Raw genomic sequence first — 56,889 nt, forward strand, 5'->3', positions numbered from 1 at the left:
GGCAAGGTCAGCCGTGAAGGAGCCCAGCGCGACTACGGTGTGATACTCCGCGGCTCGCCGGCAGCGGTGGCTGCCGATGCAACCAGGGCAGAACGGGCACGGAGGACGCAGTGACCGTCGCGGATCTGGCCCCGGGTTCGCGACGCCTCAGACGTCAACCTGGATCTCAGCAGTCAGGTGGCCTCCGCGGTCGCGGCCTCGATGAGCCCGCGCATGTAGCCGACTGCGAACAGACGTCCCAGGACGCCGTAGCCCACCTCGGCCGGGTCCTCGCCGTAGAGCGTGGGCACGTGATCCGAGCGCATCAGGCCGTCGAAGCCGACGTCGCGGTAGGCCCGCACGCACGCGTACATGTCCGTCGGACCCGCATCATGCCACGTCTCGGTGAAGCGCTCCGCCACACCGTCGACATCACGGAAGTGCACGAAGAAGATCTTCCCTGCACCGCCGAATTCGCGGATCGCCGCCGGGATGTCGTCGGTCATCAGCCGGAAGTTACCCTGGCAGAACGTGATTCCGTTCATCTCACTCGGCGCGAGCTGGATCAATCTCCGGTACGCGCCGAGACTGGACATGATGCGTCCCACCCCGCGCAGCGGCGACAGCGGCGGATCGTCGGGGTGCATCGCAAGGCGCACGCCGGCGTCCTCCGCGGCGGGGATCACCCGGCGCAGGAAGTACTCGAGGTTGTCCCACAGCTCGTCGTCCGAGATCGGCCCCTGCGGGGTGGTCTCGGGTGACACCTCGCCGAGGTCGAAGCGTGTGACGACCGACCCGCCGCGCGAGGCCGATGTTCCCGTTCTCGCCCAGTTGAAGTCGGTCATCCACTCGTAGCACCAGACGGGGATCCCGGCCCGTCCCATGCTCGTGAGCATGGTGATGACCTGGGCGATCTCCTCGTCACGACCGGGTAGCCCGCGCTTGGTGAGGTTGAGCGGGGGCCGCCACTCGAGCACCCCGACATCGAGGTCCTGCTCGGCGTAACGGTCCCGCAGTGCGCACACGCTGGAGTACTCCCACGCCGGCGCCGCCCCGTCGCGGGCGCGGCCATCCACCGTGCGCCCGAACGACGCGACGGCGTCGGTGATTCCCGCTTGCCGCATGAGCGGCCACAAGTGCGTCTCCGCCCGGTCGAGCGGGAGGATCTCGGCGATCCTCACACCGTCATCCCCACGGGCGGTCGTAGCTCCACTCGCGGTCCCAGGCGCTGCTCTCCGGAAAGAACTGCGGATCGTCGGGATCGAGGTAGCGCATGAACATCTCCTCGTTGATGTCGCCGAAACCGAGACCCGGCGCATCGGGCACCGGGATGTAACCGTCGACGATGATCTGATCGGAGAGCCCTGTGACCAGCGAGCTCCAGTCCGGCACGTCCGCGGCGTGGAACTCCAGTGCCAGGAAGTTCTCGGTCGCCGCCCCGATCGCGACGCAGGCCATTGTCGCGATCGGCGTCGCTGCGAGGTGCAACGCCATCGGAATCCCGTATCCCTGGGCCAGGTCGCCGATCTTCTTGGTCTCCAGGACGCCGCCCGCCGACGCCGGGTCCGGGTGGGCGACGCGGATCGCCTGGGCGTCGAGCAGCGGCTTGAAGCCCTCGGCGAGGTAGATGTCCTCACCGGTGCACGTCGGCGTCGCGACCGACTCGGTGAGCTGGCGCCACTGCTGGGTGAACTGCCACGGGATCATGTCCTCCAACCATTCCAGTGCGTACGGTTCGAGGGCGCGTCCGAGCCGGATGCACGAGTCGACATCCATATAGCCGAAGTGGTCGGCGGCGATCGGCAGCTCGTAGCCCACGATGTCGCGGACGCGTCGTACGTAGTCGGCGATGTAGTCGACGCCGATCGGGGTGATGTGCGTGCCCGTGAAAGGGTGCATGGTGAACGGCAGATCCTTCGGATGCCGCTTGCGCTCACGCGGATTCGCGATGACGGCACCCGGAACGTCCCAGATCAGTGACAGCCCGATGTCCATCTTGAGCATCTTGAAGCCCCGCGCCTGACGCTCCAGCAGCGTGCGTGCCATCGCCTCGGGGTCGGGATCAGACACCGTGTCGGCGTAGACCAGGATTTCGTCGCGGTACTTACCGCCCGCGAGCATGTAGGCGGGAATGTCATACGCCTTGCCTGCCAGGTCGAGCAGGGCCATCTCGATGCCGGACACGCCGCCGCCCTGGCGACCGGGCCCGCCGAACTGCCGGATGCGGCGGAAGACCCGCTCCACGTTGCACGGGTTCTCACCCACGAGGCGGCTCTTGAGCATCAGGACAAAGCTCGCGCTGGACTGGTCGCGCGCCTCACCCCATCCGACCAGGCCCTGGTTGGTGTCGATGCGGATGATCGTGTGCCGCATCGGGACACCGGCGAGCTTGGCGATCCGGACATCGGTGATCCGTAGGGCACTCGAGCGCGCCCCGGTGTTGACGAAGTTCTCCAGCTCGGCGTCGATCATGTCAGTTCCCTTTCCTCAGTGTGGTTTTCGTCAACGGATCGCATGCTGTTCGGACGCTTTCCACGCCTCAAAGTCGGCCTGCACAGCGGGTCCCCAGCGCGGGATGTCGATCTCGGCGCTCGTGTAGGTACGGTCGGCGAGCCGGGATTTGCCGAAGATGTCACGCAGCCGCGTGTCCTCGCTGTGCGCGGCGACCGTCTCGGCGAGGTGCGGCGGGATGAACATGACCCCGTGACCCGTCGCAAGCACCACATCTCCCGGCAACACCGTGACGCCGCCGATGCGGATGGGGATGTTGAGACCCGCGATCGTGAGATCGGCGATGCCTGTGGGGTGGGATCCGCGGTGCAGAACGTTGATGTCGAGTTCGGAGATGCCGGCTGCGTCGCGGATCCCGCCCTGGATCACCGCGCCCGTCCCGGTCCGCGTTGCGACCGCCGTCGCCAGGTTGTCGCCGACGAACGTGCCACCCTCGATCTTGTCGAAGAGGTCAACGACCATCACGTCTGCGTGTTGCAGCTCTTCGACCACCCACCAGTTCTGTTTGACGACCTCGCCGCCCGAGCGTCCCTCCCCCCGGCCGGTGTCGAGCACCACCTGATCGAAGTCCGGACGGAACGGCAGGAACTGGGCCGTCACGGCGCGGCCGACGAACGACCGGCCGGGGTTGGTCTCGGTGAAGCCGCCGACGAACTGGAGCTCGTAGCCTGCGTGCCGCAGTGGTTTCCACGCCTGCTCGACGCTGATGCCGCGGAGGCGTTCGAGCACCTCGTCGCTGACGCGGGGGCGCCCGTTGGCGAAGCGCTCTCCCTCCCACAGCGGTGTCAATGCCCGGGCCTCGGCCTCAGACGGTTCGATGCGCATGTTCTTTTTCCTTTTCCGTGATGGGCCGCGGGGTGGCGACAGGTGTACCGGCGCGGGAGTGACCCGCCTCCGGGTCGTACAGATGGCAAGCGACCGTGACGCCGTCGCGTTCGACGGCGATCGGGCGCCTCTCCGAGCACACGGCCTCCGCGAACGGGCAGCGCGCGGAGAACGGACACGCGTCGACCGCCACGTCGGGGTTGTCGGTGCCCTGCGTCGGGGTGGCATGCAGCCGCGACTCGCGCTTCTGCCGCTGCAGCGCCGGATTGGGTATCGGCGCAGCGTCCAGCAGAGCGCGCGTGTAGGGATGCAGCGGCGTGCGGCTCACGCGGTCGGCGGGCCCCTGTTCCATGACGCGGCCGCGATAGAGCACGACGATGCGGTCGGAGATGTTCTGGACGACGGCGATGTCATGCGAGATGAACAGGTACGCGACACCGAGTTCGCGCTGTAGTCGTTTGAGCAGATTGATGATCTGCGCCTGCGTCGACACATCGAGCGCGCTGACGGACTCGTCGCAGACGATGAGCTTCGCGCCGGTTGACAGTGCACGGGCGATGGCGATCCGCTGCCGCTGTCCCCCGGAGAACGAACTGGGGTAGCGCCCCGCCGCATCCCGCGGCAGCGAGACCCGGGAGAGCAGGTCCTGCACCAGCTCCGAGGCCTCTTTCTCGGACATCCGCTTCGTCACCTGCAGCGGCTCCTGCAGGATCCGCCCGATCGGCATGGCGGGGTTCAGCGAGCTGTAGGGATCCTGGAACACCACCTGGAGGTCTTCGGCGAGCCGCGCGCGGTTCTTGCGGGACAGGTGCGCGATGTCGCGCCCTTCCAAGACGATCGACCCGGTCTCGACGTGCGCGAGCCCCAGCACCGCCCGCCCGATCGTCGACTTGCCCGATCCGGATTCCCCGACGAGCCCGACGGTTTCGCCTTGCCCGACCGCGAGGTCGACACCGTCGATCACGCGTTTCCACCGGCGGCCGCGGCCGCGGTAGGCGACCCGCAGATCGTCGATCTCCAGCAGATCGGCACGGGACTGTTCGCTCATCAACCCACTTCCTTCGACGCACCGACAGCGGCACCCGCGCCGGCCAGCACAGGCGGACGCAACTCCAGCTCGTCGCTGCGGATGCACCGCACAGCGTGCGTGGCGGCGGTGGTATGCAGCGGGATCGGCGCCGCTCGGCATGCATCGGTCGCGAATTCACAGCGCGCCGCGAACCGGCAGTGCTCCGGCCAGTCGACGGGTAGCGGCACACGGCCGGGTATGCCCTGGAGCTCACTCACGGCGTCGAGCACCGGCGTCGATGCCATCAACGCGGCCGTGTAGGGATGTCGGGGCGCCTCGAACAGCGGATCGACGTCGGCCTCCTCGACGATCTCACCTGCGTACATCACAATCGTTTTGGTGCAGATGTCCGCCACGACGCCGAGATCGTGGGTGATCAGCAGCAGGCCCATCCCGATCCGCTCCTGCAGGCTCCGCAACAGATCGAGGATCTCCGCCTGCACGGTCACGTCCAGCGCCGTCGTGGGCTCGTCGGCGATGAGCAGGTCGGGATCACCGCTGAGGGCGATGGCGATCGCGACACGCTGGGCCATGCCACCCGACAGCTGGAAGGGAAAGGAGCGCAACACTTCCGGGATGCGCGGAATCCCCACCAGGGCGAGCAGTTCGGCCGAGCGCTTACGCGCCGCGGCACGTCCGAACCCGTGGCTGCGCAGCGCCTCGCGCAGCAGGCTGCCCACCGTGAAGCTGGGATCGAGCGCGACCATGGGCTCCTGCGAGATCAGCGCGACGGTCTTTCCCCGAAGTCGGTTGAAGGCTTTGGGGTCTGCGGTGACGTCCTGGCCGTCGATGGCGAGCTGCCCGGAGACCACACCGGGTTCGGGCACCAGCCCGATGAGTGCCAGTCCCGTCATCGTCTTGCCGCAGCCCGACTCGCCGACCAGTGCGACGACATCCCCACGCGAGATCGAGAACGACACACCGCTCACGACCGGCACCATCTCGCCGTCGCGCGGGAAGGAGACCGTGAGGTCGCGCGCTACCGCAAGAACCCCATCTTCGTGCGGAATGGCGGTGGTGGGACCGGTGGGCGCAGCGGCCTGACGTCGCCGGCGTGCCGGCCGGGAGTCCGGGGCGCTCGACCGTGATGCGTACAACTCGTCGCGGAGGTAGTCCCCGAGCATGTTGAACGCCAGGACCGTCAGGATGATCATGACACCCGACGGGAAGAGCAGCCACGGCTGCATGCTCATGACACGAGCCGCCTCGGAGATCATCCCGCCCCAGTTCGGTGCGGGCGGCGGGGCGCCCAGACCCAGGAAGCCCAGACCCGCCTGCACGACGAGAGCGGTTCCCAGTGCGGCCGATCCCTGAATGACTACGGGTGCAATGACGTTGGGCAGCACATGGCGCCAGAGGATCCGAGTCGACGACAGACCGGCGACCTTCGCGGCGTCGACGTACAACTCCTCGCGCACGGCCTGGGTGGAGGCACGAACCAGACGGATGAAGGCGGCAGACATGAGAACACCGAGGACGATCATCGCCGCCCAGATGTTGTTGCCCATGACCGTCGCGACCGCGAGCAGCACGAGGATTGTGGGAAGCGTGATGAGGATGTCCTGGATCCAGTTGATGACCGCGTCGACGACGCCGCCTACGTACCCGGCGAGGAGGCCGAACATCGTGCCGAGCACGATCGCGATCACCACGGCCAGGGTCGCGCCGAGAATGGTCTCCCACCCTCCGTAGAGAAGCCGCGCCAGCACGTCCCGCCCGAGTCCATCGGTTCCCAGCAGGTGCTCGAAGCTCGGCGACTGCAGTGCGTTCGACAGGTCCTGCTCGAGCGGCTGCCCGATGTCGAAGGCCCGGAACAGGATGCTCCCGACGAGCACGAGGACGGTCCAGGCCAGACACAGCACGGCACCGGGCTGGCGCAGTAGGCGTCGGGTGACTCCCGGCCCGCGACGGTCGATCGGATCTGCCACGGGTGCGGTGACATCGGGCTCGGTGCTCATACCCTGACCTTTGGATTGACGGCGGAGTTCAGCAGGTCCACTACGAGGTTGATGATGACGACGGCGACGGCGGTCACGACGAGGACGCCGAGCACGACGGGAACGTCGTTGCGGGCCAACGCGGTCATGGTGAGCTGCCCGAGACCCGGCACCGCAAACACCTGCTCCACGATGATCGAGCCCCCCGAGAGGTTGACGAACTGGATGCCGAGCGTCGTCAGGATCGGCACGCCGGAGTTCTTCAGCGCGTGTTTGTAGATCACCGACCGCTCGGGGATGCCCGCCGCCCGCAACGTCCGGACGTAGTCGCGTCCCAGGTTCTCGATCATCGCCGAGCGCGTCTGCCGGGCGATCGAGGAGATCGCAACGGTCGCAACGGCGATGACGGGCAACCAGAGGTGCTGGAGCCACAGACTGGGATCGGCGTCGAGGGGGACGTAACCGGTGGCGGGCAGCAGCGAAATCGTGAGGGCGAAGGCGAGCACGAGCATGAGTGCGAGCCAGAAGTTCGGGATCGCGAGCGCGACGACCGTGCTACTGACCAGCACGCGATCCAACCGCCCACCGCGCACGGCGGCGATGACGCCAATGGGCACGCCTACCAGCAGCGAGAGCAGCAGGGAGAGAACAACAATGGACAGCGTGACCGGCGCCGAGGCGAGGATGCCCGACAGCACGGTTTGGCCGTTGTGCCAAGAGGTTCCGAGGTCGCCCTGCAGGAGCGCACCCAACCAGTCGAGGTAGCGCTCGACAAGCGGGCGGTCGAGCCCCAGGCTTTCGCGGATTGCGGCAATGGTCTCGGGGGTGGCGTCCTCCCCGGCTTTCATCTGCGCGATGTCCGCCGGAAGTGAGTTGAGGAGCAGGAAAGCCAGTGACGAGACACCGAACAGCATGGGCACCGAGTACGCGAGGCGCTTCACGGCGTAGAGGAGCATCGGTGATCCGTTCTCTCCGGATGGTCGGGAGGAATTCGCTCGGCTGTCCGACTGTGTGACAGCGCGGACAGCCGAGCGACGGCTCAAGGCTTGGTGAGGCCTTCGAGGATGTACGGGCCCCCGTGGCCGGGGAGCACCGTGATGTCGGCGACCCGGTCGGGGTGGTAGTACGTCAGCGAGTTGACGTAACCGACCCGCAGGCCGTAGGCGTCCTCGACGGAGATGCGCGCGATCTCGTTCATGAGGTCGACCTGCTCCTGCCCACCGGAGTTCACCATCCGGTCGTAGAGAGCGCGGATCTCGGGGACCTCGTAGCCGCGTTGGTTCGTCGCACTCGCGGGTCCCAGCCACAGGTTGGCGGGCGTGGCGAAGGAGTCCGCGAGGCCCAACGCCGTTGCGCCGGCGTCGTACTTACCGATGTCGGTGTTTGCCGTCTCACCGGGCGGGCGGACGATGAGGTTCATCGTGACGCCGACCTCGGAGAGGTTGCCCGCGACAGCTTCTGCCAGGGGCTGGTCCTTTCCCAGAGTGACTGCATCGAAGGTGAACCCGTCCGGGTAACCCGCTTCTGCCAGCAGTTGGCGAGCCCGCTCAGGGTCGTAGTCGTAGTAGTCCAGCAGCGACTCGTCGTACCCCGGCCCGCTGCCGGGCGTGAACGCGAGCGCACTCGGGGTGCCCTGACCCTGGAAGACGGTATCGATGATGCTCTGCCGGTCGACGGCGTAGTTGAGCGCCCGGCGCACGTTGACGTCGGCAAAGGCGGGGACGTTCACACCTTCGATGTCCCACAACGAGATTCCGTTGGAATTCTGTGGGCGCGAGAGGATCTCGAGATCACCATTCGACTCCGCTGCCTCGAAGTTGCTGCCGTTGCCGTAACCGACGTCGACCTGCCCTGACACCACCGCGTTGAACATCGCGTTCGCGTCGGTGTAGATCTTCAGCTCGAGGGTGTCGAATTCGATCCGGTCGGCGTTCCAGTAGTCCGGGTTCTTCACGTAGGTGTAGGTGTTGTCGATCACGGTGCGTCCCGGATCCAGCGTGTAGGGGCCCGCTCCGACCGGATTGATGCCGAGGTCGCCCGCTTCGATCGACTTCGGGCTGGGAACGGCGCCCATGTGCCCGACGAAGAACTTGGTCAGACGCGGATCGGGACGGCTGAGTTCGAGCGTCACGGTGAGCGGATCCTCCACGACGACGTTCTCGACGGCGCTGAGGTTGCTGTAGGGCGCGTCCTCGGCGCTGCGTGCGTAGTCGAGCCACGTCTTGACCGCCGCCGCGTCGTAGGGCTCACCGTCGGTGAACGTCATGTCGGGGCGGATCTTGAAGGTGAGCGTGGTCGGGTTCACCCATTCCCACGATTCGGCCATGCCCGGGCGCTCGTTCCCGTCGGCGTCACGTTCGATGAGTGCGCCGTACAGGGCGTGGATGTGCGCGCTGGCCTGCGCACCCGCGATCGCGTACAGCGGATCGTAGGTCTCGGTCGCGAAGGCGTAACCGATCGAGACGGTCGAGTCGTCGCCGCTGCCACCGGCGCCGCCGGTGGTGTCGGTGCCGCCGCACGCGGTGAGCCCGACGGCGAGCGTCGCCGCAGCGAGCAGCGCGCCGATCCTCCTCATCCCTCGGAGAGTTACGGGGGGTGATGAACTCTTCATTGACTTCATTCCTTTGCCTGGTGGGGGTTGTTGCAGGTCAAGCTTTTTCAGTAACCCTTGGCGGGATCGACGACCCCGACGAGCGGCCGGCCCTCGGCGAACCGGATCAGGTTGTCGGTGACGCGATGAACGAGTTGGGGCATCAGCATGTCCAGCGGGTTCGCCGAGTGCGGCGTGATGAGGCAGTTGTCCAGTGTCCACAGCGGATGGCCGTCGGGCAGCGGCTCCGGGTCGGTGACATCAAGCGCGGCCCCGCCGATGCGGCCCTCCTGCAGTGCCTCGACGAGGGCGGCTGTATCGACGATCGCTCCCCTGCCCACGTTGACCAGAATCGCCGTCGGCGCCATCAGGTCCAACCACTCCCGCGAGATGAGGCCGCGGGTGCTCGGGGTGAGGGGGGCGGCGACCATCACGATGTCCGCTTGCTCGATCGCAGCCTCGCGGACCATCGGTTTGCCGGTCGACATGTCCGTCACGCCGCCGCGGCCAGCGGCGAGGATGCGGGCTTTGAACGGCTCGACGAGCCGGATGAACTCCCGCCCGATCCCACCGCGGGCGCCGAGGAGCAGCACCGTTGATCCGTACAGATTCCGGCCTTGGGCACCGGTCCACGTCGTCGCTCGCGCGTAGCGGGCCAGCCCGCGGGTGAGGGCGAAGGTCAACGCGAGCGCGTGCTCCGCCACCGCTTCCGAGTAGGCGCCCTTGGCGCTGGTCCACATACGGCCGTCGTCGAACATGCCGGTGGGTGCCCACGCGTCGGTGCCAGCGGCCCCCAACTGAACCCATCGCACCTGGGGCCCCTGTTCGAGCACCTGGCCGAGCCGCCGATGATCGGATCCCCGCCAGACCACGACGTCGGCGCCGGCCGGATCGTCGCTGACGGTTGCGCCTGCGGCCTCGACTGCTGCGACCAGCGGAGGTAGCGGCGTCGGCCCGACGTGAACGGCCACCGCGTTCATGAGGGATCTCCTGTCGTCGGCCGGCCCGCTGCCCGCCCCGCCGCGGCGGCGGCAATCGCGAACGAGACGGCACCGGGGTCGGGCGTGCCGATCGAGGCATCGCCGTGGGTGCGGGAGCGCCCCCGCCGTGCGGTGAACGTCGCGGTGTGTTGCGCGCCGGCGTGTGCGACGTCGGCGGCCGCAATCCAAGCGGTGTCGAGGGGGTCGGCCGCGGTCGTGCGCTCCCGGAGCGTCTCGGCGAACGGGATGAGCGCGTCGACCATCGTCTTGTCGCCGACCTGCGCGCCGCCGCGTTCGACGATCGCCGAGACGAACGCATGAACTGCCGCTACCGCGAGCGCGGTGGACGACGGCTGATCGTCGCTGGCGACGGTGGCCGCCGCCTGCAGTCCCGCACCCCACAGGGCTCCGGAGGTTCCCCCGCCGACGTCGGACCATGCCTCTGCGGCGGCCGCCAGCACGCTGCCCGCGCCGGCCCCCGCGGCCACAGCCGTCTGCGCCGCGGTCAGTGCGGCCGACGACCCGCGCTGCATGCACGCCCCGTGATCGCCGTCGCCCGCAACGGCGTCGAGCTCTCCGAGTTGTGCGGCGTGTGCGGTCAGACTCTCGGCGATGTCGCCGAGCCGGTCGCAGATCAGGGCTGCGAGCTGCTTCGATTCCACACTCGCGGGCCGGGTGGGTGTCTGCGGCTCGCGCTCGGGTGGCGCACCGTGCGAGATCCCGGACGCGGCCACGGGGCCGGTTTCTGCAGGTATTTCTCCCCGGGTGAAGGCCGCGGTCCGTGCCGGGGCCTGCCACAACTCGGCGAGCTCGTCGTCGAGGTAGGTCAACGACAGCGACAGACCCGCCATGTCGAGGCTCGTCACCAGCTCGTCCACAACGGGCGCTACCAGCGTCATGCCTGCGTCGCGGAGGCGGTGCGCCACGCGGCCGAAGACGACGTACAGCTCATCGGGTGTGGTTGCGCCGAGTCCGTTCACGAGCACGGCGACACGCCCGCCGACCTCGGGCGCACGTTCGCCGAAAAGCGCATCGACAAGGAGATCCGCTGTCGCGTCTGCGGTTTCGAGAGGGCGGGACTCGAGACCGGGCTCGCCGTGGATCCCCAGCCCTACCGTCATGACACCCTCGGCGATCTGCACTCCCGGTGCGGTCGCCCCCGGGAGGGTGCATCCCGTGAACGCCACGCCCAGCGTTCGGGTCGCCCCGACGGCCTTTCGGGCGATCCGCTCGACACCGTCCAGGTCGTCGCCCCGCTGGGCAGCGGCACCGACGATCTTGAGCACGATGAAGCTGCCGGCGATACCCCGGCGGCCGCCCTCGACGTCGACGGGCGTGGCGATGTCGTCGGTGACCGCCACCGTGCGGACGTCATAACCCTGCGCTTGCAGCCGACGCGCAGCTTCGCCGAAGTGCAACATGTCGCCCGAGTAATTGATCGGCACGAACAGAACGTCGGTTCCGCCCGCGGCGGCGACCGTCACGTCGACGATCTGGGAGGCCGACGGTGACGAGAAGACGTTGCCCGCGACCGCGCCGCTGCCGATTCCGGGGCCCACCCACCCGGCGAAGGCCGGATGGTGGCCCGAGCCGCCGCCCATCACAACCGCGACGCCCGCGTGACCGGCGGACCGCACGACGCCTGCGCCGGGGACCAGTCGCACGAGCTCGGGGTGCGCTGCGGCGAAACCCGCGAGGGCTTCGCCGGCGAACCGCGCAGCGTCGTTGACAAGGTGGGTCACGCAGCACTCCTTTGTGCATCGGATGGGTTCACACGGCGGGGCCGGGGAGGCGTCAATCGTCGTAGGGCAGCGGGTTTTTGGGCGGTGAGTCGGGATGCGAGCCGATCCGGCGATCGGCGTTGAGCGTCCCGATCGCCGCCATGTCGTCCTCGGTCAGGGCGAAGCCGAAAACGTCGCGGTTGTCAGCGATCCGTCCCGGGTTGGATGATTTGGGGATGGCGACGTTGCCGAGCTGGATGTGCCAGCGCAACACGATCTGCGCGACCGAGCGGCCGTGCCGATGAGCGATCTCCACCAGCGTCGGGTCGCTGAGCACCTGGCCCTGGCCGAGCGGGCTCCACGCCTGGGTCACGATGCCCTTGCTGCGGTGGTATTCGCGCAGTTCGTGCTGCTGCATGTGCGGGTGCAACTCGATCTGATTGACCACCGGGGTTTCATCGGACTCGGACGCGAGCAGTTCCAGATGCTTGACGAGGAAGTTCGACACCCCGATCGACCTGACACGTCCCTGGGCCTTCAGCTCGACCAGGGCCCGCCACGTCTCCGGGATCTTGCCGAGATGCGCCATGGGCCAATGGATGAGGTAGAGATCCACGTGGTCGAGACCCAGCCGCGCGAGGCTCTTGTCGAAGGCGGCGAGGGTCCGGTCATATCCGTGGTCGGTGTTCCAGACCTTGGTCGTGAGGAACACCTCCTCGCGGGGCACTTCGGAGTTGCGGATGCCGCGTCCGACGCCGTCTTCGTTGCCGTAGGTCGCCGCCGTGTCGATCGAGCGGTAGCCGGCCGTCAGTGCGGTGCGTACCGACTGCTCCGCGTCATCGGAAGGCACCCGCAGGACGCCCAACCCGATCGTCGGGATGCTGTTGCCGTCGGCGAGCGCCGTGCGCTCCTCGCTCGTCGTGGTCCGCTCTTCCCGCATGCGGCGGCACTCCTTCGGATTGCAGATGAGTAGGTGACATCACATGACGTTTGTATCGTGATGTGGAACACTGTTGCATGTCGTGAGACGACGGTAATCTCACCGCCGGAAGGCTGTCAACACCCCATTTTCAGAAAGGTCGGCGATGCGATGACAAAGGTGGAGGAGCGGCAACCAGTGGCCGCGGGCACCTCGAACATGCTCCTGCGCGGGCTCACTGTCCTGGAAGCGGTCGCACGATCGTCCAGTCGACGGGGCATCGGCGTCACCGAGATCGCAATCGAGACGGCTCTCGACAAATCGACCGCATCACGCATCCTGGCCTTTCTGCGGGATGCCGGCTACATCCGCCAGGACGGCTACCGCCGGTACCGGCTGACCAACAAACTCAGTCAACTCTCGGCCGGATACTCCGACATCGAGGACCTCATCTTGGTCGCGCGACCTCATCTCGAAGAGCTGCACGCCGAGTTCGACGAAGAGATCTACCTGGCTGTGCTCGACGGCGGCCACATGCACTTCGTCGACTACATCGCCTCCACTCGGGTGGTCCGCTCGAATCTCTCGAAATCCGAACGTCTTGTCCATGAGACCGCGGCAGGACGCGCGGCGATCGCCCTCCTGGGGTCAGACGAGCGACAGCGCGCACTCACACTGTCGGCGGCTGCGGCGAACATCGAGTTCTCCGCTGCCGATCTCGCGGCGATCGAGCGCGAACTCGACGAAGCCCGCGATCGGGGCTGGGCGGGCCACGACGCAGGAGATGAGGTCACCCGATTCGCCGCGCCGATCGTCGACAGCGGCGGCGTACCGCTGGCCGCGATGTGCATCTCCGGGCCGAGCTTCCGCGTGGACCCGCGGTCGGCGGAGTTCTCCGCAGCTGTTGTGCGCGCCGCCCGGCAGACGAGCGAGGAGTTCGGGTGCTCTCCCGCACCTTCTGCCGCGAACAACACCTGAGCTCCATATCCACACAGCGTCAACGACGGATGTCGTCGGAGCTGTCGATCACCTCGAGGTCGCTGCGATAGGGCAGGCCCTCACAATCTCCGGGGACGGTGACCGCGAGCGCCCCGACGTGAATGGCGGTGCCGAGCCGGACATCGGGGGTGCAGTGGCGCAGGTGTTCACTCAGGTAACCCGCGACGAACGCATCACCTGCACCCACGGTGTCGATCGCGTTCACCGGCAGCGCGTCACGCTGGTACCGGTCACCACCGACGACGGCCACAGCTCCTGCGGCACCGTTCTTCAGGATCGACTCTGTGGGGCCCAATCTCGACAGCGCCAGGGCGAGTTCGACGTCGGAGGTCGGCGCGTCGGGTCCGAGGACCAGGCGGGCTTCCTCAGGGCCGGCGAAGACGATGTCTGCTCCCGCGACAAGCCGGTGAAGGACAGGTGCGGCAGCTTCGGGACTCCAGAGCTTGGCTCGGTAATTGACGTCGACAGACACGACAGTGCCCGCCGCGCGGGCCAGTTCGATTGCGGTGAACACGGTGTCGGCGGCTGACGCGCTCAGTGCCGGTGTGATACCGGTGACGTGCAGGATCTCAGCGTTCTGGATAACCGCTGTGGGCAGATCCTCAGGGGTGAATGCTGTTGCAGCGCTGCCGGCTCGGTGATAGTCGAGATGCGCGGCATCGGCGAAGCGGTGATGCTTGACCATGAGTCCGGTGGGGCGCTGATCATCGACGATGGCCCGGACCTCGACGTTTTCCGCCCGCAGGCGACGGGCGATCATCGTGCCGGTGGCATCTGCGCCCAGACGCCCGAACCAGGTGGCCGATCCACCCAGACGTGCGACGCCGATGGCGACGTTCGACTCTGCACCGCCGATGCCGTATCGGAATCCGCGAGCCGTTTCCAGCGGACCGATGTCGAGCGCGCTGATCAACCCCATCGACTCTCCGAAAGTGACCAGCCCGCCGCCGGACTCGGCGTCTGTCATGACGCCTGCCCGAGGCTGGTCACGAAGTGTGCTGCGCGAGCTTCGATTTCATCCCACTGACCTTCGGCCACCAGCGCCGGCGACACGACGCTGGTGCCGGCGGTGACTGCGGCGGCGCCGTGGCTCAGGTAAGTGTGCGCGTTGCTCGCGTCGATACCGCCGGAGGGCACCAACGCGATATCGGGGAACGGACCGTGCAGATCCTTGAGGTATTTGGGTCCGACGGCGCCTGCCGGAAAAATCTTCACCGCGGCCGCCCCGTGGCGGTGGGCTGCGTGGACCTCACTGGGGGTCATGGCGCCGTCCAGCAATGGAATCCCGTGATCGTTCGCCAGTGCGGCGACGTCGGGTTGATGGCACGGGGTCACGAAGAACCGCACCCCCAGATCGATGGCACGCTGCGCCTGATCGGCGGTCAACACGGTTCCGGCACCGATCACCGTGTCGGTGCCGGCTGCCGCCGCGACAGCCGATTCCAGGCATGTCTCGATGTTCGAGATGGTGAAGGTGAACTCGACGGTCCGAATCCCACCGCGGCGCAGCGCCTCACACAATCCGGCCGGATCGGGCACTGAAGCTGCCCGGACAACGGCCACCACACGGTCTGCCCATAGCTGCGATAGTCGTTCATCAAGGGTCCTGTTGGAGGCCACGATAGCCAATCCTATTCTCTGAGTGTCGGTTTGAGGAACTGGGCATGGCGTGTCGACGCTCGGCGGCGCCCACGGCGTCCGCCCAACTCCCTCCCTACCCAGTACATACTTGACAGGCACAACTTGTTAGACAATTATCCATATTGGTCCGGCCGGGTCGGCGCGAGCTCCATCGAAGCGACGTGCTGACTTAGACTGGCCCACGACGTCAGCCAGAAGAACCCGAGGTGTGCCGTGTCGCCGGTGCTTGCAGCCACATCACTGACCGAGTCACTCAGTGACGCGTTGCGCGCGCAGATCCTCAAGGGCGAGGTACCCCCAGGTCTACGGCTCACCGAAGCCTGGGTGGCCGAACGGTTCGACGTGGCCCGTCCGACGGCCAAGGCCGGGCTCGACCGGCTCTGCGCCGAAGGGCTGCTCCGCCGTGGCCCCCGCCGGAGTTCCGTGGTGCCGCAACTGTCGGCCGACGACATCACCGACATCTACTTCAGCCGCCAGCCGGTCGAGACGCTGGCCGTGCGGACACTGGCGGCCTCCCGTACCGCACCGACCGACGCCCAGCGGGCGCTGAACCTGATGCGCCTGGCGGCCGAGCAGTCGGCGCACGCCGACCACACCGAGGCTGACGTGGCCTTTCATCGTGCACTGGTGGCTGCCACGGCAAGCCAGCGGCTGCAGCGGATGCACGCCTCGGTGATGGGCGAGGCGCAGCTGTGCATTGCTCAGGTACGGCGCAACGCGTCGACCGACCTGACCGAGCTGACTGCTCGGCACGCCGCGATTCTCGACGCCATCGCCAAGGGGGAACCCGACGCCGCCGAAGCCGCACTGCGGGTCGATCTCGACGGTTGCCGGGACATGCTCCTGGCTGATGTAGCGGCAGTACGCGGCACCTGATCTCCTGCACGGCAACAGCTCTCGCCATCTAGCTGACGATCGGGCGCAAGGCAGCCAGCCGCGGGATTCCTTCGATCCAGCCGAGTGAATCCGTGGTCGGTACGGTCGGTTTGTACTCGCAGGCGACCGAGCCACGATAACCCGACGCCCACAGCTCATCGAGCACATGCGTGAAGTCGATGTTGCCTGTGCCGGGCTCGCCACGCCCGGGCGCGTCAGCGATCTGCACGTGGGCGATGAGCGACGCAAAGTCCTTGACATCGCCGATCAGGTCGTCACCACTGGTCGCCAGGTGAAACGTGTCGTACAGCAGCCCGATGTTGGCCAGTCCGGTGTCCGAACGCACCTGGCGCACAACAGCTATCGCGTCGGCCGCGGACTCCAGTGGATAAGCACCGTTGAGACCCCGCCCCAGAGCTTCGACCAGCACCGTACCGCCGACCTCGCTGAGCCGGGACGTGGCGACGCCGAGCCGCTCGCGGGCGACCGCATCCTGCGTCGCGGGGTCGCTTCCATCGCGGCGCTGGCCATAGAGGGCGTTGAATCCGGCGCAACCGGTGCGTCGTGCGATGTCGACGACGAGGTCGAGGTTCACGGCGAATTCACCGCTGCGCTCGGGCCACGAGATGATCCCCCGCTCGCCACCGGGCATGTCGCCGGCGAAGAGGTTGAGCCCGGTCAGCGCCACCCCTGCGGAACCGATGGCGGTGAGAAAGGCGTCCACCTCTGCATCGCCGGGCACCGCCGCGGGCCACGGCCACCACGTTTCGACCGCGGTGAAACCTGCTGCGGCGGCGCGCTCGAAGCGTTCCAGGTAGGGCGCCTCGGTGAACAGCAGCGAGACGTTCGCAACCAGGGCCAGCGTTTCCGTCGTCGTTGCGTTCTCGGCGCTCACGACTCGGTCCAGGTTGTCGACCCGGACAGGCGCGCGACCTGGGTGAGCAGCGCGGAATGGTCGAGGCTGCCTCCTCCGCTGGCGCGCAACGACGCCATCAACTCGGCGACGAGGGCACCGGCGGGCGAGAAGACACCCTGCTGGCGCGCGGCCTCGCGGTAGATGCCGAGGTCCTTGTGATGCAGGTCTACCCGGAAGCCCGGGGCGAACTGTCCGGAGACCATCGACGCTGCTTTGCGATTGAGCACAGTGCTGCCGGCGAGGCCACCCGCCAAGACTTCGACGGCAGGGGTGAGGTCAACGTCGTGTGCATCGAGGAAAACGAGCGCTTCGGCGACGAGTTCGATTGTGCCGGCGACGAGCAACTGGTTGGCGGCCTTGACGGTCTGGCCGCTGCCGGGGCCGCCCACGAGGACGATCGTCTTGCCCATCGCCTCGAGCAGAGACTGGGCCCGCTGGAAGGCGTCGGCGCTGCCGCCGCACATGATGGAAAGGGCGCCTTCCTGCGCGCCTGCCTGGCCTCCACTCACCGGGGCATCCAGCATCACCATCGAGGCCGCCGCGGCCCGCTCGTGCAGATCACGGGCGACATCGGGTCGAATGGTGCTCATGTCCAGCAGCAGGGTGTCGGCTGCGGCGGACTCCAGCACGCCACCGGGGCCGGTGTACACCTCGACCACATCCGGCGAGTCCGGCAGCACCGTGACCACAGCCTCGGCGCCGGCGACCGCTGACGCGAGTGAATCCGCCAGGGTCCCACCACCTTCGGCCAACGGACGGCCACGTTCCGGCGTGCGGGTGTATCCCACGACGTCGAAGCCGGCAGCGACGAGATTGAGCGACATCGGAAGTCCCATAACCCCCAGGCCGATGACGGCAACGCGCACGGGTCCCCCTTCAGAGAACAGGTCGGTCCGCCAGGGTGCGGAGCACTCGATGCGGTCTGATCCTGTCCGAACTTCGATAGAGAGTCAAGTAGCTTTGTCATAGTGATTTCGTCAGACAAAACAACCGGAATAGCAATAGGCTGATGTAGCGGCTGTCGCGATGGTGCGCCTCGTCCCGATGTCGCGCACCGCGGCTGCACACCCAATCGTGTTGCTGTGCAGCGACTCACCCATCCCGGGTGGGGTCACCGCGTCCGGCGAAGGCAGGCCCGGCCAGGAACCAGACCACGGTGATGGTCGGCAGAAGCAGCAGTGTGGCCCAATAGGGATGGTCGGCAGCCTCATCGACACTGGCGGGAACGTGCCACCCTTCGAGAGCGATCATGACGAGCAGGCAGGCCGCGCCGATGGCTGCGGCGACGACGACGCGGAACCATTCACGCCAGATCGCGCGCACTTCCGCAGTCGAGCCCTTAGGGGGCTTGTGGGGTTCGGGTCCGCCCGCGAAGCGGTAGCGGAACCACGCGTCGGTGCGCGCAATGATGTGGTGGCCGAAGGCCACCGTGACGCCCAGATACAAAGCCGCGAACGCGTGCGGTCGGGTTGGTGGGGCACCGCTGCCCACGTCGACCGCGACAAGAACCAGCAGAGCGAGATCGACCAGCGGTACGGCGGCGAGCGCCACGGCGCTCAGCCGCCGTGCACGGACGAGGTAGCGCAGTGCGAGCCCACTGAGCAGCAGCACCCAGAACGCGACCTCGGCGGTGACGATCGCCGCGATCATGCCGGCAGCAGTGCTTGTCGCAGCGCGGCGGTGGCCTGATCGCGGCTGATCAGGCCCGGCGCGGTCAGCAGCTCGAAGGTGAGGCCGTCGATGACTGCGTTGAGGTGGATCACCTCGAACGCGATATCGGTTGTGGGTGGCCGGAGGCCCGCGGTCGTCAGATCGTTGATGACGGTGGTCAGGAATTCCCGGATCGCAGTGGCCTGCTCGGCGACGATCCGGCCCAGACCCGGGTCATGACGGGCCTTGGCCACGAACGCCAACCAGATGCCCAATTCCCGCTCGGTGTCATCACGTAAGGGCATCAGCTCACTGACCATCGCCACCGCCCGCTGCCCCAGGTCGGGCTCCGCCGCGGCCAGCTGGATGCGTTCCTGGACGCGCTCGGCCAGGCTGGCCATGGCGAACTGGTGCAAGCCGGCCTGGGTGGAGAAGAAGAAGCGAATCGACCCCGACGACAGCCCGGTCTCGGCGATGACGCCCCGCACCGACGCCGCTTCGACGCCGCCCTTCTGCAGTAGCCGCCACACCGCCTCGGCGATCTCCCGCCGCCGCTCGTGATGATTCACGGGTGACATGACGCCGACACTAGCACAGCCGTGCTAGTGCCCAAGCCATCCCGACCGCCCCCCGACACCACCGCCTGGCTGAGCAGGATCGTCGGGGTGGACACTAGGTCGTGGCTCTTTCTGCAACTGTGTTCAAGGTGGAACTCGGCGTCTCCGATGTCGATCACGGCTACTACGCCGATCACTCATTGACCGTGGCCCGCCATCCCAGCGAGACCGATGAGCGGATGGTGTTGCGGTTGTTGGCGTTTGGGCTGCGGGCCCACCGGCTCAGCGACATCGACGGCGAGTTGACGTTCGGCGCGGGCTTGTCCACCCCCGGCGTGCCGGACTTGCGGCTCGCCGACTACACCGGACGGATCCTGGAGTGGATCAACGTCGGCCAGCCCGATGAACGCGCCTTGAGCAAGGCGGCCGGGCAGGCCGAGCAGGTCAAGCTGTTCCCGTTCGCCGCCGGTGTGCCCACCTGGTGGCGCACCGTCGGCCCGAAGGTGGCGGGACTGTCGAACCTGACCGTGGTGCAGATACCGCACGATCCGGTGCAGCGACTGGCCGAGACTGTCAACCGGCGCGTCGCGGCGCAGGTGATGGTGCTGGAAGGTCAGGTGACGATGACGGTGGGCGGAGTCGATGTCACCTTCACACCCGAGCAACTGATCTGACGGTGACGCTGATGCCGGAGAGTTCTTTGGACGCATCGTCCTGACGCCGTAGGTCAGATCTGCGCGCGTCGTCTCCAGCCCCTCAACGCGGCCCCCTGCGCGGTACCGCGAGATACTTGTACTCGAGGAACTCGTCGATGCCGACCTTGCCACCCTCGCGGCCCAGGCCGGACTGTTTGACTCCACCGAAGGGTGCGGCGGGGTTGGACACCACACCGGTGTTGACACCCACCATGCCCACCTCCAGACGTTCGCTCAGGTCGAAGGCCCGGTCGATATCCTGGGTGAACACGTATCCCACCAGGCCCCAATCGGTGTCGTTGGCATGGGCGACCACCTCGTCCTCGTCGGTGAAGGGGATCACCGGCGCCACGGGGCCGAACACCTCGGTGGTCATGAGTTCCGAATCCGGTGATACATCGGCGAGCACGGTGGGCGAATAGAAGTAGCCCGGCCCGTCCGGAAGCCGGCCACCGGTCAGCGCGGTGGCGCCTCGAGAGAGGCAATCGTCCACCAGCCGTTGCACTTTCGACCGCGCAGCCGCATCGATCAGGGGTCCCACCTGGGTACCGTCGTCGAGTCCGTTGCCGACCCTGAGCTCCGCCATTCGGGCTGCAAGCCTCTGCGAGAACTCACCGGCGATGCTGCGGTGCACATACATCCGGTTCGCGGCGGTACAGGCCTCCCCCATGTTCCGCATCTTCGCCGCCATCGCGCCCTCGACGGCGGTGTCGATATCGGCGTCGGCGCAGACGATGAACGGCGCATTGCCGCCCAGTTCCATCGAGGACCGCATCACCGTATCGGCGGCCTGGCGCAGCAGCACCTTGCCCACCCCAGTGGAACCGGTGAAGCTGATCTTTCGTGCTCGACCGCTGCGCATCCACCGCTGCACCACGGTCGCTGCGTCGGTGGTGTTGACGACGTTGAGAACTCCCTCCGGGAGGCCCGATTCCTGCAGGATCGCGGCGAGAGCCAGCGACGTCAGCGGGGTTTGTGGCGCCGGCTTGAGGACCATCGTGCAGCCCGCAGCCACCGCGGGGGCGATTTTGCGCGTACCCATGGCCAGCGGGAAGTTCCACGGCGTGATGAGCACGCAGGGGCCCACCGGTTCACGGGTCACGATGATGCGGTTGGCCCCGTCACCCGTGGTGGTGTGATCACCCGAGATCCGCACCGCTTCTTCTGAGAACCAGCGCAAGAACTCTGCGGCATAAGCAACTTCGCCTCTGGCTTCCTGCAGCGGCTTACCCATTTCCAACGTCATGACCTCTGCCAGCCAGTCCTGGCGAGTCATCACCGCATCGTAGGCACGGCGCAGGATCTCGCTGCGATACCGCGGCGCAGTGCGGGCCCAGGATCCCTGCGCCGCAACGGCGGCCGCCAGGGCGTCGTCGGCGTCAGCGGGACCGCCGTCGGCGACAGCTGCCAGCACTTCACCGGTGGCGGGGTTCTCCACGTCGAAGACCCTGCCGTCCATCGCATCACGCCAGTCTCCACCGATGAGCAGGCCCGTCGGGATTCCGGAGATGCCGGGGTGGGAGGTAGCGAGACTTGTTGTGGTCATGTCAGTGCAGCTCCTTGGTGAGGACCACCTCGAGATTCTCGAGCATGCGGTCGGCGTCGCTGATGGAGAACGGCAGGGGCGGACGCACTTTGAGGACACTGCCGCGGGGTCCGGAAGCGGAGATGAGCACTCGACGCCGGCGCATGTGATTGACCACCCGTAGGGCGGCGTCGCCGTCCGGGGTATTGGATTGCCGATCGGTGACGATATCGACACCCACGAACAAGCCGGCACCCCGGACTTCGGCAATCTGCTCGTACGATGCCGCCAACGTGCTGATCTCGGCCTTGATGTAGTCCCCGACGGTCGCGGCGTTGGCAATCAGTTCTTCAGTGTTGATCACATCGAGTACCGCCTGCGCGGCGGCGATGGAAACGGAATTGCCGCCAAAGGTGTTGAAGTACCGGATGTTGCGGCCGAACTCCGCGAGCAGCTCGGGGCGAAAGGCGGCGGCGGCGACGGGAGTTCCATTTCCCATGGGTTTTCCGGTGGTCATGATGTCGGGAACCAGGTTGTGCCGCTGGAAACCCCACCAGTACTCGCCGGTGCGCCCGAAGCCGGGTTGCACCTCATCGGCGATGAACAGTCCGCCGGCGTTGTGGACCTCCTCGATGACGGGCTGGAGGAAGCCTGCCGGGTCCGCGTAGATGCCGTCGGAGGAGAAGATCATGTCCGCAATGAACGCTGCCACGCCGAAGCCGTGGCGTTCCAGATCGGCGATCGCCTCCCGGATCTCGCGGCGCATGTGGGCTACGAGATTGTCGTTTCCGCCGTGGCGCAGGCGATCTGGAGCGCTGATGGTACGGACGTGCGCCCCGAGTGGCACGCCGACACCCAGTGAGGGCGAGAAAGCAGCCACATCGGAGGTCAGTCCGTGATAGGCGCCGGAGGTGACGATGATGCCCTGGTTTCCGGTGAAGTACCGGGCTACTCGCATCGCGAGATCGTTGGCTTCGGAGCCGGTGCAGGTGAACATGACGTGCCCGATCTCGGCCGGCATGGTTGCGAGAAACTGTTCGCTGTAGCTCAGAATCGACTGTTGTAAGTAGCGGGTATTGGTGTTCAGCGTCGAGAGCTGCCGGTGCACCGCGTCAACGACGTAGGGGTGGCAATGGCCGACGCTGGCGACATTGTTGTAGACGTCGAGATAGTCGTTGCCGTCTGCGTCGAACAACAGCGTCCCCTCGCCGCGGACAATCTCGACGGGGTTTTCGTAGAACAACCGGTAGCCAGGCCCCAGCAGGCGGTCCCGGGTCTCGACCTGGGCGCGGGTGCGCGGCGGCAGCTCGCGCAGGCGCGCGTGGTCGAACCCGTTCACCATGGGCTCGGACGCTTTCGTGGTGAAGGCCTTGTTCATGCTCACTGTTCTCCTGTCTGTGACGATGGCGCCCCGGTGTCCGAGAGCAGTGTCTGGATGGTGGGCATCGCCACCGACAACGCGCACCGCAGCCGGGTCCAATCTCGCGCTGAATGAGACAACCCGTAGTCGCGACTGTGCGGATCAACGGACGCACGCCAGCCAAAGATCAGTGCGCGCAGGAGAAGCCGAGCGGGACCGGCGACCGCCAGCAGCGCCACATCACGGTCTGCGAGCGGTCGTACGGCGCGGTACCCGCGCACGATGTCCAGGGCACTGCCCCAGGGGCGCCGCTCGTTCGCGCCGATCTGATTGGCCACGGCAACGGCCAGTTCGAACACCACGGGGCTGCGCACGACGTCGCCGAAGTCGATGACGCCGGTCACGAAACCGTCAGCTGCGGGGTCGACCACCACGTTGAAGGGGCTGAAGTCGCCGTGGATCATCTGCGTTGGCAGCGTGGCCATGCGGGGCGCAACGATCGCTTCGAACTGGTCGAACACCCACGTCGCCATGGACACGTCGTCGCGTTCGTTCACCAGCTGCAACAGCGGGCGCATGTGCAGGAAGTTCTTCAAATCCCAGATGAGCAACCGTGATTCCTCGGCGTGGCGAAAGCTGGTCAACGCCCCGTCCAATCGCGCCAGCGCGCTGCCGACCTGCTGGGCCTGCGAGGCTGTCGGGGTGAGTGAGGACAGCAGATCGCCGTCGAGGTAGTTCATGACCCGCAGGATTCGGGGGTTGCCGACGGAGTCGACGACCGTGGACTCCACCTGGCCGTGCACGCCGCGGATCAGCCGCTGGATCGGAACTGCCGGCCGGGCCTTTTCCAGGTGCAACATGACCGCAGATTGGAGGTTGACGATCTCGACGCTCTCGGTAGCCGGCGCGACCTTGACCAAAAATCGGCCCGCGTCGGTGGTCAGGCGGAACGTGTCATCTTTTTCTGTGGGAATGCGGCTCAACTGACCGGTCAGGTCGTACTGACGTCGCAGCTCAGCTTCCACTCGATGCTCGGGAAACCGTTCGCCCATCGACGTGTCCAGAGCGCTCTCCCGCACAATGCGATCCAGCGTCGCCGAACCCGCGAATACGTTTTCGCCGCGCACGCCGGACCGGATGGTGGTGGCGAGTGCATTGTCGTCGAAGGCGTTCGACATCCGAAGGTCCTGTTCTGTTACGGAAAAGTTGGTCCGCGCAGCGGATTACACCCGTCGCCCGCGCCACCTGCACACACTCCAAGGCAAGGTGGCTGAACTGTAGAACAATAGGGCAGGCGCTGTCCACTGCCTACCCCGTCAGGCGCAACCAGAAGTTCCTGAGCTGTTGTTTAACAGTTGTACGATGCCGGTATGTCCGTAGCAGACCGCATCCAGATCGTCGGGCGCAGCAGCGCGCAACAGATCGCCGACGGCTTGATGGACATGATCCTCGAAGGCGCACTCAAACCGGGCGAACGCATTCGGGAGAGCGTCATCGCTGATGACCTGGGCATCTCCCGCAACACCGTCCGCGAAGCGGTACGCCTGCTGCAAGGGACGGGGTTGGTTCGCTACACCTTCAACCGGGGCCTGGCCGTCTGGAATCCCTCCGATGACGAGGTTCTCGACATCTACCAGGCGCGACTGCACCTGGAGACCGCGGCGGCGGCGTCTCTGACTCCGGACACGGACCTCACCCCGTTGACCGACGCGATGGAGGCCCTCAAAGAGGCCATGGCGACCCAGGATCCGCGCACCATCGTGGACAAGGACCTGGACATACACCGCGCCATCGTCGGCTTGATGCACAGTCCGCGCCTGAACAAGTTCTATGCCGAACTTCTCGGCGACCTGCGCTACTTCCTGCTCGTACTGTCGCTCGATCACCACGAGTACGAGGCCGATTCGGGACTGGAGGACGAGCACCAGCGCATCGTCACCGCTTTTGCCTCGCGCGATCCACACCTGGCACGCGACACCATCGCCGAGATCATCACCGAGAATCGCGACGAGGTGCGCAGGATTCTCGCCGCTCGCACCGTCGCCTGAGTCGGGTCCGCAGGTCCGCGCTTTGCCGACTGCCCGCTCTCGCGGATCAACCACCTTCGAAGAACGGTCCGCGTTTCCCTTGCGCACCCCCGCGCCCTGTGCTTAAGTTCTCCATGTCAACTGTTGAACACTTGAGCAGACGCGTTCACCGCCGGATCTGGCTCTCGATGTGACTTGGAGAATCCTTCATGGCAGACGGCCAGCTCATGTATGTCGCGGGTGAGCATGTCCCCGCCGCAAGTGGAGCGACCGAAGCGGTCATCAATCCCGCCACCGGTGAACACCTCGCCACGGTTGCCCTCGGGGATGCCGCCGACGTCGACCGCGCGGTCGCCGCCGCGGACAAGGCGTTCGAAGACTGGGCGGCCACTACACCGGGCAAACGCGCTGAGCTGCTGCTGAAGCTCGCCGACCGGCTGGAAGCCCACAGCGAGGAGTTCGCCCAGCTCGAATCGCAGAACGTCGGTAAGCCGATTTCCGTGGCGCGCGAAGAGATTCCGTTCGGCGTGGACAACATGCGGTTCTTCGCCGGCGCCGCCCGGGTACTCGAGGGCCGCGCCGCCGGCGAGTACTCTCCCACGCACACCAGCATCATCCGACGCGATCCGCTGGGCGTGGTGGGTAGCGTCGCACCCTGGAACTTCCCGCTGGTCATGGCGATCTGGAAGATCTGCCCTGCGCTGATGACCGGAAACACCCTGGTGCTCAAGCCAAGTGAGCTGACGCCGCTGTCCACCCTGCGCCTGGCCGAGCTGGCGGCCGACCTGTTTCCACCGGGAGTGTTCAACGTTGTCACCGGCCATGGCGATACCGTCGGCGCGGCTCTGACCAGCCACCCGCGGGTACGGATGAGTTCACTGACCGGTGACACTGCCACCGGCAAAGTCGTCGCCCGCGCCGGCGCCGACAACCTCAAGCGTCTGCACCTGGAATTGGGCGGGAAGGCCCCGGTGCTGGTCTTCGACGACTGCGATGCCGAGCTGGCCATCACCAAGATCTGCGAGGGCGGATACGGTAACTCCGGCCAGGATTGTATGGCCGCCTCCCGCGTCTACGTCGCCGACGGCATCTACGACGAGTTCGTCACCGAATTGACCCGTGCCGTGAGCAAGGTTGCCATGGGTGAGCCCGCCGAGGAGTCCACCGAGATGGGCCCGGTGATCTCCGAGCGCCAGCGCGACCGGGTGGCCGGTTTCGTCGATCGGGCCACCGCCTCCGGCCCAGCCTCGCTGGCCGTCGGCGGTCTCGGATCGGGCCCGGGCTTCTGGTACAAACCATCCCTGGTCATCGACGCGGAGCAGCATTCCGAGATCGTGCAGAAGGAAGTGTTCGGCCCGGTGGTCACCACCACCCGCTTCGGCAGCGAAGAGCAGGCCTTCGCCTGGGCCAACGATGTCGAATACGGCTTGGCTGCATCGGTGTTCACCCGCGATGTCGGACGAGCCATGCGCGCTGCCCGCAAACTGCAGTTCGGCACCGTGTGGATCAACGATCACCTCCCGATCGTGTCGGAGATGCCGCATGGCGGGTTCAAGCAGTCCGGCCACGGCAACGACATGTCCATCTACTCCGTCGAGGAGTACACCGAGATCAAGCACATCATGATCAATCTCGAGTCCTGACCACAATCTCGCCTGTACAAGGCAATTGGAGCTATTCGATGACTCTTTCCAACCGCCCGGTGGTGGCAGTGAATCTCTTCTCGATGTTGCCCGGTGTGGACCCGGCCGAATTCGAACGGTTCTCCACCGAGGTGGACCGACCGACGTGTCTGGCCCACCACCACATCGTTCGGCGCTTCGACGTGTTCCGCGTCAACAACGCTCCCGACGGGGCTCCCGCCGACATCCTCGAAGTCATGGAAGTCACCGACTGGGCCGAGTGGGAACAGTTGCGCGACAACCATCCCAGCATGAAGCCCGTCATCGAGGGGTTTGACAAACTCGTCGACCCGGCCACGGTCCGCACCTACTTCACCCACGCCATCTCGGGAGAGCCACGATGAGCACCACCAGCACAATCACCCCCCGGTACGACGCCATCATCATCGGCGCGGGGCACAACGGACTGATCACGGCCGGATACCTGGCCCGCGCCGGAAAGAAGGTCCTGGTCCTGGAGGCCCGCGATGTGGTGGGTGGCGCCTGCACCAGTGAAGAGTTGATCCCAGGCTCCACCTGGTCCTCCTGCGCCTTCATCGCCAGCCTGCTGCGCCCGGAGATCATCGCCGACCTCGAACTCGAGCGCTACGGACTGGAGATGTACCAGACCGAGGCCAACGAGGTCAGCATTTTCCCCGATGGCAGCCACCTGTTCGTGTGGAAAGACATGGACAAGACGCTCAAGGAGATCGAGAAGTTCTCCAAGCGCGACGCGGGCGCCTTCCTCGAGTTCGGGCTGCGGGTCAAGAAGTTCGCGTCCATCCTCACGCCGTTCCTGCTGTCCCCTGCCCCGAGCCGTTCCCAGGTCCTGGCCGCGTTCGAGGCCGCCGGCGCCGAAGATCTCTTCAACGAGATGGTGTTGCTCTCGACCAAGGACCTGCTGGATCGATACTTCGAAAACGAGCACATCAAGGGCCTGTTCACTTTCTTCGGGATGATCTCCGTCTGGGGTGGTCCGTCCACCCCGGGAACCGGCTACGTCTACGGCCACCACTCTGTTGGTGAGTTCAAGGGAACACTCGGCCAGTGGGGCTTCGTCAAAGGCGGGATGGGCGGCATCACCCAGGCGATGGCCCGCAGCGCCGAAGCACACGGCGCAGAGATCCGGCTGCAGTCACCGGTCGAGCAGGTCGTCATCACCAAAGGCCAGGCCACCGGTGTCAAACTGGCCAACGGCGAGACCATTTCGGCACGCACGGTGATCTCCAACGCCGATCCCCAACGCTCCATGCTGCAACTACTGCCGGCGGGGGCTGTGGACACAAAACTCACCGCCAAACTGCAGGACTACGACGCCCGCGGCTCGATGGCCCGCATCCACCTCCTGATCGACGAATTACCCGACTACATCGGCTTTCCCAACGGGGTGCAGGGCCCCCAGCACCAGGCGCAGGCGATCATGGGCGCGTCGATCGAGAACTTCGAGCGGGCCTGGGAAGCCGAGCGCCGCGGCGAGATTCCCGACGACTTCGTGATCGAGGCCGTCATCCAGTCCACGCACGACTCGACGCTGGCGCCCGCAGGCAAGCACACCGTGACCCTGGGTGTGCAGCAGCTTCCCTTCGAACTGTCCGGCACCGACTGGGACACCATCCGCGACGAGTGGGCCGACAAGGTACTCGAAGTGCTGTACCGCTACGCCCCCAATCTGCGTGGGCACATCCTGCAGCGGGTCATCATCACTCCGAAAGATCTCGAACGCGACTACGGACTGACCGGCGGCAACATCTTCCACGGCGCGATGTTCTTCGATCAGCTCTTCAACAATCGCCCCACTCCGGAACTGGCCGACTACCGCACCACGGTGGACAACTACTACCTCTGCGGCTCGGGTACGCATCCCGGCGGCGGGGTCATGGGTGCCAATGGCCACAACGCCGCCCAGGTCGTCATCGCCGACCTCAACGGCACACCAGCCCCCACCGCACAACGTGTCGGTCCTGCCCCCAAGGCCGGCGTCATCGACCGTGCGATGGAGACCGTCATGGACACCAAAACCGGCAAGAAGCTCGGTTACACCGTCGCCACCACCCCGGCGCTTCGCAGGGTCGTGCAATTCGCCGCTCGCAGCAAAACCATCCGCTGACTCCTCACATCCCGCCCGAGGAAGGACCCGCCATGCTTCATCAAGATGATCCTCAACCGCTGGCCACGGTCAAAGACGCCCCAGACGGATCAACCGGACTGGCGCGCAACCAGATCGGTGTCCTCGGTATCGTGTTCTTCGTCGTGGCCGCCGCCGCCCCACTCACGGTGGTGGTGGCCCTGTTCCCGGTCATCATCGGCGCCGGGAACGGGGTGGGCATCGCCGGCGCCTTTGTGGTCGTCGCTGTTGTCCTCACCTTGTTCGCGGTCGGTTATGTCGCGATGAGCAAACACATCACCAACGCCGGCGCCTTCTACGCGTTCATCACCCGGGGGCTGGGCAGACCGATGGGTCTGGGTTCGGCCTCGCTGGCGATCTTCGCCTACAACGCCATCCAACTCGGCGTCATCGGCGGGTTCGGCTATTACGCAGCGGAATTCGTCAACAAGCACACCAATACCGCAATCCCGTGGTGGGTGTTCTCGTTCCTGGCGATGGCGGCCTCGCTGTTCCTCGGCGTCCGTCAGATCCATGCCGGCGCCCGCGTGCTGGCGGTGTTGCTGACACTGGAAACCGGCGTCATCCTGGTGCTCAACATCGGCATCCTGGTCAACTCGCCAACGCCGATCAGCGACTACTCCTTCGAGCCGTTCGCCCCGTCGGCAGTGTTCGCCGGCGCTCTCGGCGTCGCCCTGATGTTCGCCCACGCGTCGTTCATCGGTTTCGAGGGCACCGCCATCTACGGCGAGGAAGCCAAGGACCCCAAGCGCACCGTGCCGCGGGCCACCTACACCTCGGTGATCTTCATGGGTGTGTTCTACGCCGTCACCGCCTTTCTCATCGTCAACGCGGTCGGCGTCGGCAAGGTCGTCGGGTTGGCCGAAACCGAGGGTGGCAACCTGGTTTTCGCGGTCAGCGACAGTGTTCTGGGGCGCATCGGCACCGAGGCGTTCCAGCTGCTGGTCATCACCAGCCTGTTCGCCGCCATTCTGACCTTCCACAACAATGTCGCGCGCTACCTCTACTCGCTGGGTCGCCAAGGCGTCATCTGGGCACGGCTGGGCACCACGCATCCAACCCGCCAATCACCCGCCCTGGCCTGCTACGTCCAGATCGGTATGGTTGCCGTGGTGGTCGCGATTTTCGCCCTTTTCGGTCTGGATCCCTACACCACGCTGTTCACCTGGTGGACCGGCGTCGGCGCCGCCGCAATCATCCTGCTGCAAACCATCGCCAGCATCGCCATCTTCGTCTTCTTCCGCCGCTCGGATGTCGACAAACGGCCCTGGAACACCTTCATCGCCCCACTGCTGGGCATCGCCGGACTACTGCCGTTCCTCTGGTACGCCGTCACCGGCATGGACGTCCTGCTCGGCGGCGGAGGGTGGCTGCAGATCTCGTTCACCGCAATGCTGTTCGCCTCCTTGGCCATCGGCATCATCGGCGCCTATCTCATCAGAGCTCGGTCACCGCAGCCCTACGCGCAGTTGAACTCCACACTCGGCGACCGTACCTAGACGCACCTGATGGGGTGCGCGAGCACGGATTGGTGGTTGTAGCCGAGCTCGTTCGGCGGCGTGGAATCAGGCTGCACGTTACCCCGGTCGTCGCGGGCACGAACCCGCAACTCGTGGTCTCCGGGTTCGATGTCCCAGCGCAGCTGCCAACGCGCCCACAGCCCGGCGACACCCGGTGACGTGATGTCCGCCTGCTGCCACGCGCCGTCGTCGATTCGGTACTCGACCGCCACCACCTGACCCTCACCGGCATACGCGCGACCGCGGATCAGATGGCGCCCCGGAGCCAGCACGGCCGGCCAGGGCAGCTCGACCAGACTCGACAGCGCCGGTTCGGTGATCGCCGGGCCACGCGCGTACCCGGATGCCGGATACTGCGGCCCGATCAACACGTAATCCTCGGTGTTCCACGGCGTGTAGAGGGCGGTGGTGGAGACCTCGATGCGGCCCAGCCATTTGATACTCGCGGCCCCCAGCCATCCCGACACGATCAGGCGGGCCGGGTAGCCGTGGTCAGGCGGCAACGGTTCCCCGTTCATCGCGAAGGCCACCACGGTGTCGTCCGCCAACGCCTTCGCCAACGGTAGAGGTCGGCGCGCCCGAATGGCGTCGAGGGATTCGGGCATCACCTCAACGACTCGTTCAGTGAGCTGAGCCGGCTCCAACAGGTCGCGCAGACGGACGCCGGTCCACTCGGCAGTGCTGATCGCCGATCGTCCCCACTGGGTGCCCTCGAAGGTCCGTCCGATCTCCTCGCCGAACAGCACGCGCCGGTTGCCCGCACATTCGAGGGTTCGTACCACCGATATCACCGGGAAGCCGTCGGTCAGGTCGTCGTAGCTGTACTCGACGGCGCGGTGAACTCCATCACCGTCGATTCGCAAAGCCCAGGTCCGCGACTCGATCTGTGGTGTCGGCGCATGACTGCGGAGGAAGAATCTGTCAACCGGCGTGATGTCCGACAGCATGTTCACAGGGTTGGTGCCATAGTCCAGCCCGGACCCGGTGTCTTCCAACAGTTCTGCCGGAATCGGTTTCCGCACGCCAGGTGACATACGTCGAGCATGCCACCGCGGTTCCCGGTAGTCGTTACCGCTAGCACCACCTGTGCATAACGACCAGATCCGCCGTAGCCATCGGGTGCGAAGCTGTTTTCGGGCGGGCATGACGCACAGCAGTCCGCCGCTGCGTGAAGAACGGATGAAGAACGAATGAAGACCGTCGAAGTGCGCACCGCGCGTCTCCGCCCAGGGGAATTTTACGTCTGTCTGAGACGTCTACGGTTTACGTGACTTCCTCTGATCTCACCACCACCCCATTTGATGCCACCTCCACTGCCGCCGAGGTACTCACCGGAGTCGACTTGTCCGGAAAGCGTGCGCTCGTCACCGGCGCGGCTTCTGGAATCGGTATCGAAACTGCCCGCGCGTTGGCCTCTGCAGGTGCCGTCGTCACTCTCGCCGTGCGCAACACCGCCGCAGGTGAGAAGGTTGCCGCCGACATCGGGAAGGGGGCAACGGTGGCACCCTTGGATTTATCCGAGCCCGCCAGCGTCGCCGCGTTCGTCCGTGCTTGGGACGGGCCGCTGGACATCCTGGTGAACAACGCCGGTGTCATGGCCATCCAGGATCGGCAACTCTCATCGGGCGGGCACGAAATGCAGTTCGCCACCAATCATCTCGGCCATTTCGCCCTCACCACCGGACTGCACAGCGAACTGGCCGCCGCCGGCGGGGCGCGGGTGGTCTCGGTCAGCTCCAGCGGACACCTGCGCTCACCCGTCGTCTTCGACGACATCGACTTCCGGTTCCGCGAGTACGATCCCTTCAGCGCCTATGGCCAATCCAAAACTGCCAACGTTCTTTTCGCGGTCGGAATAACCGAACGGTGGGCTGACGACGGGATCACCGCCAACGCGCTGATGCCCGGCGGCATCATGACCGCGCTGCAACGTCACCTCGGTACGGAATTCCAGGACGGCGCCGAGGAACGCTTCCGCCGCGCCGGCAGCCGCATCAAAACCCCCGAGCAAGGTGCGGCCACCTCGGTGCTGTTGGCCGGCTCACCGCACGTCGACGGTGTCAGTGGCCGGTACTTCGAGGATTGCCGCGAGGCCACGGTCGTTGATCACCGCGACGAATTCGGCATCACGGGCGTGGCTCCCTATGCCTTGGACCGTGACAATGCCCAGCGTCTGTGGGACGTCTCGACACATCTCACCAGCTGACACCCGAGGCCCACCGTGATCATTTCTGGCCGGGCAGAACTTCCCCGAGTCCGATCGCCGTGGCCTGCAGGATCAGGGTGAGCCTGGGCTCGAAGTCGAGGGCGTAGTGGCCCCAGTCGGGTTCCTGCTCGTAGAGCTTGGCCAGGGTCGGCGACGGGTGCGCCGTCTGCCACAGGCTCGCCGTCAACGCGACCGTCGTCGTCACCAGGGTCTGCACGTGGTCCGGGGGCATCGTGGTGGTCCGCTGCAACGCGCCGACGAGCTGATCATGGGCGGCAAACGCGATCAGTTTGTACTGGCGCGCGCGGTCGATCTCGACGTCATCTTCGAGCGTCATCGCCACGTGCGCCAGCAGATCGCAGAACACCGGCAGAGAAGAAATGGTCTTCACCAGCAACTCAGCAATGTCAGCGGGCCCGAGATCCCGGCGACCTGCTGTTGCCGTCTCGACCGCATCACGCCACTGACCCCACCCACGTTCGGCCAGTTCCAGGAGAAGCTCTTCCTTGCTCGAGTAGTAGCGCCGGACGCCGGTCCGATGCAGACCGGCCCTGGCGGTGACTGCTGCGACCGTGACGTAGCGGACCCCGCCTAGTTCGAGGGCGACAGCTTCGGCCGCGGCCAGGAGATCCTCCGATCTCTTGGCCTTGTCCTCGACTGAGCGGGCTCTCTCGCGCACGGAATCAGGCTAGCGCGCGGTCACATCGATCGTTAACACATCACGTGGTGCGTAAAACGTCCGCGCATGCTATGTTTCCGTTAACGCATCACATGGTGCGTTAATCAAGCCAATACATCGAGCAGAGGACCCTCCACATGCGTGCCGTCTCCGCCACCGCCTTCGGCGATCCGAGCGTTCTTTCGGTCGGCGAGTTACCCGACCCCGCCCCAGGGCCGGGCGAAGTCACCATCGACGTCACCCATGCGGCGGTCGGCATGGTGGACCTCTTCTTCCGGCAGGGGGCCTTCTCGGAGAGTCCCGGTATGCCGCAGCCCCCGTTCGTTCCGGGACTCGAAGTCACCGGGACGATCCGCGAGCTCGGCCAGGGTGTCACCGACTTCCGCGTCGGCGAAGAGGTGGTGGCGATGTCGCAGACCGGCACCGGCGGTTACGCGTCGGTGTACGTGGCGAACGCATCGTTTGTCGTCTCGATCGACGGATTCGCCATCGATCCTGCTCTCGCGGTCTCGATGATTCCCAATGCCGCAATGGCACACGCGGCCCTCACCGAGGTTGCCCATCTGAAAGAAGGTGAGAGCGTGCTGGTGCACGGCGCTCTGGGAGGACTCGCCAGTGCATTTCCCGGCGTCGCGAAGCGCCTGGGGGCGTCCCGCATCGTCGGCACTGTGCGGCCGGGGAAGCTCCGCGCCGCCAACGAGACCAGACTGCCCTACGACCAGATCGTCGACTCGACCCAGTTCCTCGACGTGTTGGGCGACCAGAAGTTCGATGTGGTGATCGACCCGGTGGGCGGTGCCATCCGATCGCAGAGCCTCGCCCTGATGGGACCCGGCGCGCGCTTGATCGCCGCGGGCAACGCCAGCGGGGATTGGGAACACAGCATCACCGACAGCCAGCTCTGGATGGGCAGCATCACGATCGCCGGTTTCAGCGCAGGTGCCTTCCTGCCTGCCCACCCGCACGTGGTGCGCCCCGCCCTGAGGGCGGCCCGTGCCGCCGTCGCTGCCGGACTCGGCAACGCCGACATCGAAGTACTGAGCTTTGACGAGGCGGCGCTGGCACACACCCGGATGGAAAGCCGCGACCTCGCCGGCCGTTTCGTCCTTGCGACCGCGCCGTGAGCGTGATCGGACGGATTGCCGAGAGGCTGGCCCCACTCCCGCCGGCGACCACTCGCACGGTCACTGTCGAGCGGGATCTTCGGATACCGATGAGTGACGGCATCACACTTGTCGCCGACCGCTGGGCACCCGAACCCGACAACGACACGCCGCAGGAACAGATGCCAGTTGTCCTGGTGCGCACCGCCTACGGTCGCGGCGCACCACTGGGTTGGCTGTACGGTCCGGCGTTGGCCGAACGCGGCGTGCAGGCACTCATCGTGAGCTCACGCGGCACCTTCGGCTCCGGCGGTGAGTTCTTGGCGATGCGCAACGAACGCAAAGACGGTCTGGCAACACTGCGGTGGCTGGCCGAGCAGCCGTGGGCGCAAGCCGGCGTCATCCTGGCCGGCTCCAGCTACTTCGGCTACACCCAGTGGGCCGTCGCCGATGTTGCACCGCCCATCGTCAAGGCCATGGTTCCGCACATCACCTCGTCGCGCTTGGCGCTCGGCCTCAACCAGCCCGGTCGCTTCGAGCTGGAGACCATCGTCGGCTTCTCCTGGAACACCGCCCCCCAGCGGCGTCACGGTCGGCCACGTCCTGCTTCACAGGAGCGCCGAACCTACCTCCTGCGCGCACTGCTCGGCGCCGATCGCCGACACGTCGACAGCGCCTTGAACACGTTGCCACTCAAGGATGTCGACACCACGTTGCTCGGCCGGGGCTCCCAGCTGTACCAGGAGATGCTGGAGTACCGGCAAGGTGATCCCCACTGGACAGGCACCGACCTCAGCAGCCATGTCAGCACCGTTCAGATACCGGTGAGCCTGGTCGGCGGCTGGTACGACCTCTTCCTTGTTGATCAGCTGCGTGACTACGCGAACCTCGCCGCCGCTGGCCGCGACCCACGCTTGACCATCGGTCCGTGGTGGCATGCCGATCCGCGCGGGATGGCTGCGTCTGTCGCCGAGACAGTCGGTTGGGCAGCTGCGGTCGCGCGCGGACAGCAGCCCGAGACCCGCTCTCCGGTACGGCTGTTCGTCATGGGTATCGAGCAGTGGCGTGACTTCGATCAGTGGCCGCCATCGGGGTACCGGCACCAGCCGTGGTATCTGCTATCCGGCGGTGAGCTCGGGCTGACGGTCGCCGGGGCGGCGGAGCCGACACCGTTGATCTACGACCCCGCCGACCCCACCCCGTCGCTGGGAGGTCCGAAACTGAACCCGGCCGGTGCAGGCCCGGTGGACAACCGCCCGCTCGAAGCGCGACCCGACGTCCTCACCTTCACCTCACCGGACCTGGATGCGGACCTGGAGGTGATCGGCGACGTCCGCGCCGAAACCTGGGTGCGCACAGACCGGCCGGACGGCGACGTGTTCGTACGCCTCTGCGACGTCGACGACAAGGGCAGGTCGGTGAACTTGTGCGATGAGCTGGTGCATTTCACCGCGGACGGCATCACCAAGGTAACGTTGCAGCTCTCGCCCACAGCACATGTCTTCAAGGCCGGACACCGCATTCGCGTCCAGGTCTCTGGCGGCGCATTCCCACGATTCGCGCGCAACCTCGGCGGCGGCGAACCGCCGGCCACCGCCACGACGCCCCACAAGGCCCGCGTCGAGATCTTTCACGACACCGAACACACCTCGGCCGTCTTCCTGCCGGTGGGCGTGCTGTCGGCGTAGTACTCACACCAACGTTGCCAGGGGCTCCTCGTTGCCGAGAAGTGCCCGCCCGTACACCAACCGAAAAAGATCGGGGTTCAACATCGGATGACGCGCCGCAGTTTCCAGGTCGCGCCAATGCCGTTGCGCGGCAGCGCTCAACGAGAAGCTGCTGGCCCCGCCGGTGGACAGCAGAACGCTGACAGCCCTTCGCAGAGATTCCGAAGCGTGCGCAATGTCCATGCGAAGCCGCGCGCGCTCGGCATAGGGGATTGCCACACCGGATGCCGCGCACACCGACATCGACTCCGCCGACCGATTCAGGTGCAACTGGGAGGAATCGATGAGATTGGCAGCATCGGCAACAGCTGCCTGCGCGGTGGGAGCGTCGGCGAGACTACGGTACACCGACATCGCCATGGGCTTTCCTGACCGGATCGTGGCGATCACGTCGTCGAACACTGCTCGCGCTGCGCCCAGCATGGGAGCCGCGAGGGCCAAGGCCATCGAGCCGAGTCCCACCCGGTACAGCGGCGCTGCACCGGACTCCGCATGACCGGAGAAGACCTGGGCCATTCCCTGGATGCGGTGGCGGGGGACATACACCGATTGCGCCACCAGGGTGTCACTTCCGGTGGCGCGCATTCCGACCATGTTCCATGTGCGCTCCACGGTCAGGGCGCCTACGGGCAGCAAGGCCATGACAGCTTCGGTCGCCGATCCGTCGGCGGTAGGCGCGGACGGGATTGCCAACCACGCCCAAGCCGCGTGATGGCATCCGGAGGCCCACGACCATCGTCCTGACACGAGGAGGCCCCCATCCGCCGCGACTGACTGAGCAGAGTCCGCTCTGAAAGCTCCGCACATGACGACATCCGACCCTGCGTTCCAGATGTCTCGGTGAACATGCGAGGGAAGTGACCCCAGAGCCTGCTGCAGTGAGTATGTGACCGCGACGATCCATGCACTGGACGCACAGAAACGCCCGACCTCACCTATCACCGCCACGGCAGTGGTCAGATCGACTTCGTAGCCGCCGTGGCCTTTCGGTGCTCCTAACCGAAACAACCCGGCTCCACGCAGCCCCTCGACCACTTCATCTGCAAGTCGGCACCGAGTCTCCGCGTCCGCAGCGTGACGCCGCAGAAGCGGGCCGAGCTGTTGTACGCGATCGAGAAGTACCCGGACCGGGACCGCCTCGATGGCCGAGTGGGTTGAACTCTGCTCGAGCATTGTCACGTCGTTCTCTCCTTGGTGGCAACAGGTGGGTGACGGTGAAGTGGGGTTTGGTTCAGGACCGCAGGCGATGACACAGCCGCATGTTCAGTTCTGCTGCGTGAGCAAGAGACGCGCTGTGGAAGCTGTTGTGAGAACACCGCAATAGCGTCACCCTTCGCGACATCACTGCTGTCGCACGCCCTCGATGATGCCGTGGTGCAGCCGTCTGCGCCTGAAGAAGAGCTGGAGATCTCGTGAAGTTTCGCGGCGCCACAGCCACCTCTAGCCCTCAGGCGGAAGAGGACAGTCAACTCCAAGGTAATCTCGCTCAATTCTTCAGTGCTCTGGGAGTTTTCCGACATGTAGGCTGACCGCATCCAGACCGTGGGAACGACGCCACAGCACAGCGGCGATCGCATCCACGCCTTGAGGTCGTTTACTCCACGAGCAGAATCGCCGTGCGTGCATTGCAGACGACTGCGCGACCCATTAGTCTCATAACGCACACGATGTGCGCTATCTTTGGAGAGGTGACGCTCGTGTCCCGCAGACGACGCCACGCAAAGAACGCTCAATCGTCAACGGACGTAACACCTCGCGCCGCATTGATTCCCCCTCCGACACAAAGGCCGTCATGATCTCCGTCAGTACCACCATTCACGACATCGCCACAGCACCTGCGGCGTTGCGCGCAAGCATCGAGTCTCACATGGCGTCCATGGACGCACATGCCGAAATTCCCCAGGATCTGCACGCAGAGCTGCGTGAAGCCGGCGTGTTCCGAATGCTGACCCCTCGCGAATACGGAGGTCTGGCGGCCCCTCTTTCCAGCGCACTGACGGTGTACGAAGATCTCGCTCACATCGACGCCTCGGTCGGGCTGGTCACCTGGAACGCCAACTTCGGTTTCATCGGGGCATTGCTCTCACCTCTTGGTGCGCAACGAATCTGGGATGGAAGCACCGCGCCCGTATTCGCCAACTCCGGTATGCCGGGCACCGCCACACCGGACAACCAGGGTTACCGGATCAATGGACGCTGGCGGCTCGTCAGTGGAGTGCACCACGCCGACTGGATAGTCCTGGTGGTCATCGTCGCAGGCCCCGGCGGTACACCTTTGGTCAAAGGTGCTGTTGTGCATCGCGATCAGATCACCATCCATCAGGCATGGGATGTCACGGGCCTGCGCGGCACCGGTAGCCACGAGATCACAGTCGAAGACGTCCTGGTTCCCGGCGAGCTTGTCTTCGGCTTCGACGACCCCGTCCGCGTCGACGGAGATCTGTATCAAGGCTTCATCCCCGCTCTGGTCTTCCCCGGATGTACCGCAGTCGCACTCGGAGTTGCGCGCCGGGCGCTCTCTGAAACTGTTGCGCTGATCGGGAATAAGCCCTCCATGACCGGACGCCTGGCCGACTCGCCTCGAGTCCAGTATGCGATTGCCAAACACGAGTCGGCGGTCGCCGCAGCGCGCCTGTTGTTGCACGCGGCGGTCGGCGAACTGGAAGGGGCGGCCAACCGGCATGAACCCGTGACGTTGGCGCAACGAGCTGCGCTTCGTGCGGCCATGACCCACGCTGCAGAGGTGAGCCGCGAAGCGCTGGTAAGCGCCTACCAGCTGGCAAGTTCCACAGCTCTGTTTCGATCACATCCACTCGAGCGAATCTTTCGCGATGGAATGGCAACGTTGCAGCACGCCAACCATTCGGCCCTGTTCATGGAGGCAGCCGGACGAGCCCGCCTCGGACTGGACCCTGGTGTGCCCCTTTTCTGAGCGGCCGCAGAACACTTGCCACGGAGATACGATGCCCACAACGGGTGAAGCCGCGTCCACTCCCGGAACACGTTGGCAGTTCGGTGATTTCGACCTTGACCTCGACCGCCATGAACTCCATCACCGCGGTCGCCTGATCACGGTAGAGCCCCAGGTGTTCGACCTCCTGGCATACCTGGTCAGACACCATCAACGAGTGGTGCCGCGGGCCGAGCTGCTGAAAGCGGTGTGGGGCCAGGGTTACGGTAGCGACGAGTCGCTGTCGACCCGGATCAAAGCAGCCCGACACGTGCTGGGCGACGACGGGCAGTCTCAGGACTACATCCGAACCGTGCGACAGCGGGGTTACCGATTCGTACCGACACCTGTTCCCGTGGACCCAGCCGGGGCCGCCGCAGGTAACGAAGCCACAGTTGATCAGAGAATCGACTTTGTGCGAACACACGACGGTGCGCGTTTGGCCTACGGCCTCACGGGGTCGGGACCGGTACTCATGCGATCCGCAGACTGGATGACTGATCTGAGCCATGACCTCGGTTCCCCCTTGTGGCGGCATTGGATACACGAGCTGTCGACGACGAACAGACTGATCCGCTATGACGCGCGCGGGTGCGGACTCTCCGAACGCGATGTCGGCCCATTCACCTTCGAGGACTGGCTCACCGACCTCGAGACCGTCGTCGATGCGTTGAACCTTGAGACATTCCCGCTGCTGGGTGTGTCGCAGGGCGGCGCTGTTGCTGCGGCGTATGCGGCCCGCCACCCGGAGCGCGTTTCACAGCTGATCCTCGTGAGCAGCTACGCGCAAGGCCGATTGGCGCGCGCGGGCGGCCGAGGCGACAGAGCTCTTGCCGAACTCGACTTCCAGCTGGCTGCAGCAGCATGGGGTCAGAACGATCCTGCATTCCTGCAGGTGTTCGCCGCCCAGTTCCTCCCCCATGGGAATGTCGACGACTGGCACGCATTCGGTCAAATTCTGCTCCGCACAACCACTGCCGATAACGCCGTGAGGTTCCTGGAGCAGTTCGCCGAGGTCGACGTCCGAGCCGACGCCCGCCGCGTCGCGTGCCCCACTCTGGTTCTGCATTCCCGCCGCGACCGACGTGTCCCGTTCGAGTCCGCACGACAGCTGGCCGCTTTGATTCCCCACGCCAGGCTGGTCGGCCTGGACAGCGACAACCACCTGATACGTTCCGACGAGTCGGCCTGGCCGGCGCTGGTCTACGAGATCAACGGGTTCATCGGCTGACGATGTGGGTGGAGGTCGTGCTCCGAAAGCGGCCCGGCGGTGCACCCATCACACGGGTGAAAGCGTGGGAGAACGAACTGTGCGAGGCGTAGCCGACTTGTTCTGCCACCTCGGTGACGGAGGCGTCCGGTCGGCGCAGCAGCCCGACGGCATGGTGCATCCTCAGACGCAGCAGATACTCCAGCGGGGCCACCCCGACGTGCTCGCGGAATCGGGCTGCGAAGGTGGAGCGAGCGAGATGGGCCCGCTGGGCCAATTCCTGCACGGTCCACGGATGTGCGGGGTCCTGATGTACGGCGCGTAACACGGGGCCCAGCTGCGGATCCCCCAGCGCCGCAAGCCAACCGCGCACATCGGGTCCGGTGGCATAGGCACGGAGTGCCATGGTGACGACGATGTGCGCCAGGTGCGTCCGCACGAGGTCGCCACCGGGCTGCGGCGCGCCTGCGGCAGTTTCGGCCACCAACAGGTCCATTGCCGCCCGCAATGCCGGTGCAGACTGTGAGCCTGCGGAGATGGCCAGAACCGGCGGCAACAAATCCAGCAGCAGTGCCGCGTGATCGGCGTTGAGCACGAACCGACCACCGGTGACGACGACGTCGGGGACGTCCTCGGCTCCGCCGAGCCGTAGCCAACCGTCCACCGCATCGGCGGCGTACCGCGCCTCGGCGTCCTCCATTGATTCGGCGGGGGTGTCGGCGGCACTGGCCATGGTGTACTGGCCACCGGCGGTGAACAGGTAGCAGTCGCCGGCCGCCAGACGTACAGGAGGGTGGGACGGGGCGGCGATCCAGCACTCACCCCGGTGCACCACACCGAACTTGGCGTAGGGCACCGCGGCGAACCGCAGCCCCCATCTGCCCGAAGTCTCCAGCCGGGAGGTGACGGCCGCGTCGACGGTGACCATGGAGACGATGTCCGACAACGGGTCCATCACACCAGTATCGTCAACATCAGACGATCGAGCATAAAAACCAGCGATTCTGCTATAGAAACTCCGACATGGGCAGCCTACCGTCGAGCACATGAAATACCGCATGCTCGGAAGTACCGGTGTCTATGTGTCCGTGGTCAGCTTGGGGACGATGACGTTCGGCGGAGCGGGCACCACCCTGGGTGATGCTCTGGGTGGCCTCGACCTGCGTGCCGCCGAATCCGTTGTCGGACAGGCACTCGACCTCGGCGTCAACCTGATCGACACCGCCGATGTGTATTCCGGCGGCGAGTCCGAGGAGCTGCTGGGCACAGCGCTCGGGGCTCGTCGAGACGACGTGATCCTGGCGACCAAGTTCAGTGCGCGAACGGGCACGGGACCCAATCAGATCGGTGCCTCACGCCTGCACCTGATGCGCGCGCTGGAGGACAGCCTGCGCCGCCTGAAAACCGACCACATCGATCTGTACCAACTGCACAGCATCGACCCGGTCACTCCCATCGAGGAGACGCTGGCCGCGCTCGACGACGCGGTGCGCCAGGGCAAGGTCCGCTACGTGGGCTGCTCCAACCTGGCTGCGTGGCACATGATGAAGGCGCAAGCCGCATCCGAGCGCCACGGCTGGACCAGGTTTGTCGCGTCTCAGTCCTACTATTCGCTGCTCGGCCGTGATGTCGAGCAGGAGATCGTGCCGATGGCTCTCGACCAGAACCTGTCGCTACTGGTGTGGGCGCCTCTGGCAGGAGGCATCTTGTCCGGCAAGTACGGCCGTTCCGGTGCCGACGAGCCCGGCGCCCGCCGGGCCGCCGCGGACTACCCCGACTTTCCGCCGGTCGACCCCCACAGCGCCTGGGACGTGGTGGATGTGCTGCGCTCGGTGGCCAACCGGCACGGGGTGAGCCCGGCTCAGGTCGCTTTGGCCTGGGTGCTGTCCCGGCCGGCGGTGACCAGCGTTGTCGTGGGTGCCAAACGCCCGGACCAGCTGGCCGACAGCGTCGGGGCAGCCGATCTGGTGCTGTCGGCCCAGGACATGGCCGACCTCGGGAAGGTCAGCGACCCGGGCCGGTCCTACCCGCAATGGGTGTGGGACTTCGCCGGTGGCGGCCGAGTGCCGGAATGATGGGTGGCCACGCCGCCGGGTTGCCCGTGTCGTCGAGAACACACAGCCATATGTCCGTCCGTGACAACAGATCAGCGTAGGTCGACGTTGCGTAACTGGCGGCGAGACTTGATGGCCAGCTTGGCGTAGACGTTGCTCAGATGCCATTCGACGGTGTGGGCGCTGATGAAGAGCTGCGCTCCGATCTCGGTGTTGGTGAGGCCGGTGGCGGCCAGTTCGGCAACCTGGGTCTCCTGAGGGGTCAACGCTGTGCCGCTGCGGGTGCGTTTGGTGGCATTTTCCCCCACCAACAACAGCTCGCGGCGGGCCCTGGCGGCGTACGCATGCACCCCGAAACCGGTGAGCATGTCGTGGGCGAGACGCAGTTGTTGGCGAGCATCGTTGCGGCGTCCTTGCCGTCGAAGCCACTCACCGTAGAGGAGGTGGCCGCGCGCGAGCTGCACCTTGATTCGGCTGCGGCCCAGATGCTCGATTGCAGCGCGGTAGAGCGGTTCGGCGGCGTGATCGTCGGCCAGCAGGGCCGCGCTGCGGGCACCAACGCCCAGTCCCCACGGCGTGCCGGCGGCGTCCGTTCGGGCTTGCAGTTTTGCGAGAGCGCCGGTGGCCACGTCATGGCGGCCCGCGCGGACAGCGCATTCGACGAGTTCACTGAGATTCCAACCGACAATGCCCACATCGTCGTACTCGCAGGCTGGTTGCAGTGCCGCCAAGGCGTCTTCGTACCGCCCCAGCGCGTTGTTGAGAACGCCGCGGCCGTACGCCGCCAACGCGATCACTCGTTTTTCGCCGCGCTGCAGACCGTCGCGCAGCGCAGCTGCGGCCATCGCGGTGGTCTGGGCTTCGTTTCCGGCCCACGCCGCCAACGTCAACTTGTGGTAGAGCAAGGGCGTATACCCGATTGCTGCCGAGATGTCCTCGGCTTCGGCGATCGACAGCCGCGCCGCTGCCAGATCACCGGCCATCACCAGCGCTCCGGCTCGACTGACGAGCGCGGTGGGAAGCACCTGCAGGGTGGCCGTGTCGGTGGCCAGGCGCACGGCTGTTGCCGAGAGCCGCTCCCAGGCTTCGTCGTCCCAGGTCTCGTGCACGGTGACATCCAGCGCGAGTGGGAAGGCCTCCCACTGCCAATTGTGCTCGTCGATCGCCAATGCCGCGGTGCGCATCGCCGCCACCGCCGTCACCGGGTCGGATATCACCCGTCGCGCGAGTCCCCGGGCCAACAGCCCTACCGGTGGCGCAACGCCGCTGCCGTCGCGGTGTTGCACTGTCGCGCAAGCGACTTCGGCCAATCTGGCTGGCTCACACCCACGTCCGATGTAGACCAGTCCGCAAAGGGCTTCCAAGAACGCCTGATCGGCTTCTGCGGCGTCCAGGGGCGCCAGCCGCTGAGCTGCCTCGGCCATCGATGCGGCGTGGACGGCCAGCGGAGGACCGGACTGGTCGGCCCGGCGACGGTGGAAGGCCAGCTGGGTTGCCAGATGCAGACGCCGGGCATCATCGAGGTCGCCGAGCGGTGACAGTGCCGCTGCGTCCACCAGCTCGGTGGCGGTGTCGAAGTCTGCTGCGCGCCGCTTGGCCTGCGCCGCCTTCAAAGCCCTGCTACCGCGCTGCGCCGTATCCGGTGTCAATTCGAACGCCTGAGTGAGAAACGCTGCGGCGGCGGCGATCCCACCACGTTGGTTTGCGCGGTCAGCGGCTCGATCCAGTTCCTGGGCGACCGATTCGTCGGGTCCGGAAGCTGCGAAGGCGCGATGCCAGGCGCGCCGGTCGGAATCGGCATCTGCGTCGATGCTGTCGGCCAGCGCGGCGTGCACTCGCTGTCGTAGATGTGCGTCGGCGTCACGGTAGGCCACCGAGCGCACGAGTGGGTGGCGGAAGCGCACCCGCGTGTCGATGTCGATCATTCCGGTGGCGCGCAACGCGGTGAACGCCGGCGCCTCCACACCCATACGCGTTGCGGCACGAGTGAGCAGTGCAGGATCACCGACGGGCTCAGCGGCTGCCAGGGTCAACAGCAGACGGGCATCGGCGCTGAGCGACGACATGCGCTGCAGGTACCGGGACTCCACTGTTGCGGAAATCGAATGTGCGTCGGGCCGGTGGTAACCCCCGGCAAGATCAGCCGACGCCAGATCGCCCACCCACTCCAGCAGTGCCAGCGGATTACCGCCCGTCTCGGCGACGAGGCGGTCACGCACTCGCGAGTCGATGCGTCCCAGAACCGCAGCGTCGACGAGTTCACGCGCGTCGGGCACCGCGAGTCCCGAGACCACCAGTTCGGGGAGTCCACGCAACTCGTCAACCGGCTCACGCGAGGCAAACAACACCATCACACGTTCGGCCAGAAGACGCCGTGCCACGAAACTCAGCGTCTGCGCCGTCACCCGATCCAGCCACTGCGTGTCGTCCACGATGCACAACACCGGAGAGTCCAGCGACGCGGAAGCGATCAAAGCCAGAACCGCCAGGCCGACCAGGAAGCGATCCGGTGCCGGTCCCGAGACCTGACCGAATGCGGTTTCCAATGCCCGTCGCTGCGGATCCGGCAGCGCCTGTATGTCCGCGACCAGCGGCAAAATGAGACGATGCACACCAGCGAACGGCAGCTCCATATCTGACTCCACCCCCGCGGTGCGGAGCACTCGGACCCCGGCTGCAGCGGACACCAGGTCTTCGATCAGGGCGGTCTTGCCGACGCCGGCCTCGCCACGCAACACCACCACCGCGCTGTGCCCGGCGCGTGCGGACTCCAACAGCTTCTTCAAGCGGGACACCTCCGCGACTCGCCCATACAGGACGCCCTCGCTCACAGGTCACCTCCGACGACGCCAGACACCGGCGAGTTGCCGTATTCGACTCTAATATCGCTGCCGGATGACACCGTGGAGCAGGTGTTCAAAACCCAGGGGTTTTCCAGGGGGCGCACATCGAACCCCAGCTGGCAGCGTTGACGCGTGTCCACCGACCAGCTCGATCCCATCAGCAAGGGGTTCGCCGTATCGATCGCACCACTCGCACGACGTCCTGGTTCGCCTGTGAAAGGCGTTGGCACGCCGATGGGTTGGATAAAGCTCGGCATGATCCTTCCTGGCATCCGCACAACCGATACATGGGAGGTCTGAGAATATGGCCCGCGATGAGGTGACGAGCGTGAAGCCCGCACGGACCGACACGGGGCACTCCGCGGAGACCGCCGCAGCCACTCCGGACGTGGGTGGGTCCACCCAGAGACGCGTTGCTCTGATCACCGGCGCCACCTGCGGAATCGGCGCCGCAACCGCGTTGCTACTCGGCCGGCGCGGGTACCGCGTGGCAGTTCATCACGATCGGAGCCCTGCAGAAGCCGACCATATCGCCTCCCGTATCGCCGATTACGGTGGTGACGCCCTAACGGTGAGCGCAGACCTCGCTGTGCCCGGCGAGGTCAGCGCAATGGTCGAGACCATCACCCGACGCTGGGGCACCGTCGAGGTTCTGGTACACGCCGCGCGGCTACCCCACGTGCGCGGCGCTTTCTCAGAGATCCGGCTCGACCAGCTCGAACACGCTGTGGCTCAGGAGCTTCGGGCAGCCTATCTGGTGACCAAAGCCGTCAATCCTGCGATGACAGCCCGCGGCTACGGACGGCTGGTCTACCTCAGCACCGCACACTCCCGAAGCCCGGCCGGTTTGCGGATCATCGAGGGGACTGCCCAGGCCGCACTCGATCAGTTCGTCCGGCACATCGCCCAGGAACTCGCTCCGCACGGCATCACCGCGAACGTCGTAGCCCCCGGCAACGTCGCCGGTATCGATGCACACGGTGCGAAGTGGTCCGACGACGAACTCTGGGTTCTCGGGACGGCCAATACCGAGGCCCGACCCGTACTGCCCGGCGATGTCGCCCGCACGATCGCGTTCTTCGCCGGAGACGACTGCGTGATCACCACCGGCCACCGCGCCGCTATCGATACCGGACTGGCAGCGCGCTGACAATCCCGGCGAAAGCGGACTCCTCACAACGCGTTCGAACCGTTTGACGTTGAAAGAAGGGCAGCACAGCAATGGCCGAACCCACGAAGAGCATGGCCGTCATCGGCGCTACCGGGCTGATCGGCCGCCAGCTCGTCTCTCTGCTCAGCAGCCGCGGCCACGAGGTCACCAGAGCCTCCCGCAACTCCGGTGTCGACCTGCTCACCGGGCAGGGGCTTGACGATGCCCTCGCCGGCGCTGAGGTGGTCATCGACGTGATCAATTCCGCCACCCCTGAAGACTCCGCCGAAGCCTTCTTCAAGCAGACCGCTGCCAACCTGTCCGCTGCCGTCGCCAGGGCCGGCGTCGAACACTACGTCGTGCTGTCCATCGTCGGCGCCGACGAGATGGCACCCCGATCTGGATACATCCGAGGCAAGGTCGCCCAGGAGAACGCTGCCGCAGCGTCGGGGGTTCCCTGGACGGTGGTGCGGGCCACGCAGTTCCACGAACTGGCTGAACCCATCACCGAATCGCTGATCATCGGCAACGAGGTGCGCGCCCCGGAAGCGCTCATCCAGACCATCGATTCCGCCGAGGTCACCGCGATCCTGGCCCGCATCGCCGTCGGCGGGCCACTCAACACCATCCACCACGTCGGCGGCCCGCAGAAGATGTCCTTCTCCGACATGGCCCGGGCCGTCCTGCGTCACCAGAGCCGAACACTCAACGTCGTCGACGACCCGTCGGCAACGTACAGCGGGCTCAACATCGACTTCACAACCCTTGTCACCGACGATGAGGCTGAGCTAGGCACCACGCGGCTGGTCGACTGGCTGGCGCGCCGCTGACCCCCCCTTCGGCCCCCTGACGACCGTCGACCACGGAACGCTCTCGCCGGAAGGTAAGGTAAGCCTTCGTTCAAGTGGCCGGCGGGGCGGTCCGAGCCGAGTCGAGACAGGGGATGACCGTGTCGTTGTTCACCCGCACACTCAGTTGCTGTGCGGTCGCGCTGCTGACCGCCGCGTGTGGCGCATCGGAGACCGTCCCAAAAGAGTCCGCCGAAGCATCTGGTGAGGGTCGTACCACATACCCGCTGACCATAGAGAACTGTGGGATGGCGCAGACCTTTGATGCGGTGCCGTCCCGGGTGGTGTCGTTGGATCAGGGTTCGACGGAGTTGCTGCTCTCGCTGGGGTTGGCCGATCACCTGGTGGGAACGGCTTCCTGGACCGACCCGGTGCGGGAGAACCTCGCGGAGGCGAATGCCGGCGTCACTCGACTGGCCGACAACGCCCCCACCTATGAGGCGGTCATGGGCACCAACCCGGATTTCGTCACCGCATCGTTCGGGCGCCACCTCAAAGAGCAGGGTGGTGTCGCGACCCGTGACCGGTTCGCCGAAACCGGGATCAATTCCTACCTGTCGCCCACCGACTGTGAAGGTGCACAGTCCATCAACGGCGGAGGCAAACGCTCGACGCCCCTCACGATGGACTCGCTCTACCAGGAGATCACCGAAATGGCCGCCGTCTTCGACGTGCAGAGCCGCGGTGAGCGGTTGGTCAACGAGCTCAAACAGCGGGTTGCCGACGCCACCACCGCGACAGCGGACTCGAACCGGACGGTCGCGTTCTGGTTCGCCGACACCAAGACCCCCTACATCGGTGGTGGCATGGGGGCGACGAACCTGCTCGCCGACATCGTCGGAGCGCAGAATCCTTTCCGGGACATCAAGGACGACTGGAGCCCCCTGACCTGGACCTCGCTGGTGGAGCGCAACCCGCAGGTCATCGTCCTCGGCGACCTCGCCCGCAACCGCTTCCCCGGCGACCGGCTCGAAGACAAGAAACAGTTCCTCGCAACAGACCCCGTCACCGCCGTGATGCCGGCCGTTGCCGATCAGCGCTACGTCGCTCTGCACGGAGCTGAGATGAACCCGTCGATCCGTATCGTCGACGGTGTCGAAAAGCTGGCCGGCTGGCTTGCCGAGAATCGGCAGTAGCCTGCCGCGCCGATGATTCTTCGTACCGTGGTCGACCGGCGACCCGGCCTGACGACAGTTGCGCTGCTCGTCCTCGGCGTGGGACTGCTGGTGTTCTCCATGCTGGCCGCCGTATCCCTCGGCGGAGAGGGAATCAGCCTGGTCAACGTACGCGACATCTTGGGCAATCACCTCCAGCTCACCGACATCGACGTCTTGCCGTACAAGGACGTGATCGTCTGGCAAGACCGGATGCCTCGCACGGTGGTCGCTGCTGCAGTTGGTGCCGGGCTGGCCATCTGCGGCGTGATCCTGCAATCGCTGCTGCGTAATCCGCTCGCCGACCCCTTCCTGCTCGGTATCTCGTCGGGCGCGTCCACCGGCGCCGTCGTGATCGGGATCCTCGGCCTCGGCGGTTCGGCGATCGGTCTCTCAGGCGGTGCATTCGTCGGGGCCCTGGTGTCCTTCGGTGCAGTGCTGCTGCTGGCCCAACTCGCCGGCGGCAGCACCGACCGCGTGATCCTTGCCGGCATCGCGATGACGCAATTGTTCTCTGCGCTCACGTCGTTCGTGATCTTCGCCTTTGCCGATTCCGACGAGACCCGCGGCGTGTTGTTCTGGTTGCTCGGGTCTCTCGAGGGTGTCCGCTGGGATGACGCCTGGCTGACGGCGGCGGTCACCGTGGTGAGCCTGGCCTGCTGCTGGGCGGCGGCGCGGGCGCTGGACGCGTTCAGCTTCGGCGACGAGGTGGCCGCCTCGCTGGGGGTCTCGGTGGCGCGGGTTCGCGGTGGGTTGTTGGTGCTGACTGCGGTGGTCACCGCGGCGTTGGTCAGCGTCGCCGGTGCCGTCGGGTTCGTCGGATTGGTGCTTCCGCACGCGGCGCGGTTTCTGGTCGGACCGGGGCACACCCGGCTCGTACCGGTCAGCGCTCTGCTCGGAGCGATCTTTCTGGTCTGGGTGGATGCGCTGTCGCGGTTGGCGTTCCATCCCACACCGCTTCCCCTCGGCGTCGGAACGGCATTGATCGGTGTCCCCGCGTTCGTGGCAATCATGTTCTCCCGGAGGGGCAGAGCATGACGCTGCATGCAAGCCGGGTCAGCTGGGACCGTGGCGGCACGCTCGTCGTCGACGGAGTCAGCGTGCGCCCGCAGCAGGGGCAGACCGTGGGGTTGCTCGGACCCAACGGCTCGGGCAAGTCCTCGCTGCTGCGTCTGCTCTCCGGGTACGTCGCCCCAACGTCGGGTGTGGTCGAACTCGACGGACAGGACATCACGGACCTGCGCCGTCGCACGGTCGCCCGCCGAGTGGCGGTGGTCGCACAGCAGGTCGACACCGACGTCGATCTGACCATCGGTGCGATCGTCCGGCTGGGCAGGTTGCCGCATCGCGGCACCTTCGGTGCAGACCGGGCCGTCGACGATGCGGCCGTCGCCGCCGCGCTCACCCAAACGGGCCTTGCCGAGATGGCCGATCGGCTGTGGCACAGGCTCTCCGGCGGTGAGAAGCAACGGGTCCAGATCGCGCGAGCGCTGGCGCAGGAACCACGCGAACTGCTGCTCGACGAACCGACCAACCATCTCGACATCCACCATCAGCTCGAGTTGATGTCCTTGATCGCCCGGTTGCCGGTCACCTCTATCGTCGCCATCCACGACCTCAACCTGGCCGCGATGTTCTGCGACCACCTCATGGTGTTGCAGCAAGGTCGCGTCGTCGCCGCGGGCACCCCACATGAGGTGTTGACCGAAGAACTCATCGCCGAGGTGTACCGCGTCCGTGCCCAGGTCAGCGAGACCCCGACCGGTTTGAACATCCAGTTCCTACCGGGTGCACTCGGCATATCGGAATGACCGGTGCCGCTGCACGTCGAACCGGGTTGATCCGGGAGTTCACCCGAGCCAGCCCGGCGGTCCGATTGCTCGTGATGACACAACTCGCCTTCAATGTCGGGTTTTTCATGGTGCTGCCGTACCTGTCGGTGCATCTGAGTTCCGATCTCGGACAGGCCACTGCCGTGGTGGGGGTGGTGCTCGGACTGCGGACCGCTTCGCAACAAGGCATGTTCTTCATCGGCGGGGCGCTCGCCGACCGGATCGGCACCAAACCGGCCACGCTGACCGGCTGCGCGATCCGCGTGGCAGGCCTGCTCACCCTGGGGCTGAGCACGTCGCTGGCCGGTGCTGCGATAGGTGCGGTTCTGACCGGTTTCGCCGCTGCCCTGTTCTCACCGGCCGTGGAGGCAGCGCTGGCGCGGGCGTCGGCGTCACCCGGCGATCCGGACTCCGTGTCGACATCGCGGCTGGACGCGTTCGCTCTGTTCAACGCGTTCGGGCAGATCGGTGCGTTCACGGGTCCGCTCGTCGGAGCACTGCTGATGGACGTGAACTTCGCGACGGTAGCGATCACCGGGGCGGTGGTGTTCATCGTGATCGGCCTGGCTCATCTGCGGTGGCTGCCCGACGAGCGCCCATCACCGATCGATCGCGCTGTCCTGCACGGTTTGACGAGCATCATGGCCAACCGTGCGTTTCTCTTGTTCGGGAGCGTCTTGGCCGTGCAATTGGTGGCCTATAACCAGCTCTACCTGCTACTGCCGCTGGAACTCGACCGTGGGTGGGGCGACCAACAACCCCTTGGTGTTCTGCTGGCGCTCTCCTCGGTCGCCGTCGTGGTGCTACAGCTGCGGGTCGCGGCCTGGACAAGCCGTCGGCCGGTCGGTGGCGCGCTGCGGACCGGCTTGCTGGCGACCGCGGCCGGCGCCCTGACGGCGGCCGCCGCGGCGGCGGTCGGCGGGCGTCCCGCGGTCCTGGCCGGGACCGCGGCGTTCGTGCTGTTGATGGCGCTGGGGCAGATGATCATCTCGCCGGCCGCTCGTGCGGCTATTCCGGGCTTGGCCAGGGAACAACATCTGGGGTCCTACTACGGGATGTACGCCTCCATCGGCGGAATCCTGGTGTTGCCGGCATCGGCGGCACTCGGCGCTGTCGTGGATGCGGTACCTGATACCGGCGCGGGCCGCGCGGCGCCCTGGCTCACAATAACTTTGATGCTGACGCTGGCCGCCTGCCTGGTATCGCGGGTGGTGGGGAAACCATCGGTGGCGCCACCGCCTGCCTGACCTCTTTGAGTGATCTCACGCGCGGTCGTCGGGTCCGATGGTGGGCGGTTCAGCGTCGTAGAAGTCGATCGGTGAAGCTGCGCACTTCGCTGACGATGCGCGTGGCTGACATGTTCTCCTTCGTCGCCCAGTGGTCGATGAGATCGATGCGGGTCAACGCCAGCAGGGCATGCGCGGTCCACACGACGTCACGCGGCCACTCCATGTGCGTCAGGGAGTCGGCGATGAGATCGAGCATCTCGGTGTACTGCGCTGTGACGTAGAGGGTGGTCGCGCCGTTGCGTGCGTCCTCGACGGCGTGTACGAGGCGCCGATTACGAAGCTTGAACACGACGATCGCTTCCAGGACACCACAACGAGAGGACACCGCCGCATGGTCGCGATACCCGCAGAGGCACGACACCTGTTCCGAGGCAGGGACTTTGCACACTTGGCCGCGATCAACTCAGACGGCTCGCCGCAAGTATCGGCAGTGTGGGTCGATCTTGACGGGGACCTCGTCATCATCAACACCACCGAAGGTCTGGTGAAAACGAGGAACATGCGGGCCAACCCGCGCGTCGGGGTCTCGATCGTGGGGCAATCGAATCCCTACGAGAGCGTGCAGATCCAGGGGGAAGTCGTCGACATCACCGATCACGGCGCTGACGAAGGCATCGACGAGTTCTCCCGGCGCTACCTCGGAACGGACACGTTCGCTCATCGGCAGCCCGGCGAGCAACGGGTGATCGTCAAGATCGCACCGCACAAGGTCCACCACCGGAACGCCCCCGACACATCGACATCCGCCGTGCTGGAGCTTCATCGACACCAAGTCCGACATCTACTGAACAAGGACATGAAGGCGTGGTCGGACACCTTTGCCGATGATGCCGTGTTCGAACTACCTTTCGCACCGGCGGCTTATCCGCAGCGCCTCGTCGGCAAGGCGGCGATACACGAATACGTGAAGGACTACGCGAAACACATTGACTTGCAAAGGTTTCTCGACATCACAGTTCATCCCACCCAGGACCCCAGCACACTTGTCGTGGAGGCGGAGGTCGAAGGCCGGGTCACCGCAACCGGCCGGCCCTACCGAATTCACTACGTATGGGTCTATACCGAAGGCAACGGAAAGATCGTTCGCCAGCGTGACTACTGGAACCCCTCGGCCGTGATCGATGCACTTGGCGGCGACGCTACGATGCGTAGAACGTTCAATCTCACGTCGTGACCATCGTTCTGTGAGCCCTGAGCATCCGGGGGCCGGTTCGGACTATTCGAGATGTTGATTCTGCCCACGACACGGATCGTCGATCACCCTCCTCGGATTGGGTCTCTCATGGGTGAGTCCGTGGCGCCGCTCTGCTCTGGTGGCGAGTTCGCATACACGCGCTTCGTTCTCGGCAGTGAAAGGCCCCGAGTATTGCTTTATCACGACAACCTCCTCGACCTCAGTGTCGCCGCTGAAAGGTCCTGCGCCAACAATCTTGCCGATTGGGCAAGGCCGTCACCACCCGCCGACAGTCGGCAAGCTGATCACGTATGCCTCTCACGAGCAAGAACATCGAAAACGGTTGCAGCGCGGCGTGTCCGTTGCCCGCGACATCTCAGCTGGCACCACGTGCTGTGGTGCGTTGATGGCGGCGTGCGCGCAGACGCCTCACCAGTGCGCCGACGGCGAGCGCAGCGAGTACACCCAGGAACGGCCACACGCCCAGGTTGTCGACGTGTCGTACCAACCAGGTCTGGATGGTGCCGGCGGCAGTGACGATCGGGTCGTTGGGGTCGGCGCCCTGGAAGTACAACTGGATCTCGTAGAACCCGTAATACGTTACGTACAGCCCGGTGAGCAACACGATCACACCGGCGATTCGGCCGACGTGCGGAAGAATGCGGCGAAAAGCGCCGGCAGCTGACGCGCCGGCGAGGGCGACCACCAACGCGGCAACGCCGACAGTGATGGCCATGCCCATGGCGTAGGCGACAAACGCCAGCACACCGGTGAGGATGGACCCCTGCTTGAAGGTCGTGCCGATGACGGCAAGAAACGGTGCGATCGTGCACGACAACGAGGCGATCGCGTAGCCCACTCCGTAGGTGTACATCGTGCCCAGGTGTGTAGTCGGCGCATCACCGGAGATTCTGGGCATGACAACGGTCAATTCCCTGCCTGCCAACAGCCAGACCGCCAGCCCGATCAGTGCCACGCCGATGACGACGGTGACGAACGGGAGATACTTCTGCGCCGAGGCGATCAGCGGCGAGACCAGCAACCCGAAAAGGCCGAACACGGTGAGGAAGCCGGCCGCCATGGCGACGGTGGCCGCCGCCGCCCGGGCCAGCGCCGCCGCACGCGACGCGTCCTGGCCGCGGACAATGATCAGCCCCAGGTAACCGGGGAGGAACGCAAACCCGCACGGGTTGAACGCGGCGACCAAACCGGCTCCCAACGCGAAGCCCAGCGCCGCGGTATCGATCATCGGGCAGAGAGCGCGCTGACGCGCTCATTGAGCTCCGCCTCAGACAGCGACGCCTTGACGACGTCGATGCCGCCGGCGGGGTCGACGAACGCATACGCGGGTTGGTAGGTGACCCCGAACCTCGACCAGACTGCTCCGTCCGTGTCGGCCAGGTGGGTGAATGTCCCCACGGGGTAGGTGTCGACGAACTCCTGCATCGCCGACACCTCATCCTGGGCGGCTACCCCCACAAACCTCACCCCCGGGTTGGCCTGCGCAACCGTGCCAACCATCGGGGCCTCACGCTGGCACACCGGACACCACGGCGCCCAGAACCACAGCACCGTCGGCTCACCCAGCAGGCTGTCGCCGGAGAAGTTCTCTCCGGCAAGCGTTTGCGTAGTGAACTGCAGCTCGGAGGGCACCGATCCGTTGTCCGGCGCCGCTGCCGCGCTGGGCCCGAGTTCCGGCGTCGAACTACACCCCACCAGCAGCACGACCGTGGTGACAAGTACCGCGAACAGGCTCCGGATCATGGAACTCCTAACGCTTGGTGGATGTCTCGTGGCCCGACCACTGGTCGCGAGCGTCTTGCGGCGCGGTCTGCGCCGGCAATGCACCAGTGTCCGCTGAGTGGCGAAGTGTTACAGACGGACTCACGCTGGTTGCGGTCGTGCTCCCCGGCTCTCAGTTGTCTCGTTGTGCAACAACGACTGTCGTAGGTCCGCTGGTCGGGTCAGCGGCCAGTCGGAGGTCGGCCACAGGCCGCAACCCGGCCTGTTGCACCAGAGCGATGAGTTGTTCTGGCTGCCATTGGTAGGTCGTCCACTGAACCGGCACCCCGTTGTACGCCTCGGTGCGCTCGACATCATCGTCACCGACGTGGGTAGCAATGATCAGCTGACCGCCCGGGCGCAGAGCCGCGGCGAACGAGGCCAGAACCGACGGGAGGACGTCGCGCGGCAGGTTGAACAGAGACCACCAGCCCAGGATTCCGCCCAGCGATGCCGGGCGTAGATCGAGATCGGTCGCCGAGCCCACCGCGAACGTGCAGTGCGGATGCAGGCGCCGTGCGTGGTCGATCATGCGTGGCGAGAGATCGACCCCGGAAACCTCGATCCCGCGCTCGGCAAGGTAGGCGGTGACCGTGCCTGGCCCGCAGCCGACGTCGAGGACAGGGCCGATCGGCGCGACGGTACTGGCGAATGCGTCCATGGCTGCTTTGAGCCACGGGTTGGTGCGGGTATCGCCGATACCGGTGGTTGCGACCATCTCGACGTAGTCGTCCGCCGCGCGGTCATACGAATCGCGAACGATGTCGAGATCGTCAGGTTGCGGCGCAGGTCGCGGGCTCATCACGATCAAGGTAGCCCGCGCGCAGATGAGCGAGCCGTCGCTACCCGGGTGCCGGCGTCGAGTGCGACTATCCTCGACTCGAAATTGTCGATGTTCGTGCTCGGCATTCCAGGCGTGGTCGTGTGGCTGCTGCCGGCCGGGGTGACCACGGCGACGATCACCCAACCGCATCCGACACGGAAAGCGTGGGATGCCGGTCGTGTGGTGAATACCCATCCTCGGTGTGTTGTCTTGGTTTGCCGACCGAGTGGGAGTCCGCGCCTCCCGGCGCACGACTGCGGGCCTTCAGGTGTTGGTCGAGGGTTCGTCAAAGTCACTGGGCAGGAACCGATGAATCGCCTCGTCTGCGCGGTCTTGGATTTCGGGGTCGCCAAAGTCTGGGACGATCGACGCCTGGTCGACCACGGGCCCGGTGAGCTTGCCGGCCGCGCTGGCGTAGAAGACTCCGCCGCACAGCGAATCGTCGGAGACTGCCGCTGCAAGTCGCTGGGACCCCGTCGCCAACGGGTGAGCCAACCCAAAGGCCGGAAGGACGACGGGGAAGACGAAACGCTGGGCGAGTGTTCGAATCGGGGCCGGAAGGTTGCGCATCACATTGGTGCCGGACGTGTTTCCCGGGCTCATGGTGACGAAGCGCAGCGTAGGGAATTTCCTTGCCGTCGCGGCCAGCCAGAGGGCACCGAGGTACTTGACCTGGCCGTAGGCGGCCATCGCGTTCGGTCGTTCGCCGAAGATCGAACCGTCAATCACCGAGGCGAACTCGTCGGCGGAGTGGGCCGCGAACGTCGGCCGTGGAATTCGAAGTTGCCGCACTCCGCGGGCAGCCTCACTCCCGGTCATCACAGCTGCGTGCGTGAGAGTGCCCTCGGCCAGCAGCCGTTCGAGGAGGGCGACGTGTCCGAGGACATTGGAGGCAAAGATCTCGGTGACCCCATCGACTGTCAGCTTCATGGGGGTGGCACCCCCAGTGCCGCCGGCGTTCAGAACAACGGTGTGCAGCGGTCCGTCGAGGGTGCGGATTGCAGTACTGACCGACGAAAGATCGGCCACATCGACGACCACGGCGTCGAAGACCTGCTTCCCGGTCGCCATCTGCAGGTCGTGCACCGCAGCTTGGCCTTTGGCGATATCGCGACAGCCGACCTGAATTCGATCGAACCCGTCTTCGACCGCCAGCCGGCGAGCCAGGTCTTTTCCTACCCCGGAGGTTGCTCCAGTGATGAGGACACGCTTCACGGTTGGCCTCCAGCTGCCAAGTGGAGAGCGGCGAGGATCTCAGCCGGCTCGGTGCGTCTCGTGTAGTTGGGATGCGCGTCGATCCATCGCAAGACGCCCGATGAATCAACCAATGCGACCGTCGGCATCGGGATCGCTTCACTGTGACCGGCATTGAACGCGCGTAGGTCAAACCCCAGCTGTGTCTGGGCATCCCGAACGGCCTCGGTGGGTGTCGTCATGATGCCCAGCGCGTCGGCCAGCTTGCTGCCGGGGTCACAGAAGACCGGGAACGGCGGGTCGCCGGCGTCCACCTCGCTGGGTACTTCTGGCTTCTGCGGGCTCACCGCGATCAGGGAGACTCCCCGGGCGCTCAGCTCCGGCATCAGCTGGCGATAGGCGTGCAAGGCGATGTTGCAATACGGACACCATGTGCCGCGGTAGAAGACGACCACGGTAGTGCGGCCCGCGAGAATGGTTGCCGAGGACACGACGTTCCCGCTCATGTCGTGAAGATCGATGTCGGGGAACGGAATCGGCGGCCGCGCGATACCCGGGGGAAGGCCTGCGGCGTCGAGCCTGCGCTCGTCGGCATCGAAGACGGCCGTGACATCTGCCGGAGCCTGTACCGAGACACGTTCGCGGAGCTTGGCTACCTCAGTGGCGATGGGGGTGTCGTGCCGTGCAGCGTTGATAGTGGCACCCTTCCCGTGAAGTGTGGTCTTCCACTGTGTCGCGTCATCCCCGGGGCGTTACACCAAGCCTTGGATGGCCGCCATGACTGACCG

53 protein-coding genes and 1 pseudogene (1 of these 54 only partly in view) are annotated in these 56,889 nt (G+C 65.9%); 23 read left to right on the forward strand and 31 right to left on the reverse strand.

All coding sequences use genetic code 11. The features are described from left to right. On the forward strand, window positions 1-114 hold the 3' end of the coding sequence (locus G6N58_RS07640) for a hydantoinase B/oxoprolinase family protein (RefSeq protein WP_163907978.1). The gene continues 1,623 nt to the left of window position 1, outside the view; only the last 114 of its 1,737 coding nucleotides appear in the window; its start codon lies off the left edge, out of view; the stop codon is at window positions 112-114. A gap of 59 nt (window positions 115-173) precedes the next feature. On the opposite strand, the gene G6N58_RS07645 is transcribed toward G6N58_RS07640, so the two are convergent. From G6N58_RS07645 to G6N58_RS07690, 10 genes are all read right to left on the reverse strand, one after another. Continuing rightward, a complete protein-coding gene (locus G6N58_RS07645; RefSeq protein ID WP_170314331.1) occupies window positions 174-1,160 on the reverse strand; it encodes a mannonate dehydratase in 987 nt (328 codons plus the stop codon). A 4-nt stretch (window positions 1,161-1,164) separates the two neighbouring features. Continuing rightward, window positions 1,165-2,451, reverse strand: coding sequence for a mandelate racemase/muconate lactonizing enzyme family protein (locus G6N58_RS07650; protein ID WP_115279139.1), 1,287 nt, complete (start codon window positions 2,449-2,451; stop codon window positions 1,165-1,167). Window positions 2,452-2,481: 30 nt separating this feature from the next. Beyond that, on the reverse strand, window positions 2,482-3,315 hold the full coding sequence (locus G6N58_RS07655; RefSeq protein WP_068919273.1) for an RraA family protein: 834 nt from the start codon (window positions 3,313-3,315) through the stop codon (window positions 2,482-2,484). After that, a complete protein-coding gene (locus tag G6N58_RS07660) occupies window positions 3,296-4,363 on the reverse strand; it encodes an oligopeptide/dipeptide ABC transporter ATP-binding protein (RefSeq protein WP_068919274.1) in 1,068 nt (355 codons plus the stop codon). The genes G6N58_RS07655 and G6N58_RS07660 overlap by 20 nt, the downstream gene beginning before the upstream one ends. Continuing rightward, a complete protein-coding gene (locus tag G6N58_RS07665) occupies window positions 4,363-6,342 on the reverse strand; it encodes a dipeptide/oligopeptide/nickel ABC transporter permease/ATP-binding protein (RefSeq protein WP_115279138.1) in 1,980 nt (659 codons plus the stop codon). The genes G6N58_RS07660 and G6N58_RS07665 overlap by 1 nt, the downstream gene beginning before the upstream one ends. Beyond that, window positions 6,339-7,277 (reverse strand): ABC transporter permease, encoded by a 939-nt coding sequence (locus tag G6N58_RS07670; protein WP_115279137.1) that lies wholly within the window; start codon window positions 7,275-7,277, stop codon window positions 6,339-6,341. The genes G6N58_RS07665 and G6N58_RS07670 overlap by 4 nt, the downstream gene beginning before the upstream one ends. 83 nt (window positions 7,278-7,360) lie before the next feature. After that, window positions 7,361-8,896 carry an ABC transporter substrate-binding protein gene (locus G6N58_RS07675; protein ID WP_115279136.1) on the reverse strand — a complete coding sequence of 512 codons (1,536 nt, stop codon included), beginning with the start codon at window positions 8,894-8,896 and terminating at the stop codon, window positions 7,361-7,363. A gap of 83 nt (window positions 8,897-8,979) precedes the next feature. Then, window positions 8,980-9,891 (reverse strand): D-isomer specific 2-hydroxyacid dehydrogenase family protein, encoded by a 912-nt coding sequence (locus G6N58_RS07680; RefSeq protein WP_197746403.1) that lies wholly within the window; start codon window positions 9,889-9,891, stop codon window positions 8,980-8,982. Next, on the reverse strand, window positions 9,888-11,633 hold the full coding sequence (locus tag G6N58_RS07685; protein WP_115279135.1) for a dihydroxyacetone kinase family protein: 1,746 nt from the start codon (window positions 11,631-11,633) through the stop codon (window positions 9,888-9,890). The genes G6N58_RS07680 and G6N58_RS07685 overlap by 4 nt, the downstream gene beginning before the upstream one ends. 52 nt (window positions 11,634-11,685) lie before the next feature. Beyond that, window positions 11,686-12,552 carry an aldo/keto reductase gene (locus G6N58_RS07690; RefSeq protein WP_115279134.1) on the reverse strand — a complete coding sequence of 289 codons (867 nt, stop codon included), beginning with the start codon at window positions 12,550-12,552 and terminating at the stop codon, window positions 11,686-11,688. A gap of 150 nt (window positions 12,553-12,702) precedes the next feature. Here G6N58_RS07690 and G6N58_RS07695 point away from each other — a divergent pair, with 150 nt between their 5' ends. Next, window positions 12,703-13,509: an IclR family transcriptional regulator gene (locus tag G6N58_RS07695; RefSeq protein ID WP_163907980.1), complete on the forward strand. Its 807-nt coding sequence runs from the start codon at window positions 12,703-12,705 to the stop codon at window positions 13,507-13,509. A gap of 19 nt (window positions 13,510-13,528) precedes the next feature. Here the strand turns inward: G6N58_RS07695 and G6N58_RS07700 are convergent, their stop codons facing one another. Then, window positions 13,529-14,497, reverse strand: a complete 969-nt coding sequence (locus G6N58_RS07700; RefSeq protein WP_115279132.1) for a sugar kinase — start codon at window positions 14,495-14,497, stop codon at window positions 13,529-13,531. After that, window positions 14,494-15,150 carry a bifunctional 4-hydroxy-2-oxoglutarate aldolase/2-dehydro-3-deoxy-phosphogluconate aldolase gene (locus G6N58_RS07705; RefSeq protein WP_115279131.1) on the reverse strand — a complete coding sequence of 219 codons (657 nt, stop codon included), beginning with the start codon at window positions 15,148-15,150 and terminating at the stop codon, window positions 14,494-14,496. Before G6N58_RS07705 ends, G6N58_RS07700 begins: the two co-directional genes overlap by 4 nt. A 243-nt stretch (window positions 15,151-15,393) precedes the next feature. Between G6N58_RS07705 and G6N58_RS07710 the strand changes: the two genes are divergently transcribed. Further along, window positions 15,394-16,047: a GntR family transcriptional regulator gene (locus G6N58_RS07710; RefSeq protein ID WP_163907981.1), complete on the forward strand. Its 654-nt coding sequence runs from the start codon at window positions 15,394-15,396 to the stop codon at window positions 16,045-16,047. A 28-nt stretch (window positions 16,048-16,075) separates the two neighbouring features. Here the strand turns inward: G6N58_RS07710 and G6N58_RS07715 are convergent, their stop codons facing one another. The 4 genes from G6N58_RS07715 to G6N58_RS07730 form a co-directional block, all read right to left on the reverse strand. After that, window positions 16,076-16,942, reverse strand: a complete 867-nt coding sequence (locus G6N58_RS07715; protein WP_232067777.1) for a hydroxypyruvate isomerase family protein — start codon at window positions 16,940-16,942, stop codon at window positions 16,076-16,078. Continuing rightward, window positions 16,939-17,829, reverse strand: coding sequence for an NAD(P)-dependent oxidoreductase (locus tag G6N58_RS07720; RefSeq protein WP_115279130.1), 891 nt, complete (start codon window positions 17,827-17,829; stop codon window positions 16,939-16,941). Before G6N58_RS07720 ends, G6N58_RS07715 begins: the two co-directional genes overlap by 4 nt. 226 nt (window positions 17,830-18,055) lie before the next feature. Beyond that, window positions 18,056-18,613 carry a hypothetical protein gene (locus G6N58_RS07725; protein ID WP_115279129.1) on the reverse strand — a complete coding sequence of 186 codons (558 nt, stop codon included), beginning with the start codon at window positions 18,611-18,613 and terminating at the stop codon, window positions 18,056-18,058. After that, the gene (locus G6N58_RS07730; protein WP_115279128.1) at window positions 18,610-19,191 is read right to left on the reverse strand and encodes a TetR/AcrR family transcriptional regulator; all 582 of its coding nucleotides are present in this window, start codon (window positions 19,189-19,191) and stop codon (window positions 18,610-18,612) included. Before G6N58_RS07730 ends, G6N58_RS07725 begins: the two co-directional genes overlap by 4 nt. Window positions 19,192-19,292: 101 nt before the next feature. Between G6N58_RS07730 and G6N58_RS07735 the strand changes: the two genes are divergently transcribed. Continuing rightward, a complete protein-coding gene (locus G6N58_RS07735; RefSeq protein ID WP_068919285.1) occupies window positions 19,293-19,844 on the forward strand; it encodes a YaeQ family protein in 552 nt (183 codons plus the stop codon). Window positions 19,845-19,926: 82 nt separating this feature from the next. Here the strand turns inward: G6N58_RS07735 and G6N58_RS07740 are convergent, their stop codons facing one another. Genes G6N58_RS07740 through G6N58_RS07750 form a run of 3 tightly spaced genes read right to left on the reverse strand, consistent with a single transcriptional unit; the run spans window position 19,927 to window position 23,928 of the window. Further along, the gene (locus G6N58_RS07740; protein WP_115279127.1) at window positions 19,927-21,411 is read right to left on the reverse strand and encodes an NAD-dependent succinate-semialdehyde dehydrogenase; all 1,485 of its coding nucleotides are present in this window, start codon (window positions 21,409-21,411) and stop codon (window positions 19,927-19,929) included. 1 nt (window position 21,412) lies between these two features. Then, entirely contained in the window at window positions 21,413-22,732 is a 1,320-nt protein-coding gene (locus G6N58_RS07745) for an aspartate aminotransferase family protein (RefSeq protein WP_115281672.1), read from the reverse strand. A gap of 38 nt (window positions 22,733-22,770) precedes the next feature. Next, window positions 22,771-23,928 (reverse strand): phosphotransferase, encoded by a 1,158-nt coding sequence (locus G6N58_RS07750; protein ID WP_068919287.1) that lies wholly within the window; start codon window positions 23,926-23,928, stop codon window positions 22,771-22,773. 192 nt (window positions 23,929-24,120) lie between these two features. Here G6N58_RS07750 and G6N58_RS07755 point away from each other — a divergent pair, with 192 nt between their 5' ends. The 5 genes from G6N58_RS07755 (at window position 24,121) to G6N58_RS07775 (ending at window position 30,062) form a co-directional block, all read left to right on the forward strand. Then, window positions 24,121-24,798 carry a GntR family transcriptional regulator gene (locus G6N58_RS07755; RefSeq protein WP_068919288.1) on the forward strand — a complete coding sequence of 226 codons (678 nt, stop codon included), beginning with the start codon at window positions 24,121-24,123 and terminating at the stop codon, window positions 24,796-24,798. 188 nt (window positions 24,799-24,986) lie between these two features. Next, on the forward strand, window positions 24,987-26,420 hold the full coding sequence (locus G6N58_RS07760; RefSeq protein ID WP_197746405.1) for a gamma-aminobutyraldehyde dehydrogenase: 1,434 nt from the start codon (window positions 24,987-24,989) through the stop codon (window positions 26,418-26,420). Between the two features lie 38 nt (window positions 26,421-26,458). Then, on the forward strand, window positions 26,459-26,803 hold the full coding sequence (locus tag G6N58_RS07765; protein ID WP_115279126.1) for a RedY/HapK family protein: 345 nt from the start codon (window positions 26,459-26,461) through the stop codon (window positions 26,801-26,803). Beyond that, the gene (locus tag G6N58_RS07770; RefSeq protein ID WP_115279125.1) at window positions 26,800-28,545 is read left to right on the forward strand and encodes a phytoene desaturase family protein; all 1,746 of its coding nucleotides are present in this window, start codon (window positions 26,800-26,802) and stop codon (window positions 28,543-28,545) included. The genes G6N58_RS07765 and G6N58_RS07770 overlap by 4 nt, the downstream gene beginning before the upstream one ends. A 32-nt stretch (window positions 28,546-28,577) precedes the next feature. Further along, window positions 28,578-30,062: an APC family permease gene (locus tag G6N58_RS07775; protein ID WP_115279124.1), complete on the forward strand. Its 1,485-nt coding sequence runs from the start codon at window positions 28,578-28,580 to the stop codon at window positions 30,060-30,062. Here the strand turns inward: G6N58_RS07775 and G6N58_RS07780 are convergent. Further along, the gene (locus G6N58_RS07780; protein WP_163907984.1) at window positions 30,059-31,030 is read right to left on the reverse strand and encodes a sulfite oxidase; all 972 of its coding nucleotides are present in this window, start codon (window positions 31,028-31,030) and stop codon (window positions 30,059-30,061) included. The two genes, G6N58_RS07775 and G6N58_RS07780, sit on opposite strands and share 4 nt — an antisense overlap. Window positions 31,031-31,350: 320 nt before the next feature. Here G6N58_RS07780 and G6N58_RS07785 point away from each other — a divergent pair, with 320 nt between their 5' ends. Further along, window positions 31,351-32,289 (forward strand): SDR family NAD(P)-dependent oxidoreductase, encoded by a 939-nt coding sequence (locus G6N58_RS07785; RefSeq protein WP_115279122.1) that lies wholly within the window; start codon window positions 31,351-31,353, stop codon window positions 32,287-32,289. A gap of 19 nt (window positions 32,290-32,308) precedes the next feature. On the opposite strand, the gene G6N58_RS07790 is transcribed toward G6N58_RS07785, so the two are convergent. Next, entirely contained in the window at window positions 32,309-32,968 is a 660-nt protein-coding gene (locus tag G6N58_RS07790; protein ID WP_115279121.1) for a TetR family transcriptional regulator, read from the reverse strand. Window positions 32,969-33,105: 137 nt separating this feature from the next. Here G6N58_RS07790 and G6N58_RS07795 point away from each other — a divergent pair, with 137 nt between their 5' ends. Further along, window positions 33,106-34,092, forward strand: a complete 987-nt coding sequence (locus G6N58_RS07795) for a quinone oxidoreductase family protein (protein WP_115279120.1) — start codon at window positions 33,106-33,108, stop codon at window positions 34,090-34,092. Between the two features lie 89 nt (window positions 34,093-34,181). Beyond that, window positions 34,182-35,759 (forward strand): CocE/NonD family hydrolase, encoded by a 1,578-nt coding sequence (locus G6N58_RS07800; protein ID WP_197746406.1) that lies wholly within the window; start codon window positions 34,182-34,184, stop codon window positions 35,757-35,759. Window positions 35,760-35,762: 3 nt separating this feature from the next. On the opposite strand, the gene G6N58_RS30745 is transcribed toward G6N58_RS07800, so the two are convergent. After that, on the reverse strand, window positions 35,763-36,440 hold the full coding sequence (locus tag G6N58_RS30745) for an acyl-CoA dehydrogenase family protein (RefSeq protein WP_232067780.1): 678 nt from the start codon (window positions 36,438-36,440) through the stop codon (window positions 35,763-35,765). Window positions 36,441-36,686: 246 nt separating this feature from the next. After that, a pseudogene (locus tag G6N58_RS31210) lies at window positions 36,687-36,971 on the reverse strand (acyl-CoA dehydrogenase family protein); the annotation flags it as partial. 619 nt (window positions 36,972-37,590) lie between these two features. On the opposite strand from G6N58_RS31210, the gene G6N58_RS07810 reads away from it, so the two are divergent. Next, on the forward strand, window positions 37,591-38,730 hold the full coding sequence (locus G6N58_RS07810) for an acyl-CoA dehydrogenase family protein (protein WP_115279118.1): 1,140 nt from the start codon (window positions 37,591-37,593) through the stop codon (window positions 38,728-38,730). Beyond that, window positions 38,630-39,979: an alpha/beta hydrolase gene (locus G6N58_RS07815; protein ID WP_232067781.1), complete on the forward strand. Its 1,350-nt coding sequence runs from the start codon at window positions 38,630-38,632 to the stop codon at window positions 39,977-39,979. The genes G6N58_RS07810 and G6N58_RS07815 overlap by 101 nt, the downstream gene beginning before the upstream one ends. On the opposite strand, the gene G6N58_RS07820 is transcribed toward G6N58_RS07815, so the two are convergent. Then, the gene (locus tag G6N58_RS07820; protein ID WP_163907986.1) at window positions 39,969-40,913 is read right to left on the reverse strand and encodes an AraC family transcriptional regulator; all 945 of its coding nucleotides are present in this window, start codon (window positions 40,911-40,913) and stop codon (window positions 39,969-39,971) included. The genes G6N58_RS07815 and G6N58_RS07820 overlap by 11 nt on opposite strands. Window positions 40,914-41,004: 91 nt before the next feature. Between G6N58_RS07820 and G6N58_RS07825 the strand changes: the two genes are divergently transcribed. Then, a complete protein-coding gene (locus G6N58_RS07825) occupies window positions 41,005-42,033 on the forward strand; it encodes an aldo/keto reductase (RefSeq protein ID WP_115279115.1) in 1,029 nt (342 codons plus the stop codon). Between the two features lie 71 nt (window positions 42,034-42,104). Here the strand turns inward: G6N58_RS07825 and G6N58_RS07830 are convergent, their stop codons facing one another. Further along, on the reverse strand, window positions 42,105-44,843 hold the full coding sequence (locus tag G6N58_RS07830) for an AAA family ATPase (RefSeq protein ID WP_115279114.1): 2,739 nt from the start codon (window positions 44,841-44,843) through the stop codon (window positions 42,105-42,107). Between the two features lie 144 nt (window positions 44,844-44,987). On the opposite strand from G6N58_RS07830, the gene G6N58_RS07835 reads away from it, so the two are divergent. The 7 genes from G6N58_RS07835 (at window position 44,988) to G6N58_RS07865 (ending at window position 51,086) form a co-directional block, all read left to right on the forward strand. Further along, on the forward strand, window positions 44,988-45,155 hold the full coding sequence (locus G6N58_RS07835; protein ID WP_163907988.1) for a hypothetical protein: 168 nt from the start codon (window positions 44,988-44,990) through the stop codon (window positions 45,153-45,155). A 28-nt stretch (window positions 45,156-45,183) separates the two neighbouring features. After that, window positions 45,184-46,005, forward strand: a complete 822-nt coding sequence (locus tag G6N58_RS07840; protein WP_232067782.1) for an SDR family NAD(P)-dependent oxidoreductase — start codon at window positions 45,184-45,186, stop codon at window positions 46,003-46,005. 71 nt (window positions 46,006-46,076) lie between these two features. Further along, window positions 46,077-46,835, forward strand: coding sequence for an SDR family oxidoreductase (locus G6N58_RS07845; protein WP_115279112.1), 759 nt, complete (start codon window positions 46,077-46,079; stop codon window positions 46,833-46,835). A 113-nt stretch (window positions 46,836-46,948) separates the two neighbouring features. Further along, window positions 46,949-47,989: an ABC transporter substrate-binding protein gene (locus tag G6N58_RS07850; RefSeq protein WP_163907990.1), complete on the forward strand. Its 1,041-nt coding sequence runs from the start codon at window positions 46,949-46,951 to the stop codon at window positions 47,987-47,989. Window positions 47,990-48,001: 12 nt separating this feature from the next. Beyond that, window positions 48,002-49,045 carry a FecCD family ABC transporter permease gene (locus tag G6N58_RS07855; protein WP_172544993.1) on the forward strand — a complete coding sequence of 348 codons (1,044 nt, stop codon included), beginning with the start codon at window positions 48,002-48,004 and terminating at the stop codon, window positions 49,043-49,045. Then, window positions 49,042-49,818 (forward strand): ABC transporter ATP-binding protein, encoded by a 777-nt coding sequence (locus G6N58_RS07860; protein WP_115279111.1) that lies wholly within the window; start codon window positions 49,042-49,044, stop codon window positions 49,816-49,818. Before G6N58_RS07855 ends, G6N58_RS07860 begins: the two co-directional genes overlap by 4 nt. A gap of 74 nt (window positions 49,819-49,892) precedes the next feature. Further along, the gene (locus G6N58_RS07865; RefSeq protein ID WP_232067783.1) at window positions 49,893-51,086 is read left to right on the forward strand and encodes an MFS transporter; all 1,194 of its coding nucleotides are present in this window, start codon (window positions 49,893-49,895) and stop codon (window positions 51,084-51,086) included. A 49-nt stretch (window positions 51,087-51,135) separates the two neighbouring features. Here the strand turns inward: G6N58_RS07865 and G6N58_RS07870 are convergent, their stop codons facing one another. Continuing rightward, on the reverse strand, window positions 51,136-51,453 hold the full coding sequence (locus G6N58_RS07870) for a hypothetical protein (protein ID WP_163907993.1): 318 nt from the start codon (window positions 51,451-51,453) through the stop codon (window positions 51,136-51,138). Window positions 51,454-51,459: 6 nt separating this feature from the next. Here G6N58_RS07870 and G6N58_RS30615 point away from each other — a divergent pair, with 6 nt between their 5' ends. Continuing rightward, window positions 51,460-52,302: a TIGR03618 family F420-dependent PPOX class oxidoreductase gene (locus tag G6N58_RS30615; RefSeq protein ID WP_264037069.1), complete on the forward strand. Its 843-nt coding sequence runs from the start codon at window positions 51,460-51,462 to the stop codon at window positions 52,300-52,302. Window positions 52,303-52,678: 376 nt separating this feature from the next. Here the strand turns inward: G6N58_RS30615 and G6N58_RS07885 are convergent, their stop codons facing one another. The 5 genes from G6N58_RS07885 to G6N58_RS07905 form a co-directional block, all read right to left on the reverse strand. After that, the gene (locus G6N58_RS07885) at window positions 52,679-53,551 is read right to left on the reverse strand and encodes a cytochrome c biogenesis CcdA family protein (RefSeq protein WP_115279108.1); all 873 of its coding nucleotides are present in this window, start codon (window positions 53,549-53,551) and stop codon (window positions 52,679-52,681) included. Then, window positions 53,548-54,066, reverse strand: a complete 519-nt coding sequence (locus G6N58_RS07890) for a redoxin domain-containing protein (protein ID WP_115279107.1) — start codon at window positions 54,064-54,066, stop codon at window positions 53,548-53,550. Before G6N58_RS07890 ends, G6N58_RS07885 begins: the two co-directional genes overlap by 4 nt. A 151-nt stretch (window positions 54,067-54,217) precedes the next feature. Further along, on the reverse strand, window positions 54,218-54,886 hold the full coding sequence (locus G6N58_RS07895; RefSeq protein ID WP_115279106.1) for a class I SAM-dependent methyltransferase: 669 nt from the start codon (window positions 54,884-54,886) through the stop codon (window positions 54,218-54,220). 285 nt (window positions 54,887-55,171) lie between these two features. Then, the gene (locus G6N58_RS07900; RefSeq protein ID WP_115279105.1) at window positions 55,172-56,122 is read right to left on the reverse strand and encodes an SDR family NAD(P)-dependent oxidoreductase; all 951 of its coding nucleotides are present in this window, start codon (window positions 56,120-56,122) and stop codon (window positions 55,172-55,174) included. Beyond that, window positions 56,119-56,796, reverse strand: a complete 678-nt coding sequence (locus G6N58_RS07905) for a peroxiredoxin-like family protein (protein WP_115279104.1) — start codon at window positions 56,794-56,796, stop codon at window positions 56,119-56,121. Before G6N58_RS07905 ends, G6N58_RS07900 begins: the two co-directional genes overlap by 4 nt. Window positions 56,797-56,889: the final 93 nt, after the last annotated feature.

This window comes from Mycolicibacterium tokaiense (genome assembly GCF_010725885.1).
In the GTDB taxonomy this organism is placed as follows: domain Bacteria; phylum Actinomycetota; class Actinomycetes; order Mycobacteriales; family Mycobacteriaceae; genus Mycobacterium; species Mycobacterium tokaiense.

Bases quoted from the DNA above. Each gene is read 5' to 3' on its own strand.
- G6N58_RS07650 (WP_115279139.1), bottom strand. From the start codon at position 2,451: ATGATCGACGCCGAGCTGGAGAACTTCGTCAACACCGGGGCGCGCTCG.
- G6N58_RS07655 (WP_068919273.1), bottom strand. From the start codon at position 3,315: ATGCGCATCGAACCGTCTGAGGCCGAGGCCCGGGCATTGACACCGCTG.
- G6N58_RS07660 (WP_068919274.1), bottom strand. From the start codon at position 4,363: ATGAGCGAACAGTCCCGTGCCGATCTGCTGGAGATCGACGATCTGCGG.
- G6N58_RS07665 (WP_115279138.1), bottom strand. From the start codon at position 6,342: ATGAGCACCGAGCCCGATGTCACCGCACCCGTGGCAGATCCGATCGAC.
- G6N58_RS07670 (WP_115279137.1), bottom strand. From the start codon at position 7,277: ATGCTCCTCTACGCCGTGAAGCGCCTCGCGTACTCGGTGCCCATGCTG.
- G6N58_RS07675 (WP_115279136.1), bottom strand. From the start codon at position 8,896: ATGAGGAGGATCGGCGCGCTGCTCGCTGCGGCGACGCTCGCCGTCGGG.
- G6N58_RS07680 (WP_197746403.1), bottom strand. From the start codon at position 9,891: ATGAACGCGGTGGCCGTTCACGTCGGGCCGACGCCGCTACCTCCGCTG.
- G6N58_RS07690 (WP_115279134.1), bottom strand. From the start codon at position 12,552: ATGCGGGAAGAGCGGACCACGACGAGCGAGGAGCGCACGGCGCTCGCC.
- G6N58_RS07695 (WP_163907980.1), top strand. From the start codon at position 12,703: ATGACAAAGGTGGAGGAGCGGCAACCAGTGGCCGCGGGCACCTCGAAC.
- G6N58_RS07700 (WP_115279132.1), bottom strand. From the start codon at position 14,497: ATGACAGACGCCGAGTCCGGCGGCGGGCTGGTCACTTTCGGAGAGTCG.
- G6N58_RS07725 (WP_115279129.1), bottom strand. From the start codon at position 18,613: ATGATCGCGGCGATCGTCACCGCCGAGGTCGCGTTCTGGGTGCTGCTG.
- G6N58_RS07730 (WP_115279128.1), bottom strand. From the start codon at position 19,191: ATGTCACCCGTGAATCATCACGAGCGGCGGCGGGAGATCGCCGAGGCG.
- G6N58_RS07740 (WP_115279127.1), bottom strand. From the start codon at position 21,411: ATGACCACAACAAGTCTCGCTACCTCCCACCCCGGCATCTCCGGAATC.
- G6N58_RS07745 (WP_115281672.1), bottom strand. From the start codon at position 22,732: ATGGTGAACGGGTTCGACCACGCGCGCCTGCGCGAGCTGCCGCCGCGC.
- G6N58_RS07750 (WP_068919287.1), bottom strand. From the start codon at position 23,928: ATGTCGAACGCCTTCGACGACAATGCACTCGCCACCACCATCCGGTCC.
- G6N58_RS07755 (WP_068919288.1), top strand. From the start codon at position 24,121: ATGTCCGTAGCAGACCGCATCCAGATCGTCGGGCGCAGCAGCGCGCAA.
- G6N58_RS07760 (WP_197746405.1), top strand. From the start codon at position 24,987: ATGGCAGACGGCCAGCTCATGTATGTCGCGGGTGAGCATGTCCCCGCC.
- G6N58_RS07765 (WP_115279126.1), top strand. From the start codon at position 26,459: ATGACTCTTTCCAACCGCCCGGTGGTGGCAGTGAATCTCTTCTCGATG.
- G6N58_RS07770 (WP_115279125.1), top strand. From the start codon at position 26,800: ATGAGCACCACCAGCACAATCACCCCCCGGTACGACGCCATCATCATC.
- G6N58_RS07775 (WP_115279124.1), top strand. From the start codon at position 28,578: ATGCTTCATCAAGATGATCCTCAACCGCTGGCCACGGTCAAAGACGCC.
- G6N58_RS07780 (WP_163907984.1), bottom strand. From the start codon at position 31,030: ATGCTGTCGGACATCACGCCGGTTGACAGATTCTTCCTCCGCAGTCAT.
- G6N58_RS07795 (WP_115279120.1), top strand. From the start codon at position 33,106: ATGCGTGCCGTCTCCGCCACCGCCTTCGGCGATCCGAGCGTTCTTTCG.
- G6N58_RS07800 (WP_197746406.1), top strand. From the start codon at position 34,182: ATGAGTGACGGCATCACACTTGTCGCCGACCGCTGGGCACCCGAACCC.
- G6N58_RS30745 (WP_232067780.1), bottom strand. From the start codon at position 36,440: ATGGCCTTGCTGCCCGTAGGCGCCCTGACCGTGGAGCGCACATGGAAC.
- G6N58_RS07810 (WP_115279118.1), top strand. From the start codon at position 37,591: ATGATCTCCGTCAGTACCACCATTCACGACATCGCCACAGCACCTGCG.
- G6N58_RS07815 (WP_232067781.1), top strand. From the start codon at position 38,630: ATGGAATGGCAACGTTGCAGCACGCCAACCATTCGGCCCTGTTCATGG.
- G6N58_RS07820 (WP_163907986.1), bottom strand. From the start codon at position 40,913: ATGGACCCGTTGTCGGACATCGTCTCCATGGTCACCGTCGACGCGGCC.
- G6N58_RS07825 (WP_115279115.1), top strand. From the start codon at position 41,005: ATGAAATACCGCATGCTCGGAAGTACCGGTGTCTATGTGTCCGTGGTC.
- G6N58_RS07845 (WP_115279112.1), top strand. From the start codon at position 46,077: ATGGCCGAACCCACGAAGAGCATGGCCGTCATCGGCGCTACCGGGCTG.
- G6N58_RS07850 (WP_163907990.1), top strand. From the start codon at position 46,949: ATGACCGTGTCGTTGTTCACCCGCACACTCAGTTGCTGTGCGGTCGCG.
- G6N58_RS07855 (WP_172544993.1), top strand. From the start codon at position 48,002: ATGATTCTTCGTACCGTGGTCGACCGGCGACCCGGCCTGACGACAGTT.
- G6N58_RS07860 (WP_115279111.1), top strand. From the start codon at position 49,042: ATGACGCTGCATGCAAGCCGGGTCAGCTGGGACCGTGGCGGCACGCTC.
- G6N58_RS07865 (WP_232067783.1), top strand. From the start codon at position 49,893: ATGACACAACTCGCCTTCAATGTCGGGTTTTTCATGGTGCTGCCGTAC.
- G6N58_RS30615 (WP_264037069.1), top strand. From the start codon at position 51,460: ATGGTCGCGATACCCGCAGAGGCACGACACCTGTTCCGAGGCAGGGAC.
- G6N58_RS07885 (WP_115279108.1), bottom strand. From the start codon at position 53,551: ATGATCGATACCGCGGCGCTGGGCTTCGCGTTGGGAGCCGGTTTGGTC.
- G6N58_RS07890 (WP_115279107.1), bottom strand. From the start codon at position 54,066: ATGATCCGGAGCCTGTTCGCGGTACTTGTCACCACGGTCGTGCTGCTG.
- G6N58_RS07895 (WP_115279106.1), bottom strand. From the start codon at position 54,886: ATGAGCCCGCGACCTGCGCCGCAACCTGACGATCTCGACATCGTTCGC.